Here is a 57,671-nt window from a genome sequence, read left to right on the forward strand (position 1 = left end):
CACATATTCGCGATTGTGGCATTGTTATCAATTATACTTTCATTTTTTACGACTGCCGCAACAATAGATATCAATCTTCATGACACTTATTTCGTAGTATCAGCGGTTCATTTATACCGCTTAATAGGCCTAATATTTTTTATCTTATGGGTTATTTATACAATAACCGAACCGATATTGCCTGTAGTTTGGTTAAAATGGGGACACGTGCTGGTTACATTGATTGCGTTAATTATAATTTCTCATTTTTCCGCACAGCTATCCATCCGCGGCCCGCATAAATACTATATCGATGGCCAGATCCGGGAAGCAGTCAACATTAACACTATAATTACTATTGTAACAACCGTATTGCTGACTGCGCAATTGCTTTTTATAGCTAACCTTATGACTGGTATTGTCGAAAAGGTTTTCCTATCAAGTTATCGATATAAAAACCGGAAGATATAAACAGCATACATCTCCCGGTTATACGTATTGCCACCATTAATCAAATATTTCGGGCAGATGCTTGTAATTACCTTTTACGGTAGCCAACACCTCATCAAATTTACCGCCAAGCATCATTTTGGTCATGGAGACGGCCATTCCTTTAACCATTTTAAGTTCGATATGCGGCGGCATGGCAAGGGCGGTTCCGTCGGTATAAACATTAACCAAAACTGGCCCTGTGTGTGCAAAAGCTTCGGCTATACCCTGTTCGAGATCCTCCGGATCATTTATGGTAATGCCCTTTATACCCATTGACTCCGCGACCATGGTAAAATCAGGATTGTGCATGTCCACTTCAAAATCGGGCAGCCCCATTACTTCCATTTCCAGCTTTACCATGCCAAGGCTCCTGTTATTAAATACAATGATCTTTATAGGCAGATCATATTGTTTAATAGTGGCTAAGTCACCTAACAACATAGAAATACCGCCATCGCCGCACATGGCCACAACCTGCCTTTCGGGACAGGCCAGCGCCGCGCCGATAGCATGCGGCATTGCATTGCCCATAGACCCATGAACAAACGAGCCGATCATCGAACGCCTGCCATTAGCGCTGATATGCCTGGCACTCCAAACATTACACATCCCGGTATCGCAGGTAAAAATGGCATCGGCAGATGCATATTCGTCTACAATGGCGGCTAAGGCTTCGGGATGAATAGCATCATGTTCACCAAAATCCTTAATGTAGGCTTGCTGTTGCTCTTTTACTTTAGCATGTACATGAAGTTGCGCATCTAAAAAGCTGCTGTCGGTTTTTTCTTTAATTAAAGGGATCAATGCTTTAATTGTAGATTTTATATCACCATAAAGCCCCATTGTTAGTTTTGCGCGGCGACCAAGATTTTCGGGCTTAATGTCAATCTGCACTATCTTTTTATCCTGGGGATAAAAAGGCGTGTAAGGAAAATCGGTGCCAAGCAGGATAACCAAATCGCTTTCATGCATGCTATGATACGCAGCAGGCAAGCCAAGCAGGCCGGTCATGCCTACCTCGTAGGGGTTATCATGCTCTAAAAACATTTTACCACGGAACGAATAACCAACCGGCGCTTTGATCAGTGCCGCCAGTTCAACCACTTCATCATGAGCATCGGCACAGCCTATCCCGCCAAAAATGCAAACTTTGGGGTGGCGATTGATCAGGTCGGCCAGTTTTACTAACTCTTCCCATACCGGGGTAATGTTGGCCTTGCAAAAAAAGTTATTTACCGACGAATCGATTTCAACAGCATCCTCCCCTGCCACATCGCCCGGTAAACCCAATACGCCAACCCCTTTGCGCTGAATAGCGGTTTGGATAGCCGCCTGTGCCATACGGGGTACTTGCTTGTTGTTGGCAGCCACCTGGTTATAGTAACTGCAGTCATCAAAAAGCTTGATAACATTGGTTTCCTGGAAGTAGTTACTGCCAAACTCTTTAGTAGCACAGGTAGAGGCAATGGCTAAAACCGGCGCTCCGGACCGGTGAGCATCATAAAGGCCATTCACCAGATGCACATGCCCGGGACCACTGCTTCCTGCACAACAGGCAAACCCGCTCAGTTGCGCATCGGCCGAAGCTGCAAAAGCGCCTGCTTCTTCATTGCGTACGTGGATCCATTTTAATTCGGGCGTTCTGCGTACGGCATCATTAAGTTCGTTTAAACTATCGCCGGTAATGGCGTAAATACGTTTGATGCCGGCCTGTATCAGCATTTCTACAAGTTGCTCGGCTACTTTTTTTGACATGTTTGGGTTGTTTAGCGTTAGTGATGTGGTAATTTACTATCCATAACACCAAACACGTGCCATTTGTTAAGCAATTAACAGTCAAATATTTGTAATTAACATATTTTTTTAAGCTTTTTGATATACCGTGATTTCACGATAATGAATGATATATCGCAATCTAACCGGATTCGCAACGGATGTTTTTTTCATGATCATAGTTTTGAAATAGAATGACTGATACCTAATGAAAAGGTGCGCGGAGGGGCCGCCGTATAAGTATCCCCATAGCTATTTCCAGTAACAGTAGTTGCATATAGCTTATTGGTCAGGTTCATTACATTAAACCAAACTTCCAGTCCCTTCGCGCTGCCGCTGCTGATGCGATAGGCAGTGCGTAAATTAAAAAGATCATAACCGCTGTAGGTTTTGGTATTAGCTGCATTTGTAAAGTATTTACCCAAATGTTGCCATTCAACACCGGTTCTGAAGCCAGCGATAAAAGCGGGTTTCCAGGTAATCTCCGAATTAGCAATCCATTTTGGCGCATTGGTCATTTGATGACCGTCATAGCCGATGGATTTTCCGGCACTAATTTCACTGTATTTATTAAAGGTATGGGACGCAAACGTTCCACCGATGCGAAAGGCAAGGCTTTTTACGGAGCCAACCAGGAGGTTATACTCTAAGCCTTTGTGGGTAGTAGCAGCAGCGTTGGCATATTGTGTAGTATTGTCTGCCTGAAGCAAGCTGATGATCTCATCTTTCCCCTGCAGGTAATAAGCAGTTAGCTCAAACCTGATCTTTTGGGAGAACAATGATGTCCAGCCGCCCAGTTCATAATTGTTGTAAGTGGCCTGTTTAAGCGGTGTTAATTGCCTGGAATTGTAAAGGGTATTAGTTTCAGGGGGCTGAAAGCCCATACTGAAATTGGCATAAATGCCGCGCCCCTTCTGCAGGTCATAAGTTACGCCAAGCTTGGGCGCCAATACATCATATCGATTATGCTCCTGTTGTTTGTACTTGGTTTTTAAAGGAGGCAGCTGGTTGTCAAAATTGTAAACGAGCAGGTCATAACGCAGTCCGGCAGTAATTTTTATCCGTTTAACCGGCTCTGCCATATACTGTACATAGGATGCGGCATTAAACAGGTGGATCTTATAATTATCAATCAGCGAATCAGTATTGATATAACCGGTATAATACTGAGCGGTATTATCTTTTTTAATATTCAGGAAGTTAGCATAAAACGAACTTGGGCTATTATCCAGGTAAATGCCTGCGATCAATTGTGAGTGCATAAAATTTAACTTTACCGTATGCTGGGCAAGCAAGCCAAAGCTGTAAAAACTCAGCTCATTTATTTGACCTGTTGACTTTATGTATTGACCCTTATTGTTGCGGACATCAGAAATGTAATAGCTGGGTAATTGCCCGGTGGAATTGTTTCTGTAAAAAAGCGTTAGAAAGGTGTGATTATCGTCATTCCAATTATGATCAAGACGGCTGCTGGCCCGGAATGCGTTCACCCTGCGGTAGGCAAAACGCTGATTACTACTGTAAGATCGGTTATAGAAACGCGCACTATCAAGGTTTCCGGGTGTTTGTGTGTTAAGATAATTATAGGTACCATATACCGTTAGCTTACTGTCGGCCCCCAGCGGATAGCTAACTTTAGCAGAAAGCGAATACTTATCAAAATCAGTATAATCCTGCCAGCCTTTTTCCTGGTGTGTGGCATAACCTGCCATATAAAACCCAACTTTTCCTGCCGTGAGGCCTCCCTGAATACCAGCCCGCAGGTAATGGTATTTATCTCCCTGTACATTGATTTGCCCTGCCGGGGTTACGGACTCTTTTGCCGTATTGAAGTTAACAGCCGCACCTATTGAGTTACTGCCATATAAAGACGAAGCTGGGCCCTTAATCACCTCAATATCCCGGATACCATCGGTATTGATCTCGTATAAAGCGTTATGATTGAATATGCCCGTTGGTCGGATCGGGATACCATCTTCCATGTAAAGGTAAAGCGCATTGTAAGTAATCGGTTGGCGGATGGCCATGGTATGCTGCTCATTACCGAGGTTCACCATATATACCCCCGCAACTTTATTCAACAATTGATAAGGAGCGGTTGCATGCGCTTCGCGGATGGTATTTGAACTTATCTTGCTGATTGCAGCCGGTATATCCTTGCGGGGCTGCTCCTGGCGGCCAGCCGTTACCACCACCTCCTCCAGGCCGGCAATCACCGGTTTTAGTTGAACTGAGAGCGAGCTATCGCACCTGATACAGCAAGTACCATAACCAGTACAGCTAACCATCAGGGAATCAGCTTTATTTGTATGCGCCAACATAAATTTGCCTGATAAATCCGTTGAGGTACCCAGCTTACTTCCTTTGACACGGATACTGGCACCGACAACGGGTGCCTGGGTTTGGGCGTCGACAACAACACCCCGTATTTTTTGCGCTGATGCCTGTAAAGTAAAGGCAATAGCAAAGCAGAACACGATAAAGTATTTCATTTTTAAACATCTTCTTGTTAAACCAAAATTGAATTTGCTCAGGAGAGCATGTAGCGGTAAACTGAAGACGTAGCGGGGGGCCGAAAGATAGCTCCGAGTGGGCGAAGCAGCAGGGCGAAGCTTACCAGGGAGGTAAAAATGGCCAGCAGTTTGATGTGTACAGTAAATTGATTAACGCCGTGATAATAAGCCTCAAAAATGATTTCTTTAGCGGTTCGGTTTTCGTTGCTTTTCTCTTCGCTATTAGCCTTTTTAAGCTGTTTGCTCAGGAAACACCTGCCGTTGCAGTGTAGCATGGGCCTTGCCTTATTGGCGCAAAGTTTTGCCGCGATATAATCCTGGTTGAGCCGGAATCCCGCATAAAGCCAAAGCGAGTTCAGGTTCATAACCAGCACCGAGAACAGGAGTAATATGGCGGTGAAACGGCGGAACATCTTACAGATCTTTTTTGGAGAAAATTTTAAGCGCCAGTAGTACGGGTAAAACAGACCAGATAAATAGCATCGAAACACTGAAGGCAATGCCTGTACCGCTTCCGAAAAACTGTCGGTAAAGCGCGCCGGTGTAACCCATCAGAGCAGAAATATCCAGTTTTAACAAGATCATGATCCTTGCCAGATCTACCGGATTTAAGGCCGTGAGCACAATCATGGCTTTTTCCAACGGATAATCGCTAAAGGTGAACAGGAACAACAGCACCAAAGCATCATAAATAATGGCCGCATAGAACCAAATCATTAGCGCAAGCCCAATCCCCTTTGATTTATCCCTGGTTTTGGTGGAAGCCCAGAAAGCGAGTGAAGTAAAACTTAAGGTTACCAAACCTCCGGCAACCATTAAGGTGATGCCCGTAGCTGAGAGTGCAAACAAAGCAACCGGCAGGCAAACTCCGAGCACAAAAGCCCCGAGGATAGAGCTGCTGATGCCGAGGTATTCTCCCAATAAAATATCCCTGCGTTTGATAGGCTGGGAAACAAGCAATTCGGTAAACTCCGCGGCGTTGAAATAATAGGTGGTTGCATAGATAATGCTGACCAGCGGCACAATGATCATCACAATGGTTGTAATACTTACCAGTCCTTTAATCACATCGCTGTCTGACAGGAAGATCACCGTACAAATGGTAGCGAGCAACAACGTGTAGGCAATGAGTACCTTACTGCGTATGATGTCGAGAATAATATATTTGGCTATCTTAAACATGTTCTTCAGTTAATAATCGGGTCAATATTTTACCCAGTCTCTGCTCACCTGTCTCCATTTGCAGCGCAGCCAGCGGCTCATAAAATTTGATCTTGCCTTCATAAAGGTACATCACGGTATCGGCCAACTCCTCCGACTCTGAAAGGATATGCGAGGTAATGATCACAAGCCTGTTATTTGCTTTTTCGGCGAGGATCTTTTGTTTTAAAATCTCGGTGGCAAAGGGATCAAGGCCCGCTGTGGGTTCGTCGAGTATCAGCACGTCAGGATTAAACATAAAAGCAAGGGCAGCGCTCACTTTCTGCCTGGTACCTCCGGAAAGTGTCCTCATAGGCTTATGGTACATACTTTTGAGCCGGTAAGCCTCAATCAGGTCTGTATCAGGTATTTTATTGCAGTTACGAATATCAAGCATCATGTCAAACAACTGGCCAATCTTCATATTATCCGGGTAATGCCCGATCTGTGGCATATAGCCGATATATTTTTTGTAATCAAAAGTGTTGTTGACTCTGGCCCCTCGAAACCGGATGTCGCCTTCGTCGGGTATAACCATACCGAGTATACTTTTGATCATGGTTGTTTTTCCGGAGGCGTTCGGCCCCAAAACAGACACAATGTTGCCGCTTTCAAAATGACAACTAATATCTTTTAGCACCTGCAATTTGCCAAATGTCTTTTTAATGTGGCTTAATTCAATTAACGTGTCCATGGTTGCATTTTAGGGTTTATATCTTTAACAGATTCAGGGGTAAGAGATGGGATAGCCCGTTCAACCTTGTCTAAAAGATTGACCATAAAACTCCTCATCAACATTACGCTTTGCGGAATTTGCTCCATTATCTGCGCATAGAGGCTAACCGGCCGGTAGGGTACATCACCGGTGCCATCTTTATTCAAATCATAACCTTCATACTTGTCCCAGTAGTTCTGATCAAATTTATTAAGGTTGAGTAACCCGTTGGTTGTCACATCAAAAGAGTTCGACTCGAAATTATTCCGCTCAAACCTGCCGTTTTCACAATTAGCCAGTATACGCATAGCCCAACCATTATTGATGAAGATATTATCGTTAGCCGTCATGAGGTTGCAACCCTCCATATAAATACCCGTTGTATTCCTAACGAAACGGTTGCCAACAATTTGGGACCGGGTAATATCTTTCAGCAGCAAACCATAAATGGAGCTTCCCCAGTTTTCAATAAACAAATTATCAAACATTCGTATCCGTTTGGAATACATCACCGCGACACCTGATCCGTTGTTGCGAAAAGTGTTTTTTTGATACAGATCATCGTCCGAAAACATGAAGTGCAGCCCATACCTAAAGTTCCGTTCACTGGTATTACTGATGATCCTGCTCTTTTTCACAAATTCAAAGTAGATACCGTCGCGGTGGCGGGTAGAATAATTATTCATAATGATAACATCATGACATTGCCAGGCATGAATGCCGTTACCGGCCGTAAGCTCGGTACCAGTGCCACTGGTTGTATTACCAATAACAGACACATGATCGCAATCGGACAGGTAAATCCCAAAAAAGTTATTGATTAACCTGTTATTACTGATCGTAACATTGTGTACCTTATGCAGGCGGATGCCGGCATAGTCGCGCATCGAACCGGTTTTAGAGTTTTTGAGCACAAAGCCGCTGAACGTAACACCATTCGCCAGGATAGTCACTACCTCTTCTTTATAATTTGCGTCCAGCACAGGATACCCATCGCCAATGATGGTCAGTCTTTTGGTGATAAGTGTATTGTACGAATAATAATACCCCTTCTTCACCTTGATCGTATCACCATCGGCAGCCTCAGCGACAGCTGCCTTTAAATCAGGCAAGGCAGTATCCACGGCCACTACAAGTGTACGTGCATGCGAAGCAACAGTTACCGCCACGGCAAAAAGACAAATGAGTGAGATCCTTTTCATGCAATCTTTTATTTAACAAGTTCATTCCAGGTCAGCAGTTTCCCGTTTCCCAGAAAGGTTTTCGCCTCTTGTTCGGAAGCAAGGGCCGCGAGATTACCGCCCATCGGAGAACTGATCTTTTGGTCATGTATATAGGCACATTTGCGGGCATCCATAAGTGTACCGCCTGACTTGTAGTTTACAACAAGGTAAGTGTCTGCATCGCCAAACTGCCCACGTTTTTCGCTGATGTAACCCAGCATACACTCTGCAGAATCGAACTTATAAATCTTGCCTTTGGAAGTTACGATCTCTGCACCGAACTTACGGTCCATAATTGTCATCATACAGTGTACGCAGGCATCTTTTCCATATTGCAGGGCCTCAGGCTTTTGACTGCAGGCGGTGATCCAAAGTGCCAGCAGCACGATCATTCCTCTCTTTTTCATTTCTTTTACCATTTCTTATTTCGATGTATAATGTAACGGCGGTAATTATTCCGGCCAGGCCGATCAGTATCCCCCCCGTAGCAGGAAAAGACCCTGCCAGGAAGTTCAGAAGTTGTTTATACCCAACCAGCGGAGGTTGATAATACATGCCTTCAACTTTAATGGCTGCATGAGGATCAAGATTGTGCCCATAGTTGTATTCCCACAGGTAAAAATCAATAAATCCGGCAGCGGCAAAAACGATCATCAGCGCCAGCAAGCCAATCAGCAGTTTTCTGCTGCCTTTTACTGAAGCAACCGACCCGATCAGGATCAGTAACCCGAACACATAGGGGGCAATCTTAAATTCGGCAAAGTTCTGCGGGTCGATATGCTGCATGCCGATATAATGGTTAAGCCCATTGATCTGCAGCACGTTTCCTGTGATACCATTCAGCCATATATCCATACTCAGGCCCTCGGGGTATTGTGGCGCGGACAAGGTAATCTCCCATAAAGGAAGAAAATACGCTGTTAGCAGCAGCACCATGGCTGCAGCTATTGCTATTCTTGAACCGGTTTTCATATTATTGGTATTAATGGGAGGACACAGGGCCCTCCCGTTGAATAAAAGATCTATTACCTTGCCGCAAGGTTTTCTCCCAGGTGGAAAGTAAGTGGTACGTTTGAGCCTTTAGGCGATACCCTAAAGTAACCAGACATCTCCTGGTGCAATGCAGAGCAGAAGTCGGTACAATAGAATGGGAAAATACCAGTCCGGTCAGGTGTCCATTTCAGTGTGGCGGTCTCGCCCGGCATGATCAATAATTCTGAGTTATTGGAACCTTTGATGGCAAAGCCGTGCGGAACGTCCCAGTCCTGCTCCAGGTTGGTCACATGCACATACACATCATCACCTTGATTTATGCCTTCTATATTGTCTGGGGCCAGGTGAGACCGGATAGCAGTCATGTATACATCCACCCGGTTGCCTTTTCTTACTACGCGGGCTTCTTTCTCTGATTTGGCAGCGTATGGATTATCATTCTCTTCCAGTTTAAAAAACTTCACAGAATTTTTCTCTATTTTCTCCGCCGGTATGGTCTGCGCGTAGTGCGGCTCACCAATGGTCGGGAAGTCAAGCAATAGTTTCATCTTGTTGCCGGTAATGTCAATCAACTGGGCAGATTGCGTTAGCTCAGGACCGGTGGGCAGATAACGGTCTTTGGTGATCTTGTTCAGCGCAATCACATATTTACCATATGGATGCCTGGAATCGCCGCCCGGTACCGAAAGGTGGCCGATAGAATAATAAGTTGGAATACGATCGATGATCTCACGTGTGTCCACTTTCCATTTTACAATCTCTGAAGACACGAACATGGACGTATAAGCATAACCTTTACCGTCAAATTCGGTATGCAGCGGACCTAAACCAGGCTTTTGCACTTCACCTTCCAATACAGTATTATATTTCAATACCGGAATACCGTCAAAGTCCCCTTCAAATTGTTTTTGGTCAATAGCACCAAGCATCTTCTTAAACGAAAATACAGGAATCACCGCGGCCAGTTTACCGCTGGCAACAAAGTATTCGCCGTTGGGTTCCACGTCAACACCGTGGGGTGATTTTGGGCATGGAATATAATAGACTAGTCCCGGATAATCTTTTACATCCAGCATGGTCACGTCGTTTTCCATGGTTGAAGTAGCTGAGTGGGTGCGCTCGTTATAGAGGTTATGCGCGTATTTAGCAGGCACTTTACGCCCCTTGCCCTGGGCCACCAACTCTTCTGCTTTTTTCCAGTTCACCGCCATGATAAAGTCCTTGTCGCGTTGACTGGCATTAACTTCAAGTAAGGTATTGGCTTGCTCTGTATTATAACAGGTAAAGAAAATCCAATCATGTGAGGGGCCTTTGCCGGCATGTGCCAGGTCATAGTTAAAGCCAGGAACAATCAATTGAAAGGCAATGTTCATGCGGCCTGTGTTCTTATCTACCTTGATAAAAGTCGCGGCACCTTTGAACTTCTTTTTGAAATCACCTATCGATACATCCTTATCTCCATCAAGCGGTACGCTAAAACGAGTGTTACCCACTATATACTCGGTATTTTCTGTACAAAATGGAGATGCGTGGTTACCGGCAACGTTTGGTAACTCCAGAATTTCTTCCGTTTTGAAAGTTGCCAGGTTGAGACGGGCAATGCGTGGCGTGTTATTACCGTTGATAAAAAGCCAGCGGCCATCATCTTCGCCATTGGTTTTGGAAAATTCAGGATGGTGCGTGTCGTCCCAGGGCACAAATCCGTGCGAGGTGTTGAGCATTGGTTTGGTCTCTTCTGAGTAGCCATAACCATTTTCCGGGTTCTGGGAAAACACAGGTATCACTTTAAGCAACCTGCCGGAAGGAATGCCATACGCTGCAATCTGGCCGCTGAAGCCACCGGAAGCGAACATGTACAATTCATCATGCTTGCCGGGCGCTACGTATACTTTTTTGGCAGCATCTTCATCGGTGGCTGCCTGCCCCGTTTTACCTGCTTTACAACCGCTGGCAATGGCAATCGCCCCCAGTCCCGCTAACAACAGGGTAGTTTGTGTAATTCGTTTCATGGTTTAAACATATAAAGAGGTTATTGATCGTTTTTTCTCAAATACTCAAGTATCTGTCGGGTTTCATCGTCACTTACATTCTGAAAACTCATCTGAGTCAGATATTTTGCTAAAAGTGCTTTACCCACGGGGTCTTTTTGTTCCATTTCTACCGGATTGGTGATCTGGTTCATGATCCATTCCGGCGTACGGCGTTTGGTTACCCCTTTCAGACCGGGCCCAACCACCTTCTGATCGGTGATCTGGTGACAGGCGGAGCACTTGGCAGTAAAAACTCCTTTGCCTTTGTCGGCCATTGCATTGTCAATTGTGCCGATCTCCACGCTTGTGAATTTACCTACGCCCTTGCTGTCACTTTTGGCGGCGGGGTCAACATCTGCTGAAGATGCGGCCGAACTATTTTCGGCATTGGCAGCCGGAGCAGATTCCGTTGCCTGTTTATCACCCCCATTGGAAGGGCCGCAAGCGGCCAAAAGGGCCATACCTCCTATAAAGGCGGCCCGGATAAAGCTGGTTGAAATTTTCATTATTTTCATGTTTATAATACTTCGAAATTGCTTTATTAATTTTGACTATTTCATGATTCAAATCATGTTTTTTTAGTGATATATCTCATTTAAATAGCATTTTATATGATATATAATATATCTATATAGCTTCCGCCCCAAAGCACCTCTATAAATAAAGACATTTTTATCTTTTATTATTTTAAACTTGTCCCCTCCTGTTTGTTGAATAATTTTTTTTATTTTAAAACGAACTTATTTTGCTGGTAATCGCTTACCAGGTCTCGAAGGGATTTTTTGTTAAATTCGAGGAGCAGTTGTGTCCGTACCGTCTTGATTTCGTCGTGCACCGGACAAGGCTTCGTGTCGGAACAGTTTTTAAGTCCAAGTATGCAGGCATTGAATAGCCCGTCCCCTTCAATAGCCCGAATAATATCAATCAGGTAAACCTTGGCGGAGTTTTCAATATAAAAACCACCGTGCGGACCTTTACTGGAGGAAATGACGCGCTTTCGGGATAACCCCTGCAGGATCCTGGCAGTGAAATGGACAGGTGCACCTATCGCTTCAGCGACCTCTGAGATGCCGGTCTTTTCTTTGGTCAAGGTCTTATAACCAACATATACTGCCGCCCTGATGGCATATTCACATGATTTAGATAATAACACTACTATCCTTTCAACTTAAAACCTATAATTGAGAATTATCTTTTAACTGCTGTTCGAGTTGAACCGACTTCGGAAACAAAATATTATTTTCGAGGTGTACATGTGTGTGCAGGTCATTTTCAAACTCCTGCAACTTTTGGAAAAGGATACGATACGAGGTACAGGCATCTTCCGGAAGCGTATAGTTATTTGTCATTTGCCTGATCTCTTCGAGTTCTTCTCCTGCTCCTTCGTGCTCCATCTCCATCATTTGAATGGGATTCATAACCCCTCCAAACGGTGCCGGCAACACAGCGGTACCTAATTCCCGGGCTGTCACCATATCCCTGATATAAGGAAAAAGGATGCGCTCCTCTTTAATCATGTGCATGCTCAGTTCCTGTGCCACCGTAGCGAATACGTTAGCCACCACAATCAATTCGGGGTGTTTGTCCCCATGTACACGCGCCACTTTTGTTGCAAGTTCACCAATAAAGGGAATATTGTCACGTACATATTTATGATGGACATTTACTACGTAGTCACTTAAAAAATCAAGAGCCCAGTCCTGAAAATTATGCGCATTTACATATTCTCCGTTATCCGCCGACTGCAGTGCGAGCTTCACTTCTTCAACGGCAAGCCCTTTTTTCACGCAGGCTTCTGTTAATGTTTTTTTGCCGCCGCAGCAGAAATCAATGCCGAGTTTTTTGAAAACCATCGCCTTCCTATAGTCTTTAGCAACAATCTCACCAATTGTCTCTTCCTGGTTATGCGGGTTCTTTTTACCAATCAGAACCCTCCAAACCTCCGGGCCGCTCATCAGATATTCCCAGTTAAAGATCTGTCCGCGCTCTGCCAGCAACTGATAATAAAGCGGTTTGGGGTCATGATCATTGTGAATGATCAATTCCTCACCACCGGTCAGTTCATCGAATCTCTTAAAAATAGTGGGATGTTTTAGTTTTGGTTCAATGACCGTTACATCCAAAATTTGTGTTTCCATTTGTTATTAATTTAATAGAAGACAAATTTATCCTTTATTATTGTTCTTGTATATTTTAGGCTGTTCTTTTTTCGTAAATGTGATAACAATCAATTTTTAAAGCGCAAAAGTGACCGCGCTCATTAGTTCCGGCTGAAACTTTGAAAAGCCTTGCCGTAATTTCAGTAAAAAATAGTCATGGCATGTTACCCCGATATTTGAGGCAAATTACCGGGCGTTCAACCGAAGGGAAATCAGATCATGTCCAGGCACTTCCGGATACAGCTGATAAGCTCAGCTTCGTCATATGGTTTAATGAGATAGTTTTGTATTCCCATCACTTTTGCTATGTCCTGGTCCTTCTTTTCGGAAAGTGCGGTAGTAAAGATGAAGGGGATGTTTTTTTTAAGGGAATCCTCTTGAAGCTGATTGAACACATCGTATCCACTAATACCCGGCATAATTACATCCGAAATAATCAAGTCCGGGTGTAAATCAGTCAGGTCCAATCCTGCCTCGCCGCAGTCGGCAACCAGCACTTCGAAACCGTAAAGCTCCAACAGCTCTGCTGCGTTTTCCCGAATGTCCTGGTTGTCTTCGATTAGGAGAACTTTGTTTTTCATATCCGGCGTGTTAATCCAAAAATAAATATTTGAATCTGATTTTACACGCTAACTGCCTCGCTTTTTTTTGAACTACCTAAAATTAGCAGCACAAAATAGCCGACCCCGCATAGCAGCAACAGTATGGATAGCAACAATAATTGGGGCTCGACATCCTGAACTATTACTCCGACAAGTTTTAAGGCGGGTTCAACAAATAATATCACGAGATATGCGAAAGTCAACACTATATAACTTCCGTTTATGATCTGCAATTTTTTTCCGGCGCCGAAAAAGCCGGCTTGCTTAAACTGATCGAGTATGACTGGTGTCACGATGCCCAATGTCAGCAAATGAATATAGCCAATGATGATATTACGGTCACTGAAAGTCCATTTGCCAATGACGGGAATACATACCAGGGCTTGAAAAACGGTTTTTAAGGTGATGGCCAAAAATGCAACTTTTAACAGCAAAGGCAGTTTCAGCAGCCGCGTTTTCCGACGCCGGCATATTATAAACCACGCGGTAAGATTACCCGCAGCCGCAATTCCGGCTATCAGAAAAACCCAACCGGCAGGGTTGCTCCACAAGGTAAAAATTAAATACAGCGGCAGGTTCGACCAGATTAATAGTTGATATACCCAACGCTGCGGATTGGTTGGGCACATATTGAAATAAGTGATTTCAACTAACGCAATGGCCGCCAACTGCATCCAGCCATTCAACTGAAAATGCAGGTAAACATAAATTGCATCCTGGTACACTGCCGTGCCTTTTAATCCCATAACCATAAGCGGCCCCAGGGCTAAAGGGCCCAGTGAGGAAAAGCAGAGAAAAAACAAAGCGCCAAGGGTCAATTGGCGCGCGCCCTTTGAAAGTTGCCGGGTTTCCTTTAAACTTTTCAGGAACTGCCGGGTAAAATAATAAGTACTTAAAATAAAAAACGTCGAAAAAATAATAGAGACTGTTTTGTAGCCCTGAAAGGAGAAACTAACCAGCATGCCATAAGCACTTACGAGTGTTGCATTAAGGGCATACAGGAACTTCCGGCGTCTTTGAACAGGCGAAACCCGTCCGGCCAATAGCATGGCCAATCCAAGAAAAGCCCACCCGGCAAAAGCGAAATGCGAGTGAGCATGCAGCAAAAAAATATAGTTTAAATGAGGCACAAAGGCAATATGCATCAGCCTGAGCACCACGCCAAAAACAGCAAGCACCACAAAGCTGCCTCCTGCCCAATAATGATACCTGCCTTTACTTATCCAGTCCATTATCCCCACAACTGTTTTTTGCCTTCTTCGGTAATATTGTCAAAGCCCCATGCTGGCTCCCAGGTGAGTTGCACATCTGTCTTGTAGTCCACAAACCTGGCTTCAAGGCAATTGGCCACCCCCTGCAAAATGGCTTCACCTACCGGGCAACTGGGTGACGATAAGGTCATTACCACCACCAGCATCCTCGCTGTGCTATTTGCCCTGATAGTATAAACAAGTCCCAAATCAATGATATTGACATGAAGTTCAGGGTCAATAATGGATCGTAAGCGCTCCCATGCTTCCATTTCTATGTAGGTATCAGGATTGGTAACGTCAAAGCTATGCATGGCCGGTTGTTTTTTTGTGGGTAAGGACCCTGGTTAAATTTAAAAGATAGCAAAGCGCCGTTAACAGCAGGCAACCTGAGGCAATACGCGCAGGCGTAGCCAGGCCGGATAACGCCATAGTGATCATGGATAATATAAAACCGGTAAAGGCAATACCTTGGATGATCAGTAATTTTTGACTGTATAGATCCGAAGGTAAAGGTGTAGGTTCTTTACCGGTGCCCGGGCCATAAATTTTTAACCAAACCAGGAAAGGCAAAGTTTTAAACGCCTGCCCCAGGATCAGCAAAGAAAGCCAGCCCATTAGCACCAATAGCCCGTATAGTTTAGTAAGCGCAATGCCTTGTGTTATATTTTGAACATGCGCGTTAATAATAAGCGGCTGTATCAGCAATGCAGCCAGCAGCAATATAAAAGACAACATGGTGTACATCATAGGTAAATCCAACCTTCTTTTCATTCGTGACCGGTAACATTGGATTAAATAAATGAAATATATGATAAACGCTGCAGTTGGAAGCAGTGCGATGAGATAGGTCCGGTTGTTGATACCTTCCAGGTACGTATCGATCACAAATGCAAGCAGGCCGCCATTCAGCAGATAATAAACCCAATCAAGCAGCTGCAAATTCTGTTTTCGGGACACCAGGAACATTGGCACCAATTTACTGCTTACTCCTATCACTAACAATAAAAACCAGCCTCCCATTCCCATATGCGCATGGAGCCTTAAAAACTGAAGGTGATCCTGCGGCAGAAAGGCGTAACGGAGGTTGAATACCAGCAGAACCCCAAGAACACCGGTGGCCAGCAACCAGATACAGGAAGTATTGATCATTTCCTGATGAATGTTCTCCTTTTTGTTCTTTAATCTTTTTCCTGTTAGAAAAATGACAATGGTAAAGCCAAGCATGCCGGTTAGCAGCAGCAGTGCCCCTCCCTGCATACATAAACCTGGTTCAAAACGCCAGAAAGAACAAACCAACAGGACAAGCCCGCTCAAAAAAGCGACGAATGATAGCCAGGGCAAACGATAGCCTGACAATCCTGTTTCAAGTATGACCGGTACCAGTTGATACGCTGCACCGAAAATAACCATAGTAACCCAGCCCAGCGCGGCAAGATGGGTAATGGCTAATAATTTCGGCTGAAAATAGTGCCCGGCAAAATCTGCCGACGCAAAGAAAAACAAGACACCGATAAGCACAAAACAAACCGCTGAAGCCAGGTAGTGAGCCCTTACAATAGGGTATAATTCGGGATGCTGTTTAGTGATCATATTCATGGCCTATAGATAAACAGGATAACTGCATCCGCTGTTTCCATGATGCGAAAGTCAAAACCTCTTTCTTTTAATACCGGGAGCAGATGAACGGGGACTTTTCGATGCCGGACATACAAGGCTTCAGTGGTTTTCAGCGTTTCCAGCTTGTCCAGGATCATAGTCATAGGCTTAGGCATTTGGAAAGGCCTGACATCCATAATGTACAATTGATAGGCTTTCATAAGTTCCGTGAGCCCATCTGCTTCAACCGATAATTCCGATATATCCATTATAAGCTCATCAGGTTGGGCCTCTTTCTTTAGGAAATAAGTATTCACAAGTTCCGGTCCGGCGATGTCCAGAAACGAACGGTATCCCTTATTTTCCAGGAGGTTGATTAACGGGACAGGTTCAAAAGTATTGATCACTTTTAGCACCTCGCTGTTTTTAAGCCCGGCCGCCGCTGTAAGGATCATTTTTAAAGGGTCATTTCCTGCCGCCAAAATCGGTCTGGCATCAAGATCAATAATTTTAGTAAAAGAAGCGGCAAGGGGAAGTGGTAACCTGTCAACTTCAACAGCTTCGTGCGCCGCTTTAAATCCAAGCGGTTTAAGGACGTCAAAAAATTCATTCAACGAGCAGCCTGCTATCCTGCAAGCCTGAGCAACGGATACCCGTTTGGCTAAAACCTTTCTGAGCACAGGGTTTTTCAGCCGGTTAAAATTTTTATTGAGTTCGGTAAGTTTTTGGATTATCAGCTCTTCGTTATACTTCAGCAGATCACTGATTAGGCTATTAGCATTCAATACAATGTGTATTTCTGACGGTTCCATTTTTTTATGAGTTGATGGACAAATGTAAATAATAAAAGATAAAATTATCTTTTATTATTCAGAAAGGTGACGCAAAGATTACGTTTACCCGGCTACGATATTTTTTTTACGTCAGTCACCCATCGATCAAATGGCTGCCAACAATTGGTTTCCTATTCTCTCTTGCCCAGATCATCTATACTATTTGTAAAAAAGCCCCTATCTCCTAAAATAAACTTTCAAACTGGTCCGATGCTATGGCAGTTGATCTTCTCCCTGATTGCCTTCTGGTTTCCCTGCAGTTGTTAGTAATTGTGATCATTTTTTAAGCTGATCAACGTCATGTTGAAGTTTAAAGCCATTCTTGATCTTTGTTTTAAGAAACCGTCGATAAAAAAGCAGAACAGGTTGCACTGTTAACTGCGCTATTTACGGTACAAAGGGTCTTCTACTTTTACGAGCCCGTATTTAATGGTTTTATGAATATTAACAAAACAACCAGTCACCCATATGAAAACTATAATTGCTGCAACAGACTATTCGCCGGCTGCCGAAAACGCGGTAACCTATGCCGCCGCTTTGGCCAAACATTTCAACTACAGGCTTCTGCTTTTTAATGCCTTCAGCTTGTCCCTGCACGAATCGAATACGCTCCTGCCAGCTTCAACCGTAAGCGACCTGGAGGCAAAAAATCAAGACCGGCTTGCACAACAAGCAGCAATAACCGCATTGGTTCACGACATCACTGTCAGTTGTGAAACCAGTTATACGCCGGTGACAGATGAATTACAAAACCTGGTAAAAAAGCACAATGCTTCGCTGGTAGTGCTTGGCATGGCCCCTGAAAGCCAGGACTGGATTTTGGGCAATACAACTACAACTGCCATCAAAAATTTGGCTTTCCCTGTACTGGTCGTCCCGATTGGCGCCCGGTTCAAAGGGTTAAAGAAAATCCTGCTGGCATGTGATGTGGCTAATGATCAGCCCGTACAGTTACTTTCCATGATTCGGAATGAAGTTATTGCTTTCGAATCGCCGGTGGAGATTTTTTATGTTAATAAAGAAGCAGCTGAAATAAAACCTGTTCAGGACACAGTACCGCATACTTTCCAGGCAGCTGGTATTGATTGTGTTTATAGAGAAACTAATTCAACTAAAATTGTTGCCGAATTAAAAAAAGAGCTTATAACTTGTGACGCCGAGTTGTTGATCATGATCCCCAAAAAGCACGGTTTCTGGTCTTCACTTCTTCACCGAAGTAAAACCCGCCAAATGGCTACCGGGTTGAACATACCGTTACTTGCTGTTCCCATGTGTTCATGAACTTAAGTATTGATCCCCAGAATTGTAAAATATTTGCCCGGGGATCAGTTACCGCCCGGTGGTTTCACCGAGCAATTGCCTGCACTGCCGGGCAATTTCCAATTCTTCATTGGTGGGCACCACTAATATTCTGGCACGGGAAGCCGGTGCACTAAGATCACGAATCCCATTGCCTTTTTCTGAATTTTTTTCGTTATCCAGCTTAATGCCTAAAAAATCCATATTCCGGCAAACGAGGTCGCGTGCCAGGGCATCATTTTCACCAACCCCAGCCGTAAACACAATTGCATCAAGCCCGTTCATTGCAGCGGCATAAGCGCCAATAAATTTTTTAATCCGGTAGGCATACATCTCATAAGCAAGCTCCGCCCGGGCGTTCCCATTATTATAAAGCGCGCTGATATCCCGCATATCGTTATGACCGGTAAGCCCTTGCATGCCGCTTTGTTTGTTTAACAACGTAGTAAGTTGTTCTGTACTGTAATTTTCTTGTTCTGAAAGGTATAATAATACCGAAGCATCAATGCTTCCGCTTCTTGTTCCCATGATCAACCCATCAAGTGGAGTAAGCCCCATACTTGTATCCACGCTCTTTCCGCCGTTAACAGCGGCCATGCTGCAGCCATTACCAAGGTGAATGGTAATGAGTTTTGCGTCTGTATGATTAAGATATTTCATTGCTTCACCACTAACGTACTGATGACTTATGCCATGAAAGCCATAAACACGAATGCCATGGTTTTTATAAAAAGAGTCGGGTATAGCATACCTAAAAGCTTTTTCGGGTAGCGATGTATGAAACGCGGTATCAAATACAGCAATCTGTACAGCCTGGGGGAAAATCTTTTCCGACACTTCGATACCCTTTATATGCCCCGGATTATGCAAAGGCGCCAGTGGGTACAGTGCTTTGATCTTGTCTTTTACCCCGGGCGTGATGACTGTGGTACCGGTAAGTTTTTCGCCGCCATGAACTACACGATGGCCAACCGCGCCCACTTGTCCCGAATCGCGGATCACCGCGATACCATCCCTGGTGAGCAGTTCGCCCACAGCCTGCATGCCGGCTTCGTGATCGGGTACCTGTTGTTGAATATACAACACTTTTTCTTCGTCATGCTGCCTGTATTTATGATTGATCAGCGCATCCGGCTGACCGATGCGTTCAACCAGGCCACTGCAAAGCGGGCTGCTTGAATCCTGAGAAAACAACTGGTATTTGATAGAGCTGCTGCCCGAATTGATAACAAATATTTCCATATGTAAAATTATAGTGAGGCCGGGCTATCCTGACTTTGGATGGCAGTGATAATAACGGTATTAAAAACATCATCAACAGTGCAACCGCGGCTAAGGTCATTAACCGGTTTATTCAACCCCTGCAGCATCGGCCCAATGGCCAGGGCTCCCGTTTCCCGCTGTACCGCTTTATAGGTGTTATTCCCGGTATTCAGATCAGGGAAAATCAATACGCTTGCTTTGCCGGCAACTTCTGAACCGGGCATTTTCTGGCTGCCAACTACCGGATCTACAGCGGCATCATATTGTATAGGCCCTTCTACTTTAATATCGGGCCGTCTATCACGCACCAATTGGGTAGCTCGCCTAACCTTTTCCACATCGGCCCCTGAACCTGATGTGCCCGATGAATATGAAAGCATTGCAACACGCGGTTCAATGCCAAAACGCAGGCTGTTATCTGCCGACGAGATAGCTATTTCTGCCAGTTCTTCTGCAGTAGGGTCGGGATTTACCGCACAATCGCCAAATACAGAAACACGGTCGGCCAGGCACATAAAAAAAACAGATGACACCGTAGAGATGCCGGGCTTTGTTTTGATAAACTGCAGGGCGGGGCGTATGGTATGCTGAGTAGTATGAACAGCCCCGGAAACCATTCCGTCGGCGTGCCCTTTATAAACCATCATCGTTCCAAAATAAGATACATCCGTCATGAGGTCCCTCGCCATTTCGAGGGTTACGTTTTTACTTTTACGCAGATCATACAGTGTTTGAACATAATCTTCGTAATGAGGCGAACTGGCCGGGGGTATAACGGTTACCTTATTGAGATCAAGGTCAATGCCCAACCGTTTCACCGAAGCGGCTATTTCCGCGGGATCGCCAAGCAGGATAATGTGAACCAACTGCTGTGCAATCAGCCTTGCGCTCGCCTGCAGGATGCGGTCGTCATTCCCTTCGGGCAGTACAATAGTTTTGCGCTGCCGCTTAGCCCATTGGGTGAGCTGGTATTGAAACATGTGCGGCGTCATCACATTGGAATGATACGTTACCAGCATTTTATCAAGGGCGGCGATATCTATATAACGGTTAAATGTTTCTATAGCAAGCCGGATTTTTTTAGTATTATCTGCTGTAATACGGGCTTTAACTGCTGCCACCTGGTTGGTTGTTTCAAAAGTGCCGGTTCCGACAGCAAGGATAGGAACAACGTTCTGCAATCCTTCAATCAACCTCATCACCGGTTCTTCCGGAACTGCACCTGCCGTAAGTATAATGCCGGCCACGCGGGGATAATTGGCAGATTGATTGGCCTGCAACGAGCTGATGACAATATCTCCCCTGTCGCCAGGTGTAACGATCAAAACATTCTCCTTCAGATAATTCAAAAAATTGGGCACCTGCATGGCGCCGGTCACAAAGTTATCAACCTGGTTTCTGAGGTGTTCACTACCAAACAGCAACCTGCCGTCCAACTTTTCAAAAATATCGTGAACAGTTGGGTTTTCCAGGCCCGGATCAGCGGGTATAACCGCGATAAGTATATTTTCAGACAATTGCGCACGCAGCAATTGTTGTACATCTGCAGCCTGATCGGCCTGTACCCTGTTGACGACAACCGCTAATACCTGAATATCCTGCACCTGGTAAGCCTGCCTGAAATTCAGCGCATCCTGAACGATTTCGGCAGTGGTTTTCCCCACGCCCGATACAAGGAGTAAGACGGGGGAGTTCAGATTTTTGGCGATGAGCCGGTTAGTTTCAAACTCAAATGCCGTTCCCTGCCCTTCAAAATCACTCCCTTCAACTACAGTAAAATCGCACGTCGCTTCTAAGGCCTTAAACCGTGCGATAATCGCGTCGATCATGTCGCCCTGGTGCTGATCTTTGATCTGCTGCATAGCCTCCTGCCGGGTAAATACATAGGTATCCCGATAAGTTTGCGGTAGTTGAAAATGTGCCAAAACCGTTTCAATATGGGTATCTGGCTGCTCTTCCGGGCCAAACGGTATAATGGGTTTCAAATAACCTATCTTTTGTGCCCGGCCAAGCAGCATAGCCACCAGGCCCAATACAATAACTGATTTGCCGCTATAGGGTTCGGCCGAAGTGATATAAATACTTTTTGTCAAAACCTTTATAAATTAAGTTTTCTTGTGGAACTAAGCAGCCCGCCTTATGCCTGTAAACGCCAATTTAAGGTCCTTCATTGCCAATAAAGCGCCCCCTACCCTGATCTGTAAACTAATAAAGTCATCTATCAGCGATAACCCGATCACAGCTCCCGGAACAACGATCAATTGTTCTATTTTGTTTATGAAATGAAGAATATCTTTATGCAGGTCATGTTGCTCAAGCATAGCGGAGTGCAGCCCTTCTTCCATATGCCTGGCCGGGCTTTTTTCGCCAGCCAGCAGTTTTGTTAAAAAGGCATGCTCATTATCCATGAAGGCCAGGTCTGCCAGCCATTGTTTACCAGTGAGGTAAATTTCCTGAAGTTCAAATTCCAGTTCAGTGTCTTCGATAAGTGCTTCCATCGTTTGAATATTTTATAGTACAAATATCGTTGCCGGATGAAATCTGATAAGGGTAAACAATCAAAAACAAAAATGATCTCCGTCATATTTAACTACGGACTGAGCAGGACAGTGGGGATACAACCCTCGCTCAAAAACAACAACTATGAAAGCGATGATTAGCAGCGTTGAATTAACAAACAGAAAAGGGAGTATGTTGTGATACTCCCTTTAATTAATGCACCGGGTGTGGCGTATTTTTCTTTTTTAGCCAAAAACAATGCGCTGCGCACGCATGCAGCTTATAATTTTTGTGGGTCGTGCCAAAATTATGTCCTGCGGGATCAAGGATTTCGCATTCTTCGGCATCTTTATCCTTAACTTTAAGTACGGTTTCACCCTCATTATTAAAATAAAAACCGTCTTTCCTGGCTTTGCCCAGTTTATTGCCCTTGGCATCGATTACGTTACCGTCCCGGTCAATAAAATAAACTTTGTTGCCACTGGCGTCTTTTACGATATCATCTTTACTGATATACCCGAGCAGCGTGCCGCCGTGATCATGGATTTCTCCTTTTTTATTAATATGAATTTCGCTGGCAGGAACGCTCTTAGGTTCTGTTTGCGCAAATGCAGGCGCACTATTCCATAATAGCGCAGCCGTAATAAACAAAATAGCCGTGATTAGTTTTTTCATGATTGTTTTTTTTACCAAAATACCGGCATTTGAAAAAGCAAATCACTGATCATCAACATGTAAAAAAGTAATAGTTATCATTTATTGCAAGGATGGTTTATCCTATGTTTGGAAGGTGATCTATCCAAAAAAACATAAAAAGAAAAGGAAATTCTATAAACAACACTTTACTAATTTGCTCATATTTGTACCGTGATGAAGAAACTGTTCGTAACTTTTTTAGCTGTGCTGTACCTCGGGGTTTCTTCGGGTGCAACATTGCATTATCAGTACTGCATGGGCAGGCTGGTCAAAGTTGCGTTGTGGCATGATGAGCAGGGCAAAAAATGCAATACCTGCGGTATGAACTACCATGGCAAGGCTGCAAAAAAATGCTGTACAGATAAACACCAGCAACTGAAATCGGAAAAGAGCAGTTCACTAACATACAGCCAGATTAGCCTGGGAACAAGCCCCGCATTGCTGGTTATACCGCTTTTCGGGTTGGTGCCTTACAATTACCTGCCGCTGAAAATTAGTCATCCGGTTGGACAGTCACCGCCATTTGTCACCACCCTACCTGTTTTTTTACGCAACTGCACCTTCCGCATTTGATTTTCCTTTTGCTTCAATCCGAAGCCTGGTAGCTTTCTTATGGCTATCCTGCAACCCTAAAACTTCTTTAATTCATAGTTTCCTGCTACGGCGGGAAATGATATTCATTACTTAACCATTTCTATATCATGAAAAAGATTCAAATTTTCGTTTTCGCCATCATCATGCTATTTGCTTTTAACCAGGTTAAAGCACAAAACACTTCATCCAAAGCGGATGTACTTTCGGCCTATTATGGCGTAAAAAACGCCCTGATCAGCGGCGACGCGTCTGCAACCAATGCCAAAGCCAAAATGTTGCTGGCTGCAATCAGTTCATTTCCGGTCGACAAGCTTTCGGCAGCTGATAAAACTACCTGGACAAAATATGCGGATAAGTTGCAGTTCGATGCCCGTCATATTTCGGAAAGCGATGACATCACGCATCAGCGTGAACATTTTGCCAGCCTTTCAGAAAATATGTTCGCCACCGTACAAGCAATTAAGCTAAACAATGCTCCTCTTTACCGCGACTATTGTCCGATGAAAAAATCATATTGGTTAAGTGAAACCGCCGCCATTCAAAACCCCTACTATGGCAATCAAATGTTAACCTGTGGCGCTGTAAAAGAAACTTTGCCTGCAGCTAAGTAATTAAAGGGCCGGGGCATCTACTCCGGCCTTACATTTTAATACCATGAAGAAGTTTATTTTATTGTTCCTTTTTTTGCTGCCTGTTGTCAGTTCCATTGCCCAACATTCGGGGATGAAAATGGAGTCTGCCGTTCAGAGCAAGCATCTTCCGTTTTTCACCAAAACAGGTAACCGGGAGATTTACCACTTATATATCAATGATACCACCGTTAACTATACCGGCAAACAGCGGCCGGCTATGGCTATAAATGGCAGTATCCCTGCACCCGAACTGGAATTTACCGAAGGCGATACTGCCGAGATCTATGTGCACAATGAAATGATGATGGAAACCTCTATCCACTGGCACGGGCTGATCCTGCCCAACCGGTATGATGGCGTTTCCTATCTCACCACCACGCCCATCAAGGCTGGTGAAACGCACTTGTTCAAATTTCCGATGGTGCAGCACGGAACCTATTGGTACCACTCCCATACCATGACGCAGGAACAAAGCGGGCTGTACGGGGCATTTATCATTCATGAAAAACAGCCATCCCCTTTAAAGGAATATACCCTGCTGCTAAGCGACTGGACCGATGAAAACCCGGAACAGGTACAGCGCCGGCTCCATAATGCCACAGACTGGTATGCCATCCGTAAAGGCAGTACCCAGAATTATTTGCAGGCGATACAAACCGGGCATTTCAAAACAAAGCTGGCCAATGAATGGAAACGCATGACGGCTATGGATGTAAGCGATGTTTACTACGACCGTTTTTTCAGCAATGGCAAGGCCGAAAACCAAGCTCCCGAATTTAAAGCCGGCGACAAGGTGAAACTGCGGGTAATTAACGGAAGTTCTTCTACCTATTTCTGGCTTGGCTGGGCGGGCGGCAAACTGAAAGTTGTTGCCAATGACGGCGAAGATGTTCAGCCTGTTGAGGTGGACCGGATGATCGTAGGCGTTGCAGAAACGTATGACCTGATAGTTACTATCCCTGCCGATGGCAGTTATGAGTTCCTGGCGACACCCGAAGATCGTACCAAATATACGTCGCTTTGGCTGGGCAGCGGTGCCAAACACGCCGCTAAAAAGCTGCCTAAGCTGAAATATTTTGACGGCATGAAAATGATGAATGACATGATGGATATGCACGGTAACATGAAGGAAATGGAAGGAATGAAGATGACTACCCAGGTAATGGACATGAACACCGTGATGTATCCCGAACTTGACAAAGGCAAGCCGCCGGTTACCCTGAACTATGGTATGCTGAAAGCCCTTCAACCGACAACGCTTCCAACCGGCCCTACCAAAGTGTTCAATTTTGAATTAACCGGTAACATGAACCGCTATGTCTGGACGATCAACAACAAAACCGTTTCGGAATCTGACAAGATCCTGATTAAGCGGGGAGAAAATGTTCGTATCATTCTCTATAACAATACCATGATGCGTCACCCTATGCACCTTCACGGGCATTATTTCAGGGTATTAAACGGACAGGGAGAATACTCGCCGCTGAAGAACACCCTGGATATTATGCCGATGGAAAGGGACACCATCGAATTCCGTGCCAGCGAAAGCGGCGACTGGTTTTTCCATTGTCATATCCTATACCATATGATGAGCGGTATGGGGCGGATCTTCAGTTACGAAAACTCGCCGCCTAACCCCGAAGTGCCCGACCCGGCAGCTGGATTTAAGAAAGTAGCTGCCGACGATCGTAAATACTATGCATCGGCCAAACTGGGGCTGGAAACAAACGGCAGCGATGGCAACGCGGCTTTAGCAAATACCCGCTGGAAATTTTCTACCATGTGGCACCTTGGAATAAACAATACCAAGGGATATGAGAGTGAAACGATGTTTGGAAGATACTTTGGCCGTATGCAATGGCTGTATGCTTATGCAGGATTTGATTATCATTATAAAAAAACAAATGAACAGGAAAAAAACCTGTTCGGTCAGTTCAGCAATAAAAACAACCGGCATACGGTAGTTGCAGGTTTGGCCTACACTTTGCCATTACTGTTTGTGGCCGATGCCCGTATTGATGGCAATGGCAAACTCAGGTTTCAACTTGGCCGGGAGGATATTGCATTGACCAGCAGGCTCCGGTTTTCTATTACAGGCAATACCGATAAAGAATATAGTACCGGATTGCGCTATATCGTTAATAAGAATTTTTCTTTCTCCAGCCACTATGACAGCGATATGGGCTTAGGCGCCGGATTAACATTAACCTATTAGTAGTTATCAGTAAGTAAAGCTAATTAATACAAACGACTATGGAACATCAGCATCATGAACACCAGCACGAAATGCCTGAAATGAAAGGTCACGATCATGCACAATATCAGGAAAGGAATGGTATGGGGCATGGAGACATGGGCCACGCCGGGCATGATCACGGAGCCATGATCGCTGATTTCCGTAAGCGTTTTTACGTGGTGCTGGCATTCACCCTACCCATATTGGCCCTGTCGCCAATGATCCAGCACTGGCTGCACCTGCAAATTGGTTTCCCGGGCGACCGGTATATACTTTTTGCGCTGTCGACGGCAGTTTTTCTTTATGGCGGCCGGCCGTTTCTGACCGGGTGGCTTTCGGAACTAAAGGCGAAAAATCCCGGAATGATGACCCTGATTGGTTTTGCCATATCCGTTGCTTACCTGTACAGTGCGGCTACCGTATTCGGGCTTAAGGGCATGGATTTCTTCTGGGAACTGGACACGCTTATTCTCATTATGCTATTGGGACACTGGATCGAAATGAAATCGATAGCAGGTGCCTCGCGCGAGCTCGAATTGCTGGTCCAGCTCATGCCTTCAGCCGCGCACGTGCTTAAAGGAGACATTACAGAGGACGTAAAAACGGAAAGCCTGAAAGAAAATGACCTGATCTTAATTAAACCGGGCGAAAAGGTACCCGCCGACGGTATGGTGGAAGATGGCGAGAGCTACCTGAATGAGTCCATGCTGACAGGGGAATCTGCCCCGGTGCAAAAAACAAAAGGCCAGCAAGTGATTGCCGGATCGGTGAACGGTAACGGTTCATTAAAAGTTCGTGTTACACATAGTGGTAAAGATTCTTATTTGTTCAAAGTCATCGATCTTGTGCGCGATGCGCAAAACGCTAAATCAAACACGCAGTTGTTAGCAGATAAAGCCGCCCGTTGGCTAACTATCATTGCGCTCTTAGCCGGTATAACTACGTTCGTGGTATGGATTAGCCTGGGGCACGACCTGGCTTTTGCCATGGAGCGGATGGTGACCGTTATTGTGATCTGTTGCCCGCATGCGCTTGGCCTGGCTGTTCCCCTCGTGGTAGCTAAATCAACATCCTTATCGGCGCAACATGGCCTGCTGATTAAAAACAGGACTGCTTTTGAAAATGCACGAAAGATCACGTCTATAGTTTTTGATAAAACCGGCACCTTAACTAAAGGAAAATTTGAGGTATCCAGGATGGTGTTTACCGAAGGGGTACTGAAAAGCGAGGATGAATTACTTAGGCTGGCGGGGGCATTGGAAAGCAATTCAGAACACCCGATAGCCACAGGCATTTTAAGTGAAGTTAAAAAAAGAAAACTAACCCTTCCCGAAGTAACACAATTTAAAGCCATCACAGGTAAAGGCGTTGAAGCGGTTGCAGACCAAAAGCACATCAAAGTGGTCAGTCCCGGTTATCTGAAAGAAAATAGCATCAGCCTTCCCGCAAATTTCAAGGTGGCCAGTAACGAAACTGTGGTATTTGTATTGATCGGTGAAAAACTTGCCGGGTTTGTTGCCCTTGCCGATGCCATCAGGGAGGAATCAAAGGGAGCGATAGCAACCCTCCACGACAACGGTATCAAGTCGATACTCCTAACCGGCGATAATAAGCAGGTTGCCGAAAGTGTTAGCGCACAGCTGAAAATGGATGGCTTTTTTGCCGAAGTACTGCCGCATGAAAAACTGGAAAAGATCAAAGAATTACAGCAACAGGGCGAGTTTGTAGCAATGACAGGTGATGGTGTAAACGACGCCCCCGCACTTGCCCAGGCCGACGTTGGCATTGCTGTTGGCTCGGGCAGCGACGTTGCTGCCGAAACCGCCGGCATTGTGCTGGTAAACAGCAATCCTAAAGACATCGTTAACCTGATCCTGTTTGGTAAAGCCACCTACCGTAAAATGACACAGAACCTGGCCTGGGCAACTGGTTACAATGTGATAACCCTGCCACTGGCGGCAGGCGTTCTGTACAATCAGGGTATTATGGTAAGCCCGGCAATTGGCGCGGTACTCATGACAGTGAGCACGGTAGTGGTGGCCATTAATGCCAGCCTGTTATCGATAGGTAACAAAAAATAGTTGGCAATTTGCAGTTAGGTGCCTGGCGTGAACCGGGCCAGCTCATAAATGCCTAAAGACTTTTCAATACCGGCCACTTTCTCAACCATCCCTTCAAACCCGTTTTTGCCAAACAGTTTATGTTCGTTATTTTCAAATTCCTCACCCAGCGCGTCATATTCATGATGGGATACGATCTTGCGGAAGGCGGGGAATAAAATGGTATCCTCGCGCGCTTCATGCGGGCGGTACATCCTGTTGAAATTATTCAACAAGGTAATAAGCTGCTGTTTTTCCGTATCGGTCAGGTTTTGAGACTTAGTTAATTGCATGAGCTCATCCGTGATAGTACGCCCAGCCTTATGCTGCGCCAGCAACGTTTGTACAAGATCAGTTAACTGGTTGGCCTTTTGAAAACGTGGGAACAGGTAGTTTTCTTCCTGTTTTTCATGGTAATCCTCAACAAAGGTGCGAATAATGCCAGCCGAGTTTAACAATGCTTCCATCGGGAAACCCTGCTTATCTATTAGGAGGCCTTTGCAATGGTCATAAATGAGCAGCACCCGGTTCAGTAAACCGTGCTCCTGCATAAGATCCTCGGGTGGCGATACTTTTTGATCCTCCTCATCATCGTTGTCATTACAAGCTGATAACAATGTCAGCCCGGTTAGTGACCCAATGGCGGCTGTCTTAATAAAATCCCTGCGGTGTTGATTTGCGGTTTCCATAGCGAAGTCAGATAAGATGATGATCAATGACTAACAAAAATCGTACTGTATCAGGCAATACTGCAAAATATGTTTAGTAATAAAGGTACTATGATATTTTGAACGCTGGAAATCCTCTTTTTCTTATTCGCTATTTAATAATCTCTTTCATGCCCCGGTTATATTCAGGCAAAATTGATATTACTTCCGTTTATCCGATAACCTCAAACATCTGCCTTGGCTGTCTATTGTTATTTATATTAACGTTCGCTCAGGATTTAATATGTTGGTTGGTAAACCCGGGGGCGACATAAATTCATTTAAAGCCTCCAGGTAATGGCAGCCGGCTTTGTTAACGCCTTTCATTTTTCCCGCTGTTCCGTTTAATATTTGCTGTATTCTTTGTTCATCCGTGGAAGATACAAAGCCCGCAACACAGCCGGCGGATTTGGATTGGCTTAAACAAATGGAGGTTAACTGTTTTTTAATGGCATTCACCACTATGCAGCTTTTTCGCAGTTCGCACCATTCAACAAACCTGTTGATGAAATGGTTGTTGATCTCTCGCGCGGCAATAACCTGACTTTGCCTTTTCTGAATAGTTTCACTGTTAACAAGCGAGAGTTCGTCAATATTAACCAGTTTAATGTGCGGTAATTTTGACGCTGCGGGTTCAACATTGTTGGGTATTGCCAAATCTATGATCAGTTTTTCACTGCAATGTTCAAGATCAGCTTTAAAAATTACGGGTGTAGCGCAAGCTGTGGCTACAATAATAACATCTGCCGGAGAAATGAGTGTTGGCATATCTGCTATATGGCCATAACTAACGTCCATTTCTTCGGCAAGCCGCTCTGCCTTATCAACAGTCCTGTTAACCAAAGTAATATGAACCTTTTGCCCCAGGTAATCTTTAATGTTTTTACATGCACGCTGCCCCATTTTACCTGCCCCTACAATCAATATGTTTGTGGCATTAGCATGATATTGCTTAATGGCTTGCAGAGCTGCAAATGATACGGAAGTAGTTCCTTTGCTGAGGCCAGTTTGATTTTTGATCTGCTTTGAAGCTTGCAAAACAGTGTTATATAGCTTTTCTAAAAAGGTATTGATAAAACCACGGTCTTTCGCAAACCTTACTGCCTGTTTAAACTGCCCGATAATTTCATAGTCTCCAAGTATCTGCGAATCTAAACCAGCTGCAACGTTAAACATATGTTCAACCGCGCCAACGCCTTCCTTTTTATAGCAGTGACCCTTAAATTCTTTTATTTCGCCATTGGTAACACTGCATAACAGGTTAACCAGTTCATTTGGCGTATTGGTTACTCCGTAGACTTCGGTACGGTTACATGTCGACAAGATAAATAATGAGCTAACGCCATAATTACCGGCCTCTTTCAATATGGCTTCATATTGCTCGTTTGAAATTGCAAAACGGCCTCTAAGCCGGGCGTCCGATTTTTTATAATTAATTCCGACCGCGTAAAAATTTTCGATCCCAGTTATGCTGCTCTTATTATTCACGCTTTTAAAACTTTAAATTGTATAACAGGGAAATGACCGTTCGTTTACTGGCGGCATAGCTTACCTCAACTACTTTCATAACATTATTTTTATGAGGTAAAGTTGCGATGTTCGGCAGGTTAAAATAGTGACGGCCGTCACTTATACAATTGATTGTACACCCGAAACCGGTCCAATTGATTAATAAAGCAACATAAAAAACAATCACAGGTAAATATCCCTGTGATTGCGATGATGTACAACAGCCGGCAGATCGGGATGCATAACATGTATCACAACATCAACAGCTCGAGGGATACTGACACAAATGTGACGGCGATCATGCCCTTAACTGACCGGCAGCATTTTGTTTAAACAGTGATGAGCTTAGCTTTGGTCAATTAATATTCGCCGTTATGTTAGGAAAATTGGAACAACCGGAAATTGAAGCGTTGCTTAGCCAGCAGGTAATCGGCCGTTTAGGGTGTCATGCCCAGGGCACCACGTATATCGTACCCGTTAACTATGTATACAAGAATGGCGTAATCTATGCGCATTCCGGTCCGGGAAAGAAAATTGAAATGATGCGAAAAAACCCTAAAGTTTGTTTTGAAGTTGATGATATAAAAAACATCTTTAGCTGGAAAAGTGTAATAGCCTGGGGTACATTTGAAGAAATTACAGACATAGCGGAACAAGAGCAGACAATGCAGTTACTGATCCACCGGGTTATGCCACTGGTGGAACATGCTACAGACCATCCCTCCCATGGTATAACCGCAAATGAGTATGATATTGGCGACAAGATCGACCTGATCGTCTATAAGATCAGGATAGACAAGGTCACCGGCAGGTTTGAACATCATTGAGCTGCATAAATATAATCAACACGTTAATCTTTAGACTTTTTGCATTCTGCTTTTAGCTTTTACATAATGGACAAAAGCTTTTGAATAGATAAGACTCAACCTACAAGGAATGAGCCCGATAAAATACCGGGCTCATCACATAAATAATTAAGACTGTTGTCCAGATTTTGGCATGCGCTTCATTGACAGGCCGCCTCTGGTTTTTAAGATCCGGTTGCTATTTGTAATCCGGATTTTGTATAAGTACGCCTCCGCTCTTGTCAATTTCTGTTTGAGGCAGCGGCCAATGGTAAAATTTATCCTCAAAATGATAATTGATAAGGCTGGTTTTTACCGCGTTAAGTACCGGGCCGGCAATATGCCATCTTAACAGATCATAGTGACGCAAGCCTTCGAAAGCAAGCTCAACACGGCGTTCGTGCCTGATGCGTTCACGCATCTGATCTTTGGTATACCCGGCCGGGTAAGCCGGCATATTTACCCTTGCGCGCAAATCCGCCATAGCTTTATAAACTGTTGCATCAGGGCCGGCAATTTCATTTTGAGCTTCTGCATACATCAGCATCACCTCACCTAAACGCAGTATAACCGCATCCTGCTGGCTAAGGGTTGAAAAGCCGTAAGGGATATTATTCGGTTCGAGGAATTTGATAATTCCGTAGCCTGTAGGCCTCAGGTTTGAAGGATGGTGAACTTTGCCAGGGCCAAAATAAACCGAATCGGCGTATACTGTTTTGGCCAGCCTTGGATCGCGGTTTTTGAACTGATTTTTGGTATCGGTTAATGGCGAAGTGCCATATGGTTGTCCGTCAGTACACTCGTAGGCATCTACCATATTTTGCATAGGCGCACAGGCATCCCAGTCGCCGTAATACATGTCCCACGGAGCTGTATTGTTTGGCGCAAGGAAGTTAACCGAAAACATGATCTCGGTATTATTTTTCTGGGTTGCATCCCTGAAAACATCCTCAAAGTTGGTACTCAGTTTATATTGTGCCATCAAATCAAGACATAGGTTTTTAACCTGTGTAAGCATGGCGGCATCAGGCGTACCAGTGCTGCCAAATGCTGCAAATAACAAAACCCTTGCCTTTAATGCCTTTGCAGATGAAGCTGCAGCGTGGCCGCCGTTAGCATAATAAGCTGCAGCGTTCAAATTGGCAATACCATAATCCAGGTCGGCAATGATCTGGGCAAGCACCTGCGCCGCAGGTACTTTAGATTGCTTTTGATTGCTGAGGTTAAGCGGTTCCACAACCAATGGTACATCACCATATATGCTATATAACTGGAAGTATAGAAAAGCCCGGATAAACCTTACTTCGCCTTCATACACCTTACGCTGGCTATCAGATATATCTGAACCTTTATAAGTACCTAAATTTTGCAAAAACAGGTTTACCCTTGTAATACCTATATAACTATCGTTATAAATGGCAGTTTCATAACCACCTGTAGTGGGGTTAAAGTTGCCTTGCACAAAATCCTTGGCAGCACCCGAATTAAACTGATTGTAGCCGTTATCAGTAAAGCCATCCCTGAAGCCCATGCCATAGGAAAATTCTTCTGGCTGAAGGGAAGCGTAAACCGCTGCCAAAGCCGCGTCAAAGTCTGCTTTCGTTTTATAGAAAGTTGAAGTGGCTATCTGATCGTTGGGGTTTAGATCAAGAGCCTTTTTACATGCGCCTAAAAACAGCGATGCAATTAATATGATGGTTATTATAATTCGATTTTTCATGTGGGCTAATTAAAAGGAAACGTTCAAACCAAAAGAGTAGATTTTATTTTGCGGGTACTGCACCTGGTCGCCGCTACCATAACGCTCAGGATCAAGGCCTTTAAATTTGGTTATGGTTAACAGGTTATCGCCCGCGAAATAAACCCTTAACCTGTTGATACCTACTTTTTTGGTAAGCTGTGACGGCAGGGTGTAACCAAACACCAGGTTTTTAAGCCTCAAATACGATGCATCCTGCAGGAAATACGATGACCTGCGGCCTATTTTATCAGGTGCACTTTGCCCGAAATAAAGACGCGGCATAGTGGCTGAAGGATGCTCAGGAGTCCAGGCATTCAGCCAATCGGTAGTTGGTGAAGATCCCTGTACAAATGGTATTGTGCCCCAACCTGATACATAAGATTTAACACCGTAAACGCCTTGCATCATGGCTGATAAGTCAAAGCCTTTAAAGCTGGCCGATAAGTTAAATGAGTAGTTTAATTTTGGATAAACACCACCGATTATTGTACGGTCATTTTGATCAATTTTACCATCGCCGTTTACATCTTTATATTTCAGGTCGCCAGGTAAGGTAGAGTCAGAAAACTGTTTAGGAGAATTGGCTACCTCTTGTGCCGACTGGAAGATACCGACAACTTGCAGCATGTAGAATGAATTCCATGGCTGCCCGTTTTGGTTAATTTTATAATCGTTGATTTCAGTTTGACCAAATTTCACCAGTTTGTTTGTATTATGGTCAACGTTTGCCCCTACATTAAAGGCTAAGCCTCTTAAAGCACCATCTGTAATTACATTATTATATGATACACCGAGTTCAATACCCCTGTTATTTACCGAACCGTCATTAATAGTAGGTGCACTTAAGCCCACAGCTGCGGTAACCTGTGCCTGCCTTAAAATATCAGACGTTGTTTTATTATACCAATCGGCAGTTAAATTAAAGTTTTTGAAAACTGTTACATCCAAACCAATGTCGGTCATAGTAGTGGTTTCCCATTTAATAGCCGGATTGTTGAGGTTTTGCTGAGCTACGCCAGTTAACAGTGTCGAATTATCAAAAGAATAATTGCCGGTAAAGTTCAATAAAGCCTGATACGGATAGTTGGCACCATAGCCGTTCATTACTATGTTTTGATTGCCCAACTGTCCCCATGAACCTCTTAGTTTGAAATTATCCAGCCAGGTTAAATTCATGGCTTTTACTAAAGGCTCTTCAGTAACCCTCCAGCCGGCTGAAAACGATGGGAATACACCCCATTTGTTTTTACCGGCGAATTTTGAACTTCCGTCATCACGAATGTTGCCCTCTAAAAGGTAACGCCCTTTATAGTCGTAATTTACACGACCGAAATAAGACATTAAGGCCCATTGGTTACTGGTTCCGTTTGCGTTTTGAATATCAGAACCACCTGCGTTTAACTCCTGCAAGTCCAGATCGGCAAAGTTTTTACGATATCCGGATAAATATTGATATTTACTTTGCTCAATGCTGTAACCAAATTGTGCTTTAATATTATGCCCATGAAAATTGTGTGCATAGTTCAGGTAACTGAACAGGTTGGTATATACGGTTTGCTCGTCCTGATCTGTTAAACCTTTACCCAGGTCAAGAGATGTTGCCAGTTGATTAGTGCGGAAATTATACTCATCCAGCGTAGCTTTAAAGTCCTTGTACTTATCCATGTTAAAGTTCACAGCACCTTTAGTATACCAGGAAATATCTTTAGTAAACTGCACCTCAAACCAGCCCTGAGCATTTACAGCATAATCATTGGTGATCCTTCTGAAGTTTTGATCAAGTACAGCTATCGGGTTTTTATTGTTATACTCAAAGTCATAAGCTTTGTAGGTGTACCGCCCGCTACCATCAGCTAAATATGGACCATAAGTAGGCGCCTGCGACATGGCCGAAAGGAAAAGGTCCATAGATGAACCATCCCACTGACTTGGTGATGAAGGGTTACCGGCTACAGCATCCCTGGTGCCTGATTTTAACAATACGTTGGTACCAAATTTTATATGGTCGTTAATCTTTGAAGTCAGATTGATCCGTGCGCTATATCGCTTATAATCAAAGCCCCTTTCAATACCGTCCTGGTTAACATATCCCAGTGACACGTTATACGTAGTTTTTTCACTGCCACCGTTAAACGTCAGGTTATGGTTTTGTGTTACAGCAGTCCTGAATATCAGGCTCAGCCAATCGGTATTAGGATAGCGTACCCTATCTGTAGCGTTACGATACAGATCAATCTGGTCCTGCGGATAAAGTGAGTTAGGATCTGTTGTGCCGCTGTTGATGCGTGCCTGGTTAAACATCTCCATATATTGGGCAGAGTTGGTCACCAGTTTAAACATTTTGGTAGGGCTGTTGTACCCTAAGTTACCATCGTAAGTAACAGACATTTGTCCGGCCTTGCCTTGCTTGGTTGTTACAAGCACCACGCCGTTGGCAGCCCTTGAACCGTATATTGATGCAGATGCAGCGTCTTTCAAAACAGATACATTGTCGATATCGGTTGGGTTAAGATCGCTGAAGTTACCGGGAACACCATCTATCAATACCAACGGGTCAGAACCGGCGCCACTGAATGTGCTGTTACCGCGGATCCGGATAGATACGGCCTCATTTCCAGGCTCGCCTGAGCCTGTGTTGATCTGCACGCCTGGTGCAAGACCTTCAAGCATAGATGCAGTGTTAACAACAGGGCGTTTATTCAATGTCTCGCCGGATACCGATGATACAGCACCTGTAAGGTTTGCTTTCTTTTGCGTACCATAACCAACCACTACAATTTCGTTTAGTGCCGATGTTTGCTCTTTAAGCGTTACATCAATTTTGGTTTGATTACCAACAGGTACCTCCTGGGTAACAAAACCCACAAAGCTGAATACCAACACTGCGCTATTGTCATTCACAGTAATGGTATAATTGCCATCAATATTGGTTTGTACACCCGTGTTGGTACCTTTAACCTTTACTGTAACACCCGGTAAAGACACGCCTTTCTGATCTTTTACCGTACCGGTAATCGTTATTACCTGTACCGGTTTCTTTTCGGCGGGTTTGGGGGTAACTACAATGGTAGTGTTATTAATTACATAGCTAAAAGGCTGATCTCGGAAACATTGCTGCAATGCTTCTTCCAATCCCGCATCTTTAAGGTCAACGTTTACAGGAAGTGCCTTTTTTAGCATTTTGGAATTGTAGAGTACACTATATCCGCTTTGCCTGTGGATGTCTTTAAGCGTTTCAACAAGCGAAGCGTTATTTTTACTAAGACTTATCCTTTGCGCAAACGTGGTTGAAGCACTTACCTGAAGTATCGAAACCAGACACAAAAAGAACGACAATTTCATGATCAGAAATATTTTTGATACGGCACGGGGTATCTGCCCGCGCTTTAATGCAGTAGAATTTTTGTACATTTGAATGTTAGGTTAAATAACTGGTTGTGAGAAAAAATGATCGTTAACTGACCTGATTGCTATCCGTAGCATTGAGCCAGGGGCGGTGCGAACGCTCCTGGTTACTTTCTTTTTGGGATAGCATTATGTAAGTATGAGGTTACTTCATAATGATAACCCTCCTTCCTTCAATTTTATAGTGAATACTACCGGTAAGCTTGATATTATCAAGCAATTCTTTAATGTCTTTATATTTTGAGATGGTACCGCCAAATTCATTTTCCTGAACCTGCGTATCCTGATACTCAATATCCACGTCATACCAGCGGCTCACCTGCTTCATGATATTCACAATGCTTTGATCATGAAATATAAAAAAGCCGTTTATCCAGGCCATATTGGCTTCAACATCGGCCTTTTGTACTTTTATTGATGAACCATTTTGGTTTACAGTTCCCTGTTGGCCAGGTAAAAGCATTATTGCGGCTGTGCCTTTACTCATTTTAACCGAGCCTTCAAGCAGGGTGGTGGTAATATCAGGGTTATCGCTATAAGCGTTAATGTTAAAGTGGGTGCCGAATACCTGCACCTGTGTACCATTAGCCTTAACTATAAATGGATGGGCCTTATCTTTTGCTACCTCGAAATAAGCCTCCCCGTTCAATTCAATTTCGCGGGTAGCGCCGCTAAAAAACTCCGGGAATCTTATATAAGAGGCTGCATTGAGCTTTACACTGGTGCCATCGCCCAATATAACCTCGTATTGGCCGCCGCGGGGGGTAGTAATGGTATTGATCCGCGGGTCGCCCTCATGCGCTTGTTCCCCGGGCTTTTTGTCAAATTTATAAACCACTACACCGTTGGCTGCTTTACTTACTTTTACGCCTGCCCCAGCTGCCAGCTGGCCATTTTTGGCGTCATCAAGTACTATTTTATTGCCATTGGCCAAAGTAAGATACGCCTTGTTGCTTCCGGGTAATATGGTTGTTTTAGTATTCTTAGCTATTGTACCTGTCGTATTATCCCTTTTAACAGGCATAAACAGCAAGCCAGCCAATACGGCTATAGCAACTAATGAAGCAGCAGCCCATAGCCATTTGTAGCTTGTTTGTTTAAGAGGTTTTATGACAATAGCCTTTTGTCTGCTTTCAGTTAATTTTTTCCAAATCCGCGCATGTACATCGGCTTCACTAACCTCTTCATCATCCCAAACCTCGTCGGCCAACTGCATTTCATCGCGGTATGCATCCAATAGCTGTTTTTCAGCATCAGTACATTGACCGCTCATATATTTTTCATACAGCGCAAGGAACTCGTTTTTAGTTATCATCAGGTTGCAATTGCAGGTTTATATGGTGTTAGTGTAAATTTTATGACGACACACACATACATTTCTAACTTTTTTTCCCACTCAGGCTTAAATGTTAAATAATTTTAACCGGCTTTTCCTACTTTTATCCAACCAATTGTATGTACAATTCTCATATTAGTGATCAGGAGCTGTGGCTTGCCGTACGTAATGACGATGAGTACGCGTTCGCCGTACTTTTTGACCGGTACTGGGTAAGATTATATAAGACTGCCCTCCGGTACCTGAAAGACCGTGAAAATAGCGAAGAAGCAGTACATGATGTTTTCCTGAATATCTGGGATCGCCGGCATCAACTGGAAATAGAATCTGTTCCCAATTTTCTGCTTTCGGCCATCCGCTACCAGGTTTATAATCGTATGCGTGCAGCGAAGCCCCCAGTCATCCTGGAACTAGATAATCTGGAAGCAGGCAGTTTCCCCGACTACAACCAGGGTGACTTCCGGATCAAAAATCAGGAATTGTTACAGGAACTGAGTTATTACCTGGAGAAGTTGCCGAAGCGCTGCCAGGAAATATTTTATATGAGCCGCATGGAAAACCTGAGTAACCAGGAAATCGCCGTCCGCTTAGGAATATCCAAACGAACGGTTGAAAACCAGATAACCGTGGCGTTGAAACACCTAAGGGGCTGTTTCAAGCAAGTTTCAACGATGCTTTGCCTGTACTATATGTTTTTTAAATAATGTAGGGGAGGTGGAGCACGGCTTTGCGAAGCCTATCGTCATTTTAGGTATGGAGAGCTATTGGGACTTCTGAGCTTTGATTAATAATTACGATTGAATGCTGATGTTAAACACATCTTTTAAAGCACGTTTGGCCGAATGGTAGCCGCACATCCCATGTACCCCCCCTCCCGGCGGTGTGGATGATGAACAGATATAAATCCCCTTTGCCGATGTGCGGTATGGTGAGCGGCGCAATACCGGCCGGGTAAACAACTGGCCAATGTCAATTACCCCACCGTTAATATCACCTCCGATATAATTGGGATTATAGTTTTCCAGTTGCCCTGTGTTAAAAGTATGCCTGCCTATGATGCGTTCGCGGAAACCAGGGGCAAAACGCTCCACTTGTTTTTCGATAAAATCGGTCATGTCTTTGTTTGATCCGTTGGGAACGTGGCAGTATGCCCAGGCGGTATGCTTGCCTTGGGGTGCACGGGTATTATCAAAAAGGCTTTGCTGGGCCAGCAGTACAAATGGTTTTTCGGGGTGCAAACCGTCCCAGATTTGCTGTTCACATGCAGCAATTTCCCTCAGCGTACCGCCAATATGTACCGTTCCTGCTTGCCGGGCCTCTCCTGCTTTAAACGGAATAACATCATCAAGCGCCCAGTCAACTTTAAAAATACCCATCCCGTAACGATAACGTTCCAGTTGCCATTTATACAATGATGAAAATTTATGCCCGGCAATTTGCAGCAGTTGTTTTGGCGTAACATCAAACAAAATTGTTTTTGCCGATGGCAGCTGATCAAAATTATTGATGTAGGTATTGGTTTCTATCCTGCCCCCTATAGATGTAAAGTATGACGCCAATGCCTCCGCTATTTTTACCGAGCCACCTTTAGGCACCGGCCAGCCCTTTAGATGCCCGTTAACCATCAACACTAAAGCAATTGCCGATGTGGTAAGATTTGTTAGCGGTAGAATGCCATGAGCAGCCATCCCGGCTAAAAGCCCTTTGGCTTCCTCAGTTTTGAAGCGCTTGGCCAAATAGTTTACTGAAGTTAAAGCAGCCAGCCCAAAAGCAGCCAGCTGGACCGGATGTTTTGGAAAAGTAAGCGGACCTAAAACATCAGGCGCCAAACCGGGCCACGAAGTTACCAGGCGCGCCATCAGTTTGATGTAGGTATCCCTGTCGGCACCCAACAGACTGCCAGTTTCAATAATGGATTTTTTAAGTACCGCGGCCGTTCCATTATCAAAGGGATGCGCTGCAGATATTGTAGGATAAATATATTCAAGGCCGTGCTCATGCAGTGGCAGTGTTTCAAAAAATGGCGAACCAACTGCCAGCGGATGAATAGCTGCACAAACATCATGCTTATAACCAGGCAGGGTTAGTTCTTCAGTACGTAAACCGCCGCCAATAGTACTTTTTCCTTCAAGCAGTAACACCGAAAGTCCGTTTTGTTGCAACAATATGGCTGCCGCAAGGCCATTTGGCCCCGAACCGACTATTACTGCGTCATAATCATGCTTTTCCGGTTTCACAGGTATCTGTATTTTGGATTTGCCCGCTACTAATTTGCCTTAGTAAAACGCGCACTGACGATTTAAGTTATCAGGCACAATATACACATCATTTCTTGTAGCCTTACCTTTACGTTCGATAAATTCGGACAATTTATCCTGCAAATGGCCTCCAATCATACCGGCGGTAAGGTGTATCTGCTAACCCCTGGGCTCCTTCTCTTAATTCCTGATCTACATATAAACTATTAATTATACTTTCCGTATACAGTCAATATTTACATGATTTTTTGAATATTCGCAACATGAACCAAAACCTGCAGTTTGAATTTCTTTTTATTCAAAGACGAAGAGTTTTATATATAACTACAAAAATTTCGTTTGCTTTTTTTAATGAACCGAACTACTATTTATGAGATGTCCTCTTTTACGATTAATTATTAGTTGTCTGATACTTTGCCTTTCTTTTTTGTCTTGTAATCGATCACAGCCTCGCAATGTCAATAAAAATGGAGTTTACATCAAAAACGAAAATGGCAAATATTCATTATATCGTAACGGTGAGCCATTTTTTGTAAAAGGGGCTTCCGGTTTTACAAATTTAAAACAGTTAAACGAGGCCGGAGGCAATACGATAAGGGTTTGGGATACCTTAAATTTAGGAAGTATTTTAGATTCGGCGCAGGCACATCATTTAGCTGTCATAGCAGGTTTGCCAATGCCTCAGAGCGAAAGTATAGATGACTTTTATAAAACCCCGAAGGCCAGTGCCCATGTGAGGACGATTGCCGGTATTGTGAATAGGTTTAAGCATCACCCCGCGCTTTTGAGCTGGTGCGTGGGCAATGAGCTTGCATTCCCTTACAAACCGAAATACAATCAGTTTTATACCATATTTAATGCCGTGGTCGACATGATCCACCAGGATGATCCGCAGCATCCGGTTACTACAACCATTATGTCCTTTCAAAAGAAAAACATTATTAATATTAAGCTACGGACGAATATTGACTTCATCTCGTTCAATATTTTTGGTTCGATCCAAACTTTAAATGAAGATCTTCAGAAATTCAATTGGTTTTGGGATGGCCCGTTTTTAATAACAGAATGGGGAATTGAAGGTCCCTGGATCGCGGACAATCAAAATGCATGGGGGGCTTATATTGAAAATACCAGCACAAAAAAGGCGGAGCAATATCTTTCTATCTATGAAAAGTACATGCCGGTTAATAACTCCCGGTTTCTGGGGTCGATGGTGTTTTATTGGGGTCAAAAACAGGAACTAACGCCAACCTGGTTCAGTATGTTTGATGAAAATGGCTCCGAAACCGAGGCCGTTCAGGTGATGCATTATATCTGGACGGGCCAAAAAGCGTCTAAGAAAGCCCCTGTGCTGAAATACATGTTGGTAGATGGAAAAGGTGCCAGGGACAATATCTTATTTAAGCCTGGCATAACAATAAACAGCAAAGTGTATCTTGAAGATCCTGATACCACTGGCTTAACATTTAAATGGGAAATATTTGCGGAGGATTGGTTCAAACCCAATGGCGTTTTTAACCAAAAGAAACCAAAGGAGATTAAAAATTTAATAATCGGGCAAAGCGGGCCGGACTTGAAGTTTAAAGTACCCGCCACAGAAGGCCCTTATCGCTTATTGGTTTATGTATATGATCAAAAGGGCTCTTTTGCTACCTCAAACACTCCCTTTTATGTATTAAAGAATCCATGAACAATACTATAAAACCACCTTCCAAACGGCAATTATTTTATTTAAGGCTGATGATTATCATCGGTTTGCTTTGTATGTTTTTTTTAATACATAGCCTGCTCAGAAAATCAGTTATTGGTTATCAGCCATTGTATTGGCTATTAATATCAACCTTTGTTTATACCTTTTTTAAGGTAATATATGAGTGGTATCATTATTGGTCAATAAGCGTTCCGCCTGCTTTACCCATAACGAAACAATATACGGTAGACATATTTACCACGTTTTGCGCAGGTGAACCATATGAAATGATTGTTGAAACACTTACTGCAATTCAGGCTATACGCTATCCTCATGAAACCTTTTTATGTGACGAGGCCGATGATCCTTATCTGAAATCAGTTTGTAAAGAACTGGGTGTTCATCACATAACAAGAACTAAAAAAATCAACGCCAAAGCCGGCAATATTAATAACGCATTAGCCCAGTCATCAGGCGAACTATGTGTAATTCTTGATCCTGACCATATACCCGTACCCGAATTTCTGGATCCGATAATAGCTCATTTTGATAATCCGGAAATTGGTTATGTGCAAATTGTGCAGGCTTATTACAATCATGACGTTGGATGGATAGCTAAGGGCGCGGCACAACAAACCTATCAGTTTTACGGCCCGATGATGATGTGCATGAACAGTTATGGGACTGTGCAGGCTATAGGCGCCAATTGTACTTTCAGACGCACGGCCCTGGAATCCATTGGCGGACATGCTGCCGGGCTGGCTGAAGATATGCATACGGCAATGCAGCTCCATGCACGCAATTGGAAATCTGTTTATGTACCCGCTGTATTGACCCGGGGCCTGGTTCCGGCTACTTTATCAGCTTACTATAAGCAACAATTGAAATGGTCGCGGGGTGTTTTTGAGCTTCTTGTGACTTCCTACGTTAAACTTTTTAGAAAATTCAACTGGCGGCAGAAACTTCATTACGGCCTTTTACCTCTATTTTACTTATCTGGTTTTGTATTTCTTATTAATTTTTCAATTCCGGTCATATCACTGTTCACAGATGCTTTTCCGTTAAGGATGGACTTTTCTGAGTTTTTAGTTATCAGTGTTCCTTTTATAACTTCAGTAGTTCTGATCAGGCATTTTGTTCAGCAATGGGTAATGGAGGATAATGAGCGGGGGTTTCACGTGGTGGGGGGATTACTGCTCATAGGTACATGGTGGGTTTTTATATTAGGTTTTGTCTATACTATTATCAGGAAAAATGTTCCCTACATAGCAACCCCAAAGGATGTCAAAGATGAAAAAAATTTAAAAAACAACTTACCCAATATTGTAGTGTTGGTTGTATCCATTGCAGCTATTATTTACGGCCTTTACAACGATTGGAACCCTTATACACTTTTCATGTCCGGCATCGTTGGTCTGAACTGTATGTTCATGATATTTATGCTTATCGCGAGTTCGGAACTCAAGTTTCAGGCCTACCTGGATAAACATGCAACATTATTTACAGTTGTTTCAAAAATACAGCATGTTAAAGTATTTTTTTGGCTGTTAAGAAGAAAGATATATTTCGGTGTAAGGAAGATTAGCCTGATACTTAGCATATTAATGGTGGGTATCTGCATATATGCTTCTCAGGAATCGGATGAAGACGCAAACTTTAATGTTGCGCGTGGTTTCGATGCAAAGAATGATAATAGCAAAAAGTCTTTTGCCGAGTTCATCTCCTCATCAGATACCACCGGGTTATCCCAATTGATCAGGCAATCGCGACTTTACAATAGCACTTCGAGAAAGTTTTCAGATACTTCGACAAATATTATTGAACAAGATCCAGTTACCGGTCAAAAACGTTTATCAGTAAACCCTCCATTTTTTTCTTCAGTAAAAGGCGTAATCTACTCTAAAGGAAACTACTGGTACAAGAACATAGCTCCTCTAACCAAAAAAATGATAGTTAATGATTTTGAAGACATTAGAAAAGCGGGGATAAATACCATAAAAATATATGGACCTAATATTTACGACCACTCAATTTTTGAAGCAGCAGCACAAAAGGGCTTAAAAATTAATTATAGTTTCTGGGTGCCTGCCCCATCAAGCTTCATTAATGATACCACCTACCTGCACGAGCAATTCAATATCATCCTTAACACCATAAATAAAAATAAATCAAACCCTAACATCAGTGCCTGGAACTTAGGCAATAGTACTTACCAACAGCTATCCCAATTTTATCATGGGCCACAGTTGTACCAGGCCCAACAGCATTATATCAATTTGTTAAAACGTTTGATAAATGAAATTAAACATGAAGACCCAACAAGGCCATTAACCATCGACCTTTTATCCTCTCCCACACTTAACCCTGCTATGCAAATATTAAAGGGGCAAATACCGGCAATTGATGCTTTCGGAGTAATTATTGATAATAAACTGTCATTGAAATATGTTAGCCGTGATTTTAAAACACCTTATTTTTTCAGTTGCACTGATCCCGGTGCACTCGAAGGTGTACAGCATTCCGGCGGAATTTTTTATGCTAACTGGCAGGATCAACAAAGTGGCACTGCTGTCACGTTTGACGGTTTAAAAGATGTATGGGGCAGAAATAAACGTTACCTTTATAAAATAAGCAGGAACTGGAATGGCAATACACCTGTCTATAATTTGCCCGATATTAAAATACTAAAACCTGCATTAACAACTACTCCCGGAGCATCCCTGCGCTATAACGCCCTGGTATTTTCCTACGGTCACTGGAACATCGCTGCCTATTTAAAAACCGGATTGAAATTTGAATGGTATCTTGTCAAAACAGATAATTTGGGCAATGCTACCGGCATGAGAAAGGTAGGAGGCAGTCCGGACGTATACCTCACAATCCCAAAAAATGATGACAGATACAGGCTGTACCTTGTGGCAACCGATGGCGATAATGTAGCTGTTGACTACGCAACATTAAATACCCCTCTTCAAAATTAATCGTCAATGAAAAAAAAGTCCGTAAAGATTTATTTAGCGATCAGTTTAGGTATAATCTTCGTTATATCCTTTTGGGGAATTAAACTTTTTCGCAGTGATTATTTTACAAATGACTACTACCGCAGCAACGAACAGGTGGTTGGCATATTTAACCGCAGGAATTTAAGTGATACCTTACCGGCAAAACCCATTATTTGTTACACGGCAGTGTTTAAAAATACAGCTATAAGGTCAAGCCGGGGCGAGGTGGAAACAGCTTTGGCTAACAATGATGTATTAATTACCGTGGAAACCTGGCTTAAAGGCGTAAATTATCAAAACAACGTTTTAACTGAAGTGCTTAATGGTGGTTTTGATAAGCAGATCAATGAACTGGCTGTTTTGGCGGCAAAAAGTCGCCATCAGGTTTTTATCCGCTGGAATCCTGACATGGAAGTACCGGCCAGTGTATTTCCGTGGCAATATAAATCGCCCAAAGACTATATTACTTCATTTAATTATTTTTCAAAAAAAATTAAAATGATTGCCCCAAAGGCACAAATCATCTGGGGGCCGTCTGGTTATCCCGGCGATACCGAATACTGGCCCGGAAATAAGGTCGTTGATTATGTAAGTATAACACTTGGAAGCCAATCAGAAAATAGCACTAACTTTTATCCAAAAGACAGTACGGTTTCTGATATGTTAAAACATAAGCTCCATCGCTTAAGGTTTATAGACAAACCGGTATTGATCATAGACAATAATACCGGAAAAACACCTTTTAAATACAGTTGGCTAAACGAACAAAAAGACCACTTTATAAAATACCGGAATACCGTATACAGTGCCGACAACTACGCGGATAGTGCCGCTAAAAAGCCGGTAAGGACATCGCTCAAGATGGGGGTATTTGACCCAAATAAAAAACTGCTCAATCAACCAAGAATTAGTGTAGAACATCTTTTTACAGATTGGGGCGAAGTTGAAAGAGGCGATTTTGAGAAAAAATTCTCGGAGGTCATTAGCCGTCACCATGATGTTATTGTAACCATGGAACCATGGCGTGACACCAGCGGAATACCGGATACTGCTGTTATGGAAAGTATTTTAAACGGCCGTTATAACAAGCAGATCAAAAAACTATTTAATATAATTTCTGCCACACAGAACATCGTTTATCTCAGATGGATGCATGAAATGGAGATCCCTATCCACCGGTACAAGTGGCAAAGCCAGGATCCGGTTAACTACATCAATGCCTTCAGATATTTTATGCAGTTTGACGGAGGGCCGGGCAAAAATGTCAGAAAGGTTTGGGGACCAGCCGGCGACCGGGGCTCGGCGGATTTTTGGCCCGGAAGCGATGTAGTAGATTATATCAGTATAGCCATTTACGGGCTGCCGGATAAAAACATTACCGACCAGGATAAGCAGGAAGCCTTCAGCACCATATTTAACCGAAAATATTTTCGGATGAGGTTTCTTGATAAGCCTTTATTCATAACCGAATTTGGTGTAAAGGGATCAGAAAGCTTCCAGGACAAATGGCTTGTCGATGCCGCTGAAACAATAAATGCAAACCCTCATATTTTTGGCGTTTGCTACTTTAATTTGTATGACAACCCCAAAGCCTGGGGTGATATTAAAGCCCCTAACTGGAGTATTACTCCGCAGTCGATGCTCAAATTTTGTAGTTTATTGAAACAGTAATCATATTAACGATTTGTAAAATAGATTACTTATATTTTCATATTAAATAAATTTATTAAATTATAAAACATAAAACATTGCCCATGGTTGTATCATAACACTATCTACTCTAAAATCAAATGTTATGTTTCACCATGTAAAAGAACTACAATTTAACGCGCGCGTGTCGCGCCCCGACCCACAGTTTGCCAATTTATTACTGGAGCAGTTTGGCGGAGAGAATGGCGAATTGGCCGCAGCCATGCAATACTTCACGCAGGCCTTTGGTGCCAAGGTACCATACCCCGACAAATATGATATGCTGATGGATATCGCCACCGAGGAATTCAGTCACCTTGAAATTGTTGGCGCCACTATTCAAATGCTCCTCAAGGGCGTTAATGGCGAGCTTAAGAATGCTGCCGACAGTTCCGAGATCATGCAGGTTTTGAATGGTAAAGCTGCCAAAGAAGATATTATTCACCAGGCAGTATTCGCCAATCCACAGTTTGGCGTTATTACGGGCGGCGGTGTTACGCCCCGCAACAGCCAGGGTATACCATGGTGTGCCAGTTATATCCATTCAAATGGCGACCTGACCGTCGATCTTCGCAGTAATCTTGCCTCAGAGTCACGCGCCAAACTGGTTTATGAACACCTGATGAAGTTTACCAATGATCCTTACATCCACGAAACACTGTCCTTCCTGATGACCCGTGAAGTGGCGCATTACAAGATGTTCGAAGCGGCTTTAAACGATATCCAGCCTAACTTTCCACCAGGTGTACTGGCAGCCGATCCTCGCTTTACACAGCAGTATTTCAATATGTCTAATGGTGCCGACGTTCACGGCCCCTGGAATGAAGGCGAAATGCCCGATTTGAAAAAAGAATTCATTTACATAGCTGACCCGGTCAAGCACGTAAGGGAAACACAGGGCCTCACCCAACTGGAAGATGATAAGGCGAGGGAACTTAAACAGGCCGAAAAGCTGAATAAGCAAATGAGCCAGGAAAAAAGCACCGAAGTGAAGGACTCTGAACCCGGAGGCGTGGCGCAATGGAGTACTTATCCTGATAATAATAACAGAGTCTGAAATACTAAAAAAAACAATGCTACCGGCCGTCATCCTGCTGATGACGGCTTTTACTAAACAGTTGCCCAGGCGTTTTTAATACCGCTGACTTCCCCCCCTTTTCGAGAGCTTTATATCGATCGATTTTAAAGAAAGTTTATTAGATCTGCACTCCCGTGCTTACAAAACATTTTCTAATTTTTTCAATATTATAAACATTTAAGAAAAAAAATCATTATTTAATTAAACAACTTCTAATAAGAGTCGGCATTCCGTTTTATTTAATCAACTCAACAACAATTTTTTTTTTAAGAATTTATGATAACCAAAGAAGAAACACCGCAAAAACAGGACAGGCAGCCAGGCATTGAAGCAAAGATGCATCCGGCTCCGGAATACATTAAAGACAACTATAAAGCTGCCGGCAAGTTGCAGGGAAAAATAGCCCTGATTACCGGAGGCGACAGTGGGATTGGCCGCGCGGTAAGTGTACATTTTGCGCAGGAAGGTGCCAATGTGGCCATTGTTTACCTGGATGAGGATGAAGATGCCAAAATAACAAAGGACCTGGTTGAATTAACAGGTCAGCAATGCCTGCTCATTAAAGGAGACGTAAAAGACCCCGCCTTTTGCAAACACGCGGTACAACAAACTATAAAAGAATTTGGCAAGCTGAATATCCTGGTGAATAATGCAGGTATGCAGTTTCCGCAAAAAGACGTTAGGGCGATTGACCCCGGGCAACTGGATGTTACCTTCCGCACCAATATATTTGCCTATTTTTATTTTGCAGAAGCTGCATTAGATCATATGCATGCAGGCGATTGCATTATCAATACAACCTCGGTAACGGCCTATCGCTCTTCGCCTTCGCTTATTGATTACTCATCAACCAAAGGCGCTATCACCACGTTTACGCGATCACTGGCTACCAACCTGACAGAAAAAGGGATCCGCGTTAACGCCGTAGCGCCCGGCCCCGTCTGGACACCGCTTATTGTATCCACCTTCGACGAAGAAAAGATCAAAAAGTTTGGCAGTGAAACGGCTATGAAACGTGCCGGACAGCCTTCTGAGCTTGGACCCGCCTATGTTTTCCTGGCTTCAGACGACTCTTCCTTTATTACAGGCCAGGTAATCCATGTTAACGGCGGCGAAGTAGTAAACGGATAAGGTGACATCTGATAAAAGTAAACCCAAGAGCGGCATCAGTTATCTTCCTCCGGGCAGACAGGCTTGTTTAGCAGTAAAAGACAATCACCTTTTTTAAACGTTATAATAGCATCACCATGAAAACAACAAATCTAATTATTGCGGTCGCTCTGTTGCTCTACGTCAGCACCGGCTGTAATCCTGCCGATCGAAATAGAAAAATAGGTGGCTCTACCGATAGCAGCAGTGTAAACAGGGGCGGCGGGCCATCCATCTCCGACACAAGCACCATAAACAGTGCAAGGAAACAACACCTACAGGATTCCTTAAGCGGAGATACCACATCGAAAGGCAACGTGCCGCCGAGCGGCCAGCTGCCTAAAAAATAAGCGCTGTCGGTAAAGCTCCCCCACGTTCAATACCAATTGCCTGTCAATTTTTATAACCTGTAAATTAAATATTTTTAATCTCCTTAATTTGTATTTAACTTATATTTATCCATAAGAAATTACTCATTACTTATATGCAGATAGCCGGCGAGGAAGATTTATATTCGATCATGCTCCACGCACCTGTGGGCATTTGTATACTTCATGCGGAAAGTATGACCATTGAAACAGCTAATATTCATTTGTTAAAGCTGATCAATAAACAGGCTGAAGACCTGGCAGGGAAATCTTACCGGGAAATCTTTACCCTTGCAAAACCCGGTGATGAGTCGGCACTGAAAATAGCAGTAGAAGGCAGGCAGCACCAGGATGATAAAGGAACGATGATACAAATGCTTAATGGGAAGAAAGAGATTGTACCCGTTACCTTTGTTTATAAGCCCGTAAAGAACAACAAGGGCGAGGTTACCCGCATAGCCATATGGATATTAGAAAACACCAAAGAGGCGCTTGACGAGGAACTGGCAGCCATCAACGAAGAACTGGCCGCTACCAATGAAGAGTATGCTGCGGCCAACGAAGAGCTGGCAGCTGCCAACGAAGAATTGGCCACAACCAACGAGGAGTTGCTGGAAGCCCAGGAAAACCTCCGGCGGAGTGAAAAACTTTTCCGCTCCATTGCACTGAACATTCCAGGTTCGCTGATCCTCGTCGTTGACCGGAACCACCGGTATATGGCCATTGAAGGCGACATTATGGAAAGGATGGGTTATGACCGGCGCGACTATGAAGGCAAGCATCCGTCAGAGATTTCGCCCGAACGCTACGAAGCTTCCAGGCATTTATATGAGAGGGTTTTGTCCGGCGAAAAGTTTTCTATAGAGCGAAAGGCAGAAACGGGAGAATTTTATCTTATCCATTTTGTGCCGCTTAAAAATGACGACAACATTGTAGAATCCGGGCTTATCATAACCCTGGATATTACCGAGATCAAGCAGGCCGAAGAAAAAAGCGCAAAGCTTGCCGCGATCGTCGAAACTTCGGATGACGCCATTGTAAGCAAAACGCTGGGAAGTGTGGTCACCAGTTGGAATGCCGCGGCCGAACGAATGTTTGGCTACACAGCGGAGGAAATGATAGGGCAAACAATTTACAAGATCATTCCCGAAGACCGGCAAAACGAGGAACCGCACATTCTTTCCAGGTTAAACACTGGCGAAAGAGTTGATCACTTTGAAACCAGGAGACTAACCAAAGATGGGCGGTTACTGGATGTTTCGCTAACCATCTCTCCCATTATGGATAAGCAAGGGAAAATAATCGGCCTATCCAAGATCGCACGCGATATCACAGATAAAAAGCAGGAGGAACAACGCAAAAATGACTTTATCGGTATGGTGAGCCATGAACTGAAAACGCCGCTGACCTCATTAGCTGCCATTATACAGGTTGCGCAAAAGAAATTAGCGCAGAGTGAAGATCAATTCCTTTCAGATGCGATGGAGAAGGCAAACCAGCAAGCCAGGCGGATGGCTACTATGATAAACAGTTTCCTTAATATTTCGCGTCTCGAAGCCGGTAAATTATTAATTGAGAAGCAGCCGTTCGATCTGGGGCAATTACTGCAGGAAATACTGGAGGAAACCCGGCTAACCGTAACGAGCCATATTTTCAGCCTTAAAGAATGTAGCAACCTCACGGTTAATGCCGATCGGGATAAGATCATTTCCGTTATTTCCAACCTCATCAGTAATGCCGTAAAATACTCGCCCAAAGGCCGCCAGATCGATATCAGTTGTAAACTCAATGGCAGTATGGTAATAGTGAGTGTAAAAGATGAAGGCATGGGCATAAAGCCCGATGATCTCGGCTATATTTTCGACCGGTATTACCGCGTTGAAACCAATCATACACGCCATATTTCCGGTTTCGGGATCGGCCTTTATCTCAGTGCCGAAATTATTAAACGGCATGGCGGCGAAATCTGGGCTGAAAGTGAATTGGATAAGGGATCAACTTTTTATTTTTCGCTTCCCCGGGCTGAATCACCCGATAACTTGTAAGTCTACGACCTGTCCAACTCCATCCCCATTCCACCAGTGTATTAACGCCAGAACCGGCACCTCATCAATTTCGGTAAGCGGGTCGATTCACAAAAGATTATTCAAATGCAGAAAAATAAGGCTTGCATAAATAAAGTTTATAATTTAACTTTGAATAACAAAGTACTTTTAAGTATCAATATAAGCCATGACAGAAACGAGACAATTTACAACAAGACCTTTTTTTACCGATGCTTTGGGAAAGCGTATGTTAACAGGCGCAGGTATCGGTTTATTGATGATCAGCTTTTTTTTGATCAGTGCCGGTAAGGGTAACCCTGCCTGGAATGAGTACTGGCGGGTGAAACCCCTGCTGTTAACTCCTTTTTTAGGTGCGTTGATTGGCGCCTGCTACGATTTAACAGAGCCGCTTCGCCGCCTTGACGGCTGGCTGGGGCGATTGTTCCTTGTGCTGAGTTTTGTGGGTTATTTCATCGGCCTTTGGATGGCCCTTGTATTGGGCCTTAACGGCACTATGTGGAACTGACCTGAAACATTGGCATTGGTAAAAGGTGGAAGCTGAATGCACAAAGCTTAAAAGCTAATTTATAGCTGCTATAGTGTTGCTGCATAAGCAAATGATTAATATTATTTAATCATTCACCTTTTGCTTTTGCTAATTTATCAAACTCCACCACACCTGCCCTGGTGGCCCATATCTTGTACATGGCTTCAAGCTCGGTCACTTTTTGAGGATATTGGGCACTCAGGTCATTTAATTCGGAGCGGTCGGTGCTGATATTATAGAGTTCCCATTTATTTTCGGGGCGTTGAGAAACCAGTTTCCAGTCGCCTTGCCTTACAGCACGATTGCCTTCATGTTCAAAAAACAGCCCGTTATGCCCTTGCCACTTCTGGCCTTTAAATACCGGCACCAGGCTTATACCTTCTGTTGGCGTAATGTTATTGCCATGATAAACTTTAGGATAAGTTGCGCCGGCCAGATCAAGGCAGGTAGCCATCAGATCAATAATGTGAGCAGGCCTATTGACTATTGACCCTGGCTTAATCACATCGGGGTAATAAGCTATAAAAGGGGTAGCTGTCCCCCCTTCATATTCCCAGTGTTTAAATAAGCGGAAAGGTGTGTCGCTTACATTGGCCCCCAATGACCCGTACGATGTAAAAGAAGTTGGGTCACTTGCAGGCTTACTGTTTGCAGCCAGTACCTCGGGGGTAAAACTCGGCCCCGAGATAGTTTCATTACTGGCGCCATTGTCTGACAAGAACATGATCACCGTATTTTTATCCTCACCCAGCTCCTTAAGCTTTTTCCTGATGCGGCCTATATTCTGATCCATCCGGTCAACCATCGCAGCATATACAGCCATTTTGGTATCAAACCGCTCTTTTTCTTCCGGGGTAAGGCTATCCCATTCCGGTACGCTCTTATCCCTCGGCGAAAGCTTTTCATCCTTAGCGATGATCCCCAACTGTTTTTGGCGCTCCAACCGTTCCTGCCTGAGCTTATCCCAGCCTTTCAGGTATTTACCTTTGTATTTAGCAATATCTTCGGGCAATGCCTGAATTGGCCAGTGCGGGCTGGTAAAAGCCATATACAGGAAAAATGGCTTGCGTGTGCCTTTATTACCTTCAATAAACTTAAGGGCATAATCAGCATAGGCATTAGTTGAATACCAGTTTGGCCCTGGTGTGTATTCCTTATCATCTAAAGCGATGGTAAGTTTTTGATTAGGGCGATAAGGCATTGTTGGATTAAAATAACTGCTTGCCCCATCTATTAAACCAAAGTAATGATCAAATCCGCGTTTAACCGGCCAGCGCGAGGGGTCAGTACCCACATGCCATTTGCCTGCCATCAGCGTATTATAGCCTCCTTCTTTAAGCGCCTCGGCTATGGTTACGCAGTTTTGGTTCAGGTAGCCTTGGTAAGCCGGTACATCGCGGTGGTTTACCATATCGCCTACCCCGGCCTGATGCTGATAAAGCCCAGTAAGTAACGACGCGCGGGTTGGGCAGCAACGCGATGCGTTGTAAAACTGGGTCATGCGCAAACCACCTTTCGCCATCGCATCAAGATTGGGCGTTTGGGTGTCGGAGCCGAAACAGCCTATATCCGAGTAGCCCATATCATCGGCCAAAATAATAATGATGTTTGGCCGCTTAGCCGGTTGCTTATGCTGGGCAAATATTGGACTGCTTGCTACTGCAAAAAGAAAGATGGTTTGAAGGAACTTTTTCATAGGAGACGATTATCGCAATCTATTTAAAATTAAGGGTAATATCATCCCTGTTACTATTGGATGTTTTTATCCAAAGCAAATGATTGATTTTATCATAATACCAGCCAGCTGTTTTGTTTAATGCTTCAACATGATCAGCCGCTTTCAATGTTTCATTATTTTCTATTATTGAAGATGGAGCATTATCATAAGCCCAATGTATTTTTGTCAAATAAGTATGCTGCGCCGGGGTAAAGTTACCTGTGGGCTTTTTAATTTGCAGTTGCCAGCCATCGGCAGTATTCGCCACAGCAATTTGGGTGATCGCCTTGTCGCCCTGTTGATATTTTAAACTGATGCCATCATCTTCATACAACTTAAACTCAGATGCCTGGCCCAAAAACACGTCCAACGTTATCAAATCTACCGGTTTTTCATCCATGTATTTCATGGCCGGTTGCATTGGGATAATGCCTCCTGCTTTTACAAAAATGGGTAGATGATCTGGAGGGGTCAGGATATGGATATATTGCTTTCCGGTATATTTTATGCCCGTCCAATAATCAAACCAAATCCCCTTTGGTAAGTAAACAGTACGTGTTTGAGCGCCCTTTACAGTTACCGGGCAAACCATCAAATTATCACCAAACAGGTATTGATCGGCTACATTATAGGTATTGGGATCGTCCTGGTATTCCAGCACCAAAGTACGCATGAGTGGCATACCGGTTTTATATTGTGTGTATGCGTTACTGTAGATATAGGGGATCAGCCTGTAACGCAGATCGTCGTACTTTTTAAAGTTAGCTAAAGCTTCAGCCCCATAGTTCCAGGGCTCTTTATAACCCGGATGGTCCATGCCAAATACCATAGCCACCGGACTGAACATACCGAACTGCACCCACCTCATATACAACTCCGGATCCGCCGCATGTTCAAAACCGCCCATGCAATGTGCCCAATATCCAACGCCCGAAATGCCAATATTTAATCCGGCTTTTATAACCGGCGCAAAGTATTGCCATTCGCTTGGCCAATCACCAGCAAAAATAAAGGGATAACGCTGGATACCAGAATAGCCTTCCCGGGTTTGATTTAACCCGCGAATGCCATTATATTCCTGAAATTTCAAATACGGCGCTTTAGCGTAAGCGATGGGGAACACATTATGTAATTGCGCCACTTCTCTACCAGTAGGGCCGACTTTTTCACTTTCATTGGCTAATGAACCAAAGGCACTCCCCTCATCTGTTTTCAGGAATTTAGCACCAATGGAGGCAATTTTCATAACGCCATTATCCCACCACCAGTTTGCAGCCTGCTGATCAAAAAAATTTACAAACTCGCCGGGCTTACCATTTTCCGGGTACGTAAAACATTTGGCCCGTGCCTGGTCAAGCAGATTCAGGTTGTTGGCATTATCAAACCTCGGGCGAATATGCAGCCCCACCATTTTAAAATTCATGGCATACAGGCTATCAAACATGGCTTTGGGATTTCTAAATGTTTCGCGCCACTCAAAGGTTGTAGCTCCCTTACCCCCCTTTTTACCAAACAGGCGCCAGGTTGAATCAAGGAAAAGGATATCAACCGGGATTCCCATTTCACGCATTTTGCGGGCCAGTTCTATTACATACTTATCCGAGGTAAGTTCTTCATGGCCCCAGGTGCCGCCGCTATAAGTGCCCATGTGCAAACCGAACGCAAACCTTGGCAACAAAGGCGATTTACCTGTAATGCTTAAATAACTGTTTAAAATTACCGGGAATGTTGGGCCGTAAATAAAGTAATAATCCAATTCGCCATCATTGGCCTTAAAGCTGTATTCATTATCAGTTTTACTGCCCATATCCCATTCGGTTGCCGATGAATTGTGCAGGTATATGCCATATCCCTTGGTGCTCATAAAAAATGGCACAGGGCAATAATTGGCCTCGTTGATGTTATAGGCACCAAGCAAGTTGTTTTTGCTTTTTCCCCGGCCCACGTTGAGCTTTACCAGTTTGTTGCGCTGGTCGGTAAAATCCATTCGCTCACCGAAGCCAAAGAAATGTTCGTCGGGGAACAAGTCTTTGGTACACATCACTGTATCGCCCATGTGATGTAAACCGCCATTCTGTTTACTATCAGGCACATACTCTGACGATAACAGCACGCCTTTACTATCAGTCACATTAATTATAAACGGTGATTTAAGCACCGTGATAATCAAGGCCGATGTTTGGATTATGTATGCCGATTTAGCATCAGTTATTTTATAATCAACAGCAGGCCAGTTATAATTCTCCTGCATCAAATGCTCATCGGGCGCAAATTTGCGGCTCCAGCTGGCCCTTACGCGGAACATGGATGCTGAACAAAATTCTATTTTAACATCGCCACTGGCATTACTGAAAAATAAGGTATTGCCATCCTTTTTATATCCGGATTTATTGCTGCCGATACCCGTTTGCGCAGAGGCGGCTATCGCAATGAAAACAAGGGCTAAAAACAGGGGGATCTTTTTCATTACTTGCTCAGTTTATAAACTTCGCTGCCTGCCAGCAGGAAACATCCCAAACCATAATCTTCAAAATCGGGTACATTGTTATAGCCAACAGGCTGGCCATCTTTTGGTTCTTTGCCTGTTCCCTGTACAAAGCCAAGCATACCATCAGGATGCAGGCACTCTTTTGCCATGGCATTCCATGCTTTGAAAACTATCGGTAAATAGGTTTTCTTTTTCAGGATACCCTGGTTAATCCCCCAGGCCATGCCGTAAGTAAATAAAGCTGTACCAGATAGTTCCTTGCCGCCAAAATTAGTCGAATCCTTCAGGCTCACGTTCCAGTAACCATCAGTACGTTGCAGCGGTGCCAAAGCCTCAATCATTTCTTTATATACCGATAGATACTCGTTGCGGTGAGGGGCGTTTTTAGGCATAACTTCTAACACGCGCAGCATAGCAGCTACTACCCAACCATTTCCGCGCGACCAGTAACAATCCGCTCCATTAGGTTCTTTGTATGGTGGTACAAAATCTTTATCACGCCACCAAAGATGATCTGCGGTATTATACAATCCTTTGCCACCGTGAACGGTTTTAGTATAATTGTATATGTCGAACATCTTTTCATAATACTTATTGTCGTTATATACTGCACCGAGCCTGGCACATACCGGCATAGCCATTTGCAGCGCATCTATCCAGTTCCAGTCATCCTTTTTTTCGCTGTTCACCATCATGTCGATGCTTTGCTTTATTTTTTCAATCCGTTCGGGCTTTTTATCTATCAGGTAAAGATCGATATAGGTTTGCCCGCAGCATTGATTATCGGCATTACGGGTATCAACAGCGCCGCGGGGGCTCCACTGATGTTTTTCGCCCCAATCAACCGCATAATCATAGTATTTTTTGTGAGGATCAATTTTGTACATCGCCATCAGTCCCTCGTAATAAACAGCCCTCGTCCACAAATTACTGGTACGGGTTACATTTTTCACTGTAACAGACGCTCCCGGATCGGGCCATTTCTGCATAAAATAATTATTAGCCAGCGTCATACCAGCCAATACCTCTGTTTTTGCAGGCTGTTGGGCATATGCACCACCTATCATGCCCAGAACAGCGCATGTGCTTAATACCGTTTTTATTGTAATCAATAATTTATTCATATCGTAGATTTTATATATCCATTCTAAAAAGACACGTTAAACATTAAGGCATTTTCCTGAGCCCTTCCCACCTTACTTTCCACTTCCCATCTTTTGGGAAACCGGGATTTACAATGGTTGAGCCATCCCAGCCGGCACACATCATGGCTACAGCGGCCAGTAAACCACCGTTACCGGGCAGGTACATGCGTAATCGCCCGTCCTGATAGTTATGGCCGTTAGCTAAATAGGTATTGGTTTTTATGGGCATAAATAAAGCATCAACGGCCTTTTCTGGCATATTTAAGCGGGCGG

47 protein-coding genes (1 of these 47 only partly in view) are annotated in these 57,671 nt (G+C 43.9%); 16 read left to right on the forward strand and 31 right to left on the reverse strand.

What is annotated here, in order from left to right; translation table 11 throughout:
* Positions 1-486 precede the first annotated feature (486 nt).
* The 17 genes from ABIC84_RS05620 to ABIC84_RS05700 form a co-directional block, all read right to left on the reverse strand.
* Positions 487-2,226, reverse strand: a complete 1,740-nt coding sequence (locus ABIC84_RS05620; protein ID WP_429262927.1) for a thiamine pyrophosphate-dependent enzyme — start codon at positions 2,224-2,226, stop codon at positions 487-489.
* Between the two features lie 194 nt (positions 2,227-2,420).
* On the reverse strand, positions 2,421-4,736 hold the full coding sequence (locus ABIC84_RS05625) for a TonB-dependent receptor domain-containing protein (RefSeq protein WP_429262928.1): 2,316 nt from the start codon (positions 4,734-4,736) through the stop codon (positions 2,421-2,423).
* A 38-nt stretch (positions 4,737-4,774) separates the two neighbouring features.
* Positions 4,775-5,170: a hypothetical protein gene (locus ABIC84_RS05630; RefSeq protein WP_426588572.1), complete on the reverse strand. Its 396-nt coding sequence runs from the start codon at positions 5,168-5,170 to the stop codon at positions 4,775-4,777.
* A gap of 1 nt (position 5,171) precedes the next feature.
* On the reverse strand, positions 5,172-5,939 hold the full coding sequence (locus tag ABIC84_RS05635; protein ID WP_090525226.1) for an ABC transporter permease subunit: 768 nt from the start codon (positions 5,937-5,939) through the stop codon (positions 5,172-5,174).
* Positions 5,932-6,651, reverse strand: a complete 720-nt coding sequence (locus ABIC84_RS05640) for an ABC transporter ATP-binding protein (protein ID WP_429262929.1) — start codon at positions 6,649-6,651, stop codon at positions 5,932-5,934. The genes ABIC84_RS05635 and ABIC84_RS05640 overlap by 8 nt, the downstream gene beginning before the upstream one ends.
* Entirely contained in the window at positions 6,639-7,874 is a 1,236-nt protein-coding gene (locus ABIC84_RS05645) for a nitrous oxide reductase family maturation protein NosD (protein WP_429262930.1), read from the reverse strand. The genes ABIC84_RS05640 and ABIC84_RS05645 overlap by 13 nt, the downstream gene beginning before the upstream one ends.
* An 8-nt stretch (positions 7,875-7,882) precedes the next feature.
* Positions 7,883-8,302 (reverse strand): nitrous oxide reductase accessory protein NosL, encoded by a 420-nt coding sequence (locus tag ABIC84_RS05650; RefSeq protein WP_175489926.1) that lies wholly within the window; start codon positions 8,300-8,302, stop codon positions 7,883-7,885.
* The gene (locus ABIC84_RS05655) at positions 8,238-8,867 is read right to left on the reverse strand and encodes a hypothetical protein (RefSeq protein ID WP_429262931.1); all 630 of its coding nucleotides are present in this window, start codon (positions 8,865-8,867) and stop codon (positions 8,238-8,240) included. Before ABIC84_RS05655 ends, ABIC84_RS05650 begins: the two co-directional genes overlap by 65 nt.
* Before the next feature lie 53 nt (positions 8,868-8,920).
* On the reverse strand, positions 8,921-10,897 hold the full coding sequence (gene nosZ / locus ABIC84_RS05660) for a Sec-dependent nitrous-oxide reductase (RefSeq protein WP_429262932.1): 1,977 nt from the start codon (positions 10,895-10,897) through the stop codon (positions 8,921-8,923).
* Between the two features lie 20 nt (positions 10,898-10,917).
* Positions 10,918-11,433 (reverse strand): c-type cytochrome, encoded by a 516-nt coding sequence (locus ABIC84_RS05665; RefSeq protein WP_217633106.1) that lies wholly within the window; start codon positions 11,431-11,433, stop codon positions 10,918-10,920.
* A gap of 209 nt (positions 11,434-11,642) precedes the next feature.
* On the reverse strand, positions 11,643-12,071 hold the full coding sequence (locus tag ABIC84_RS05670; protein WP_354482468.1) for an RrF2 family transcriptional regulator: 429 nt from the start codon (positions 12,069-12,071) through the stop codon (positions 11,643-11,645).
* A 22-nt stretch (positions 12,072-12,093) separates the two neighbouring features.
* Positions 12,094-13,056: an iron-sulfur cluster repair di-iron protein gene (gene ric / locus ABIC84_RS05675; protein WP_413317433.1), complete on the reverse strand. Its 963-nt coding sequence runs from the start codon at positions 13,054-13,056 to the stop codon at positions 12,094-12,096.
* Between the two features lie 233 nt (positions 13,057-13,289).
* Entirely contained in the window at positions 13,290-13,658 is a 369-nt protein-coding gene (locus ABIC84_RS05680) for a response regulator (protein WP_426588587.1), read from the reverse strand.
* 41 nt (positions 13,659-13,699) lie between these two features.
* On the reverse strand, positions 13,700-14,911 hold the full coding sequence (locus ABIC84_RS05685) for a hypothetical protein (protein ID WP_429262933.1): 1,212 nt from the start codon (positions 14,909-14,911) through the stop codon (positions 13,700-13,702).
* Positions 14,911-15,243: a metal-sulfur cluster assembly factor gene (locus ABIC84_RS05690; protein WP_426588591.1), complete on the reverse strand. Its 333-nt coding sequence runs from the start codon at positions 15,241-15,243 to the stop codon at positions 14,911-14,913. The genes ABIC84_RS05685 and ABIC84_RS05690 overlap by 1 nt, the downstream gene beginning before the upstream one ends.
* Positions 15,236-16,522, reverse strand: a complete 1,287-nt coding sequence (locus tag ABIC84_RS05695) for a hypothetical protein (RefSeq protein ID WP_429262934.1) — start codon at positions 16,520-16,522, stop codon at positions 15,236-15,238. Before ABIC84_RS05695 ends, ABIC84_RS05690 begins: the two co-directional genes overlap by 8 nt.
* A gap of 2 nt (positions 16,523-16,524) precedes the next feature.
* Positions 16,525-17,340, reverse strand: a complete 816-nt coding sequence (locus ABIC84_RS05700; RefSeq protein WP_429262935.1) for a DUF2249 domain-containing protein — start codon at positions 17,338-17,340, stop codon at positions 16,525-16,527.
* A gap of 489 nt (positions 17,341-17,829) precedes the next feature.
* Between ABIC84_RS05700 and ABIC84_RS05705 the strand changes: the two genes are divergently transcribed.
* Positions 17,830-18,642 (forward strand): universal stress protein, encoded by an 813-nt coding sequence (locus ABIC84_RS05705; RefSeq protein WP_429262936.1) that lies wholly within the window; start codon positions 17,830-17,832, stop codon positions 18,640-18,642.
* Positions 18,643-18,690: 48 nt separating this feature from the next.
* Here ABIC84_RS05705 and ABIC84_RS05710 read toward each other — a convergent pair whose 3' ends face one another.
* The 3 genes from ABIC84_RS05710 to ABIC84_RS05720 are packed head-to-tail and all read right to left on the reverse strand — an operon-like array spanning position 18,691 to position 22,421.
* A complete protein-coding gene (locus ABIC84_RS05710) occupies positions 18,691-19,902 on the reverse strand; it encodes an acetate/propionate family kinase (protein WP_429262937.1) in 1,212 nt (403 codons plus the stop codon).
* An 8-nt stretch (positions 19,903-19,910) separates the two neighbouring features.
* A complete protein-coding gene (gene pta, locus ABIC84_RS05715; RefSeq protein ID WP_429262938.1) occupies positions 19,911-22,016 on the reverse strand; it encodes a phosphate acetyltransferase in 2,106 nt (701 codons plus the stop codon).
* 30 nt (positions 22,017-22,046) lie between these two features.
* A complete protein-coding gene (locus ABIC84_RS05720) occupies positions 22,047-22,421 on the reverse strand; it encodes a hypothetical protein (RefSeq protein ID WP_090525198.1) in 375 nt (124 codons plus the stop codon).
* A 36-nt stretch (positions 22,422-22,457) separates the two neighbouring features.
* Here ABIC84_RS05720 and ABIC84_RS05725 point away from each other — a divergent pair, with 36 nt between their 5' ends.
* Positions 22,458-22,583 (forward strand): hypothetical protein, encoded by a 126-nt coding sequence (locus ABIC84_RS05725; RefSeq protein WP_426588604.1) that lies wholly within the window; start codon positions 22,458-22,460, stop codon positions 22,581-22,583.
* Positions 22,584-22,635: 52 nt separating this feature from the next.
* Here the strand turns inward: ABIC84_RS05725 and ABIC84_RS05730 are convergent, their stop codons facing one another.
* The gene (locus tag ABIC84_RS05730) at positions 22,636-23,097 is read right to left on the reverse strand and encodes a DUF3659 domain-containing protein (RefSeq protein WP_429262939.1); all 462 of its coding nucleotides are present in this window, start codon (positions 23,095-23,097) and stop codon (positions 22,636-22,638) included.
* Between the two features lie 195 nt (positions 23,098-23,292).
* On the opposite strand from ABIC84_RS05730, the gene ABIC84_RS05735 reads away from it, so the two are divergent.
* The 4 genes from ABIC84_RS05735 (at position 23,293) to ABIC84_RS05750 (ending at position 28,661) form a co-directional block, all read left to right on the forward strand.
* A complete protein-coding gene (locus tag ABIC84_RS05735; RefSeq protein ID WP_429262940.1) occupies positions 23,293-23,691 on the forward strand; it encodes an HYC_CC_PP family protein in 399 nt (132 codons plus the stop codon).
* Positions 23,692-23,819: 128 nt separating this feature from the next.
* A complete protein-coding gene (locus ABIC84_RS05740; protein ID WP_429262941.1) occupies positions 23,820-24,323 on the forward strand; it encodes a DUF3347 domain-containing protein in 504 nt (167 codons plus the stop codon).
* A gap of 43 nt (positions 24,324-24,366) precedes the next feature.
* Positions 24,367-26,559 (forward strand): multicopper oxidase domain-containing protein, encoded by a 2,193-nt coding sequence (locus tag ABIC84_RS05745; protein ID WP_429262942.1) that lies wholly within the window; start codon positions 24,367-24,369, stop codon positions 26,557-26,559.
* A gap of 38 nt (positions 26,560-26,597) precedes the next feature.
* Entirely contained in the window at positions 26,598-28,661 is a 2,064-nt protein-coding gene (locus ABIC84_RS05750) for a heavy metal translocating P-type ATPase (protein WP_429262943.1), read from the forward strand.
* A 14-nt stretch (positions 28,662-28,675) separates the two neighbouring features.
* Here ABIC84_RS05750 and ABIC84_RS05755 read toward each other — a convergent pair whose 3' ends face one another.
* Entirely contained in the window at positions 28,676-29,368 is a 693-nt protein-coding gene (locus ABIC84_RS05755; protein ID WP_091163614.1) for a hemerythrin domain-containing protein, read from the reverse strand.
* 234 nt (positions 29,369-29,602) lie between these two features.
* Positions 29,603-30,874 (reverse strand): glutamyl-tRNA reductase, encoded by a 1,272-nt coding sequence (hemA, locus tag ABIC84_RS05760; protein WP_429262944.1) that lies wholly within the window; start codon positions 30,872-30,874, stop codon positions 29,603-29,605.
* 395 nt (positions 30,875-31,269) lie between these two features.
* Here hemA and ABIC84_RS05765 point away from each other — a divergent pair, with 395 nt between their 5' ends.
* Complete coding sequence (locus ABIC84_RS05765; protein ID WP_429262945.1) at positions 31,270-31,722, forward strand: pyridoxamine 5'-phosphate oxidase family protein; 453 nt, start codon at positions 31,270-31,272, stop codon at positions 31,720-31,722.
* Positions 31,723-31,939: 217 nt separating this feature from the next.
* Here the strand turns inward: ABIC84_RS05765 and ABIC84_RS05770 are convergent, their stop codons facing one another.
* From ABIC84_RS05770 to ABIC84_RS05780, 3 genes are all read right to left on the reverse strand, one after another.
* Positions 31,940-33,460, reverse strand: a complete 1,521-nt coding sequence (locus tag ABIC84_RS05770; protein ID WP_429262946.1) for a RagB/SusD family nutrient uptake outer membrane protein — start codon at positions 33,458-33,460, stop codon at positions 31,940-31,942.
* A gap of 9 nt (positions 33,461-33,469) precedes the next feature.
* Positions 33,470-36,892 (reverse strand): TonB-dependent receptor, encoded by a 3,423-nt coding sequence (locus tag ABIC84_RS05775; RefSeq protein WP_429262947.1) that lies wholly within the window; start codon positions 36,890-36,892, stop codon positions 33,470-33,472.
* Positions 36,893-37,031: 139 nt separating this feature from the next.
* Positions 37,032-38,201 (reverse strand): FecR family protein, encoded by a 1,170-nt coding sequence (locus ABIC84_RS05780; RefSeq protein ID WP_429262948.1) that lies wholly within the window; start codon positions 38,199-38,201, stop codon positions 37,032-37,034.
* Between the two features lie 140 nt (positions 38,202-38,341).
* Between ABIC84_RS05780 and ABIC84_RS05785 the strand changes: the two genes are divergently transcribed.
* Entirely contained in the window at positions 38,342-38,926 is a 585-nt protein-coding gene (locus ABIC84_RS05785; protein ID WP_429262949.1) for an RNA polymerase sigma factor, read from the forward strand.
* A gap of 87 nt (positions 38,927-39,013) precedes the next feature.
* On the opposite strand, the gene ABIC84_RS05790 is transcribed toward ABIC84_RS05785, so the two are convergent.
* Positions 39,014-40,459 carry a phytoene desaturase family protein gene (locus ABIC84_RS05790; RefSeq protein ID WP_429262950.1) on the reverse strand — a complete coding sequence of 482 codons (1,446 nt, stop codon included), beginning with the start codon at positions 40,457-40,459 and terminating at the stop codon, positions 39,014-39,016.
* A gap of 448 nt (positions 40,460-40,907) precedes the next feature.
* Between ABIC84_RS05790 and ABIC84_RS05795 the strand changes: the two genes are divergently transcribed.
* The 8 genes from ABIC84_RS05795 (at position 40,908) to ABIC84_RS05830 (ending at position 52,027) form a co-directional block, all read left to right on the forward strand.
* On the forward strand, positions 40,908-42,170 hold the full coding sequence (locus tag ABIC84_RS05795) for a glycoside hydrolase family 2 TIM barrel-domain containing protein (RefSeq protein WP_429262951.1): 1,263 nt from the start codon (positions 40,908-40,910) through the stop codon (positions 42,168-42,170).
* A 74-nt stretch (positions 42,171-42,244) separates the two neighbouring features.
* A complete protein-coding gene (locus tag ABIC84_RS05800; RefSeq protein WP_429262952.1) occupies positions 42,245-45,151 on the forward strand; it encodes a glycosyltransferase family 2 protein in 2,907 nt (968 codons plus the stop codon).
* Positions 45,152-45,157: 6 nt separating this feature from the next.
* Positions 45,158-46,843 (forward strand): hypothetical protein, encoded by a 1,686-nt coding sequence (locus tag ABIC84_RS05805; RefSeq protein WP_429262953.1) that lies wholly within the window; start codon positions 45,158-45,160, stop codon positions 46,841-46,843.
* A 124-nt stretch (positions 46,844-46,967) separates the two neighbouring features.
* Positions 46,968-47,918 (forward strand): manganese catalase family protein, encoded by a 951-nt coding sequence (locus ABIC84_RS05810; RefSeq protein ID WP_429262954.1) that lies wholly within the window; start codon positions 46,968-46,970, stop codon positions 47,916-47,918.
* 297 nt (positions 47,919-48,215) lie between these two features.
* A complete protein-coding gene (locus tag ABIC84_RS05815) occupies positions 48,216-49,070 on the forward strand; it encodes an SDR family oxidoreductase (protein WP_188831808.1) in 855 nt (284 codons plus the stop codon).
* Positions 49,071-49,186: 116 nt separating this feature from the next.
* Positions 49,187-49,438, forward strand: coding sequence for a hypothetical protein (locus ABIC84_RS05820; protein ID WP_090525159.1), 252 nt, complete (start codon positions 49,187-49,189; stop codon positions 49,436-49,438).
* 134 nt (positions 49,439-49,572) lie between these two features.
* Positions 49,573-51,501 carry a PAS domain S-box protein gene (locus ABIC84_RS05825; protein ID WP_429262955.1) on the forward strand — a complete coding sequence of 643 codons (1,929 nt, stop codon included), beginning with the start codon at positions 49,573-49,575 and terminating at the stop codon, positions 51,499-51,501.
* A gap of 187 nt (positions 51,502-51,688) precedes the next feature.
* Entirely contained in the window at positions 51,689-52,027 is a 339-nt protein-coding gene (locus ABIC84_RS05830; RefSeq protein ID WP_426588638.1) for a hypothetical protein, read from the forward strand.
* Positions 52,028-52,136: 109 nt separating this feature from the next.
* On the opposite strand, the gene ABIC84_RS05835 is transcribed toward ABIC84_RS05830, so the two are convergent.
* The 4 genes in view from ABIC84_RS05835 to ABIC84_RS05850 are tightly spaced (at most 43 nt apart) and all read right to left on the reverse strand, a layout consistent with a single transcriptional unit that may run on beyond the window.
* Positions 52,137-53,744, reverse strand: coding sequence for an arylsulfatase (locus ABIC84_RS05835; RefSeq protein WP_426588640.1), 1,608 nt, complete (start codon positions 53,742-53,744; stop codon positions 52,137-52,139).
* Positions 53,745-53,763: 19 nt separating this feature from the next.
* On the reverse strand, positions 53,764-56,232 hold the full coding sequence (locus tag ABIC84_RS05840) for a glycoside hydrolase family 31 protein (protein ID WP_429262956.1): 2,469 nt from the start codon (positions 56,230-56,232) through the stop codon (positions 53,764-53,766).
* Entirely contained in the window at positions 56,232-57,377 is a 1,146-nt protein-coding gene (locus ABIC84_RS05845) for a glycoside hydrolase family 88/105 protein (protein ID WP_429262957.1), read from the reverse strand. Before ABIC84_RS05845 ends, ABIC84_RS05840 begins: the two co-directional genes overlap by 1 nt.
* 43 nt (positions 57,378-57,420) lie before the next feature.
* Positions 57,421-57,671 carry the 3' end of a hypothetical protein gene (locus ABIC84_RS05850; protein WP_429262958.1) on the reverse strand. It continues 1,891 nt past the right edge of the window, so 251 of the gene's 2,142 nt are visible here — the last part of the coding sequence; its start codon lies beyond the right edge, outside the window — the gene reads right to left on this strand; its stop codon occupies positions 57,421-57,423.

The organism is Mucilaginibacter sp. 3215 (genome assembly GCF_050433785.1).
Classification (GTDB): Bacteria; Bacteroidota; Bacteroidia; order Sphingobacteriales; family Sphingobacteriaceae; genus Mucilaginibacter.

What these genes read in the sequence shown, in the direction of transcription:
- ABIC84_RS05620 (WP_429262927.1), bottom strand. Translation starts at nt 2,226, where the DNA reads ATGTCAAAAAAAGTAGCCGAGCAACTTGTAGAAATGCTGATACAGGCC.
- ABIC84_RS05625 (WP_429262928.1), bottom strand. Translation starts at nt 4,736, where the DNA reads ATGAAATACTTTATCGTGTTCTGCTTTGCTATTGCCTTTACTTTACAG.
- ABIC84_RS05630 (WP_426588572.1), bottom strand. Translation starts at nt 5,170, where the DNA reads ATGTTCCGCCGTTTCACCGCCATATTACTCCTGTTCTCGGTGCTGGTT.
- ABIC84_RS05635 (WP_090525226.1), bottom strand. Translation starts at nt 5,939, where the DNA reads ATGTTTAAGATAGCCAAATATATTATTCTCGACATCATACGCAGTAAG.
- ABIC84_RS05640 (WP_429262929.1), bottom strand. Translation starts at nt 6,651, where the DNA reads ATGGACACGTTAATTGAATTAAGCCACATTAAAAAGACATTTGGCAAA.
- ABIC84_RS05645 (WP_429262930.1), bottom strand. Translation starts at nt 7,874, where the DNA reads ATGAAAAGGATCTCACTCATTTGTCTTTTTGCCGTGGCGGTAACTGTT.
- ABIC84_RS05650 (WP_175489926.1), bottom strand. Translation starts at nt 8,302, where the DNA reads ATGAAAAAGAGAGGAATGATCGTGCTGCTGGCACTTTGGATCACCGCC.
- ABIC84_RS05655 (WP_429262931.1), bottom strand. Translation starts at nt 8,867, where the DNA reads ATGAAAACCGGTTCAAGAATAGCAATAGCTGCAGCCATGGTGCTGCTG.
- nosZ (WP_429262932.1), bottom strand. Translation starts at nt 10,897, where the DNA reads ATGAAACGAATTACACAAACTACCCTGTTGTTAGCGGGACTGGGGGCG.
- ABIC84_RS05665 (WP_217633106.1), bottom strand. Translation starts at nt 11,433, where the DNA reads ATGAAAATAATGAAAATTTCAACCAGCTTTATCCGGGCCGCCTTTATA.
- ric (WP_413317433.1), bottom strand. Translation starts at nt 13,056, where the DNA reads ATGGAAACACAAATTTTGGATGTAACGGTCATTGAACCAAAACTAAAA.
- ABIC84_RS05680 (WP_426588587.1), bottom strand. Translation starts at nt 13,658, where the DNA reads ATGAAAAACAAAGTTCTCCTAATCGAAGACAACCAGGACATTCGGGAA.
- ABIC84_RS05685 (WP_429262933.1), bottom strand. Translation starts at nt 14,911, where the DNA reads ATGGACTGGATAAGTAAAGGCAGGTATCATTATTGGGCAGGAGGCAGC.
- ABIC84_RS05690 (WP_426588591.1), bottom strand. Translation starts at nt 15,243, where the DNA reads ATGCATAGCTTTGACGTTACCAATCCTGATACCTACATAGAAATGGAA.
- ABIC84_RS05695 (WP_429262934.1), bottom strand. Translation starts at nt 16,522, where the DNA reads ATGATCACTAAACAGCATCCCGAATTATACCCTATTGTAAGGGCTCAC.
- ABIC84_RS05700 (WP_429262935.1), bottom strand. Translation starts at nt 17,340, where the DNA reads ATGGAACCGTCAGAAATACACATTGTATTGAATGCTAATAGCCTAATC.
- ABIC84_RS05705 (WP_429262936.1), top strand. Translation starts at nt 17,830, where the DNA reads ATGAAAACTATAATTGCTGCAACAGACTATTCGCCGGCTGCCGAAAAC.
- ABIC84_RS05710 (WP_429262937.1), bottom strand. Translation starts at nt 19,902, where the DNA reads ATGGAAATATTTGTTATCAATTCGGGCAGCAGCTCTATCAAATACCAG.
- ABIC84_RS05720 (WP_090525198.1), bottom strand. Translation starts at nt 22,421, where the DNA reads ATGGAAGCACTTATCGAAGACACTGAACTGGAATTTGAACTTCAGGAA.
- ABIC84_RS05725 (WP_426588604.1), top strand. Translation starts at nt 22,458, where the DNA reads ATGAAATCTGATAAGGGTAAACAATCAAAAACAAAAATGATCTCCGTC.
- ABIC84_RS05730 (WP_429262939.1), bottom strand. Translation starts at nt 23,097, where the DNA reads ATGAAAAAACTAATCACGGCTATTTTGTTTATTACGGCTGCGCTATTA.
- ABIC84_RS05735 (WP_429262940.1), top strand. Translation starts at nt 23,293, where the DNA reads ATGAAGAAACTGTTCGTAACTTTTTTAGCTGTGCTGTACCTCGGGGTT.
- ABIC84_RS05740 (WP_429262941.1), top strand. Translation starts at nt 23,820, where the DNA reads ATGAAAAAGATTCAAATTTTCGTTTTCGCCATCATCATGCTATTTGCT.
- ABIC84_RS05745 (WP_429262942.1), top strand. Translation starts at nt 24,367, where the DNA reads ATGAAGAAGTTTATTTTATTGTTCCTTTTTTTGCTGCCTGTTGTCAGT.
- ABIC84_RS05750 (WP_429262943.1), top strand. Translation starts at nt 26,598, where the DNA reads ATGGAACATCAGCATCATGAACACCAGCACGAAATGCCTGAAATGAAA.
- ABIC84_RS05755 (WP_091163614.1), bottom strand. Translation starts at nt 29,368, where the DNA reads ATGGAAACCGCAAATCAACACCGCAGGGATTTTATTAAGACAGCCGCC.
- ABIC84_RS05765 (WP_429262945.1), top strand. Translation starts at nt 31,270, where the DNA reads ATGTTAGGAAAATTGGAACAACCGGAAATTGAAGCGTTGCTTAGCCAG.
- ABIC84_RS05770 (WP_429262946.1), bottom strand. Translation starts at nt 33,460, where the DNA reads ATGAAAAATCGAATTATAATAACCATCATATTAATTGCATCGCTGTTT.
- ABIC84_RS05775 (WP_429262947.1), bottom strand. Translation starts at nt 36,892, where the DNA reads ATGTACAAAAATTCTACTGCATTAAAGCGCGGGCAGATACCCCGTGCC.
- ABIC84_RS05780 (WP_429262948.1), bottom strand. Translation starts at nt 38,201, where the DNA reads ATGATAACTAAAAACGAGTTCCTTGCGCTGTATGAAAAATATATGAGC.
- ABIC84_RS05785 (WP_429262949.1), top strand. Translation starts at nt 38,342, where the DNA reads ATGTACAATTCTCATATTAGTGATCAGGAGCTGTGGCTTGCCGTACGT.
- ABIC84_RS05800 (WP_429262952.1), top strand. Translation starts at nt 42,245, where the DNA reads ATGTTTTTTTTAATACATAGCCTGCTCAGAAAATCAGTTATTGGTTAT.
- ABIC84_RS05805 (WP_429262953.1), top strand. Translation starts at nt 45,158, where the DNA reads ATGAAAAAAAAGTCCGTAAAGATTTATTTAGCGATCAGTTTAGGTATA.
- ABIC84_RS05810 (WP_429262954.1), top strand. Translation starts at nt 46,968, where the DNA reads ATGTTTCACCATGTAAAAGAACTACAATTTAACGCGCGCGTGTCGCGC.
- ABIC84_RS05815 (WP_188831808.1), top strand. Translation starts at nt 48,216, where the DNA reads ATGATAACCAAAGAAGAAACACCGCAAAAACAGGACAGGCAGCCAGGC.
- ABIC84_RS05820 (WP_090525159.1), top strand. Translation starts at nt 49,187, where the DNA reads ATGAAAACAACAAATCTAATTATTGCGGTCGCTCTGTTGCTCTACGTC.
- ABIC84_RS05825 (WP_429262955.1), top strand. Translation starts at nt 49,573, where the DNA reads ATGCAGATAGCCGGCGAGGAAGATTTATATTCGATCATGCTCCACGCA.
- ABIC84_RS05830 (WP_426588638.1), top strand. Translation starts at nt 51,689, where the DNA reads ATGACAGAAACGAGACAATTTACAACAAGACCTTTTTTTACCGATGCT.
- ABIC84_RS05835 (WP_426588640.1), bottom strand. Translation starts at nt 53,744, where the DNA reads ATGAAAAAGTTCCTTCAAACCATCTTTCTTTTTGCAGTAGCAAGCAGT.
- ABIC84_RS05840 (WP_429262956.1), bottom strand. Translation starts at nt 56,232, where the DNA reads ATGAAAAAGATCCCCCTGTTTTTAGCCCTTGTTTTCATTGCGATAGCC.
- ABIC84_RS05845 (WP_429262957.1), bottom strand. Translation starts at nt 57,377, where the DNA reads ATGAATAAATTATTGATTACAATAAAAACGGTATTAAGCACATGCGCT.